This is a genomic window from Dysgonomonas sp. GY75, from assembly GCF_015234155.1.
In the GTDB taxonomy this organism is placed as follows: domain Bacteria; phylum Bacteroidota; class Bacteroidia; order Bacteroidales; family Dysgonomonadaceae; genus Dysgonomonas; species Dysgonomonas gadei.
On record NZ_JADCLQ010000036.1, the window covers coordinates 230685 to 288355 of the forward strand.

45 protein-coding genes (2 of these 45 cut by a window edge) are annotated in these 57671 nt (G+C 39.6%); 23 read left to right on the top strand and 22 right to left on the bottom strand.

The window, feature by feature from the left end; genetic code table 11:
* Positions 1-439, top strand: partial view of a DUF4328 domain-containing protein gene (locus IR083_RS13475; RefSeq protein WP_194224697.1) — the 3' portion only. It extends 248 nt beyond the left edge of the window; the window shows 439 of its 687 coding nt (coding positions 249-687); the start codon falls outside the window, past its left edge; the stop codon is at positions 437-439.
* On the opposite strand, the gene IR083_RS13480 is transcribed toward IR083_RS13475, so the two are convergent.
* Positions 419-1051, bottom strand: coding sequence for a MarC family protein (locus IR083_RS13480; RefSeq protein WP_044216073.1), 633 nt, complete (start codon positions 1049-1051; stop codon positions 419-421). The genes IR083_RS13475 and IR083_RS13480 overlap by 21 nt on opposite strands.
* Before the next feature lie 353 nt (positions 1052-1404).
* Between IR083_RS13480 and IR083_RS13485 the strand changes: the two genes are divergently transcribed.
* The gene (locus tag IR083_RS13485; protein ID WP_006799780.1) at positions 1405-2667 is read left to right on the top strand and encodes a phosphoglycerate kinase; all 1263 of its coding nucleotides are present in this window, start codon (positions 1405-1407) and stop codon (positions 2665-2667) included.
* A 48-nt stretch (positions 2668-2715) separates the two neighbouring features.
* Here IR083_RS13485 and IR083_RS13490 read toward each other — a convergent pair whose 3' ends face one another.
* Positions 2716-3441 carry an energy transducer TonB gene (locus IR083_RS13490; RefSeq protein ID WP_194224698.1) on the bottom strand — a complete coding sequence of 242 codons (726 nt, stop codon included), beginning with the start codon at positions 3439-3441 and terminating at the stop codon, positions 2716-2718.
* 64 nt (positions 3442-3505) lie between these two features.
* Positions 3506-4690: a DUF5009 domain-containing protein gene (locus IR083_RS13495; RefSeq protein WP_194224699.1), complete on the bottom strand. Its 1185-nt coding sequence runs from the start codon at positions 4688-4690 to the stop codon at positions 3506-3508.
* A gap of 513 nt (positions 4691-5203) precedes the next feature.
* Here IR083_RS13495 and IR083_RS13500 point away from each other — a divergent pair.
* The 8 genes from IR083_RS13500 to IR083_RS13535 all read left to right on the top strand — a co-directional run bounded on the left by IR083_RS13500 (position 5204) and on the right by IR083_RS13535 (position 12698).
* Complete coding sequence (locus tag IR083_RS13500) at positions 5204-5512, top strand: DUF4286 family protein (protein ID WP_194224700.1); 309 nt, start codon at positions 5204-5206, stop codon at positions 5510-5512.
* Between the two features lie 2 nt (positions 5513-5514).
* Complete coding sequence (ruvC, locus tag IR083_RS13505) at positions 5515-6075, top strand: crossover junction endodeoxyribonuclease RuvC (RefSeq protein WP_185095960.1); 561 nt, start codon at positions 5515-5517, stop codon at positions 6073-6075.
* A 9-nt stretch (positions 6076-6084) separates the two neighbouring features.
* Positions 6085-6753: a lipoyl(octanoyl) transferase LipB gene (gene lipB, locus IR083_RS13510; RefSeq protein WP_194224701.1), complete on the top strand. Its 669-nt coding sequence runs from the start codon at positions 6085-6087 to the stop codon at positions 6751-6753.
* Positions 6754-6857: 104 nt separating this feature from the next.
* Entirely contained in the window at positions 6858-7802 is a 945-nt protein-coding gene (locus IR083_RS13515; protein WP_194224702.1) for a hypothetical protein, read from the top strand.
* A gap of 75 nt (positions 7803-7877) precedes the next feature.
* Positions 7878-8681 (top strand): UDP-2,3-diacylglucosamine diphosphatase, encoded by an 804-nt coding sequence (locus IR083_RS13520; RefSeq protein WP_194224703.1) that lies wholly within the window; start codon positions 7878-7880, stop codon positions 8679-8681.
* Positions 8678-9760 carry a glycosyltransferase family protein gene (locus tag IR083_RS13525; protein ID WP_194224704.1) on the top strand — a complete coding sequence of 361 codons (1083 nt, stop codon included), beginning with the start codon at positions 8678-8680 and terminating at the stop codon, positions 9758-9760. The genes IR083_RS13520 and IR083_RS13525 overlap by 4 nt, the downstream gene beginning before the upstream one ends.
* Positions 9760-11805, top strand: coding sequence for a polyphosphate kinase 1 (ppk1, locus tag IR083_RS13530; RefSeq protein WP_194224705.1), 2046 nt, complete (start codon positions 9760-9762; stop codon positions 11803-11805). Before IR083_RS13525 ends, ppk1 begins: the two co-directional genes overlap by 1 nt.
* On the top strand, positions 11802-12698 hold the full coding sequence (locus tag IR083_RS13535) for a hypothetical protein (RefSeq protein WP_194224706.1): 897 nt from the start codon (positions 11802-11804) through the stop codon (positions 12696-12698). Before ppk1 ends, IR083_RS13535 begins: the two co-directional genes overlap by 4 nt.
* 661 nt (positions 12699-13359) lie before the next feature.
* Here IR083_RS13535 and IR083_RS13540 read toward each other — a convergent pair.
* Together IR083_RS13540 and IR083_RS13545 are read right to left on the bottom strand one after the other, a co-directional pair.
* Positions 13360-13740 (bottom strand): hypothetical protein, encoded by a 381-nt coding sequence (locus IR083_RS13540; protein WP_194224707.1) that lies wholly within the window; start codon positions 13738-13740, stop codon positions 13360-13362.
* 7 nt (positions 13741-13747) lie between these two features.
* Positions 13748-13936, bottom strand: a complete 189-nt coding sequence (locus IR083_RS13545) for a hypothetical protein (protein ID WP_006799793.1) — start codon at positions 13934-13936, stop codon at positions 13748-13750.
* A 128-nt stretch (positions 13937-14064) separates the two neighbouring features.
* Here IR083_RS13545 and IR083_RS13550 point away from each other — a divergent pair, with 128 nt between their 5' ends.
* A complete protein-coding gene (locus IR083_RS13550) occupies positions 14065-14778 on the top strand; it encodes a helix-turn-helix transcriptional regulator (RefSeq protein WP_194224708.1) in 714 nt (237 codons plus the stop codon).
* Positions 14779-14805: 27 nt separating this feature from the next.
* Here IR083_RS13550 and IR083_RS13555 read toward each other — a convergent pair whose 3' ends face one another.
* From IR083_RS13555 to IR083_RS13620, 14 genes are all read right to left on the bottom strand, one after another.
* On the bottom strand, positions 14806-15621 hold the full coding sequence (locus tag IR083_RS13555) for an FAD:protein FMN transferase (RefSeq protein WP_194224709.1): 816 nt from the start codon (positions 15619-15621) through the stop codon (positions 14806-14808).
* A 296-nt stretch (positions 15622-15917) separates the two neighbouring features.
* On the bottom strand, positions 15918-17531 hold the full coding sequence (locus tag IR083_RS13560; RefSeq protein ID WP_006799796.1) for a RagB/SusD family nutrient uptake outer membrane protein: 1614 nt from the start codon (positions 17529-17531) through the stop codon (positions 15918-15920).
* A gap of 11 nt (positions 17532-17542) precedes the next feature.
* Positions 17543-20641, bottom strand: a complete 3099-nt coding sequence (locus tag IR083_RS13565; protein ID WP_194224710.1) for a SusC/RagA family TonB-linked outer membrane protein — start codon at positions 20639-20641, stop codon at positions 17543-17545.
* Positions 20642-21182: 541 nt separating this feature from the next.
* The gene (locus tag IR083_RS13570; protein WP_194224711.1) at positions 21183-23894 is read right to left on the bottom strand and encodes a hypothetical protein; all 2712 of its coding nucleotides are present in this window, start codon (positions 23892-23894) and stop codon (positions 21183-21185) included.
* Positions 23887-25188, bottom strand: coding sequence for an amidohydrolase (locus IR083_RS13575; RefSeq protein ID WP_242052415.1), 1302 nt, complete (start codon positions 25186-25188; stop codon positions 23887-23889). The genes IR083_RS13570 and IR083_RS13575 overlap by 8 nt, the downstream gene beginning before the upstream one ends.
* A gap of 6 nt (positions 25189-25194) precedes the next feature.
* Positions 25195-26415, bottom strand: a complete 1221-nt coding sequence (locus tag IR083_RS13580; RefSeq protein WP_194224712.1) for an Nramp family divalent metal transporter — start codon at positions 26413-26415, stop codon at positions 25195-25197.
* Positions 26416-26429: 14 nt separating this feature from the next.
* Complete coding sequence (locus IR083_RS13585) at positions 26430-27497, bottom strand: dihydrodipicolinate synthase family protein (protein ID WP_194224713.1); 1068 nt, start codon at positions 27495-27497, stop codon at positions 26430-26432.
* Between the two features lie 207 nt (positions 27498-27704).
* Entirely contained in the window at positions 27705-28733 is a 1029-nt protein-coding gene (locus tag IR083_RS13590; protein ID WP_194224714.1) for an NAD-dependent epimerase/dehydratase family protein, read from the bottom strand.
* 19 nt (positions 28734-28752) lie between these two features.
* On the bottom strand, positions 28753-29946 hold the full coding sequence (locus tag IR083_RS13595) for a hypothetical protein (RefSeq protein WP_194224715.1): 1194 nt from the start codon (positions 29944-29946) through the stop codon (positions 28753-28755).
* A complete protein-coding gene (locus IR083_RS13600; protein WP_194224716.1) occupies positions 29946-30209 on the bottom strand; it encodes a hypothetical protein in 264 nt (87 codons plus the stop codon). The genes IR083_RS13595 and IR083_RS13600 overlap by 1 nt, the downstream gene beginning before the upstream one ends.
* Before the next feature lie 11 nt (positions 30210-30220).
* Entirely contained in the window at positions 30221-31525 is a 1305-nt protein-coding gene (locus IR083_RS13605; protein WP_006799806.1) for a Gfo/Idh/MocA family protein, read from the bottom strand.
* A gap of 39 nt (positions 31526-31564) precedes the next feature.
* A complete protein-coding gene (locus IR083_RS13610) occupies positions 31565-32968 on the bottom strand; it encodes a putative oxidoreductase C-terminal domain-containing protein (RefSeq protein ID WP_194224717.1) in 1404 nt (467 codons plus the stop codon).
* Between the two features lie 12 nt (positions 32969-32980).
* Positions 32981-34309, bottom strand: coding sequence for a sugar MFS transporter (locus IR083_RS13615; protein ID WP_194224718.1), 1329 nt, complete (start codon positions 34307-34309; stop codon positions 32981-32983).
* Between the two features lie 58 nt (positions 34310-34367).
* Positions 34368-35708: a Gfo/Idh/MocA family protein gene (locus IR083_RS13620; protein WP_194224719.1), complete on the bottom strand. Its 1341-nt coding sequence runs from the start codon at positions 35706-35708 to the stop codon at positions 34368-34370.
* 817 nt (positions 35709-36525) lie between these two features.
* Between IR083_RS13620 and IR083_RS13625 the strand changes: the two genes are divergently transcribed.
* From IR083_RS13625 to IR083_RS13660, 8 genes are all read left to right on the top strand, one after another.
* The gene (locus tag IR083_RS13625; protein WP_006799811.1) at positions 36526-37680 is read left to right on the top strand and encodes a XylR family transcriptional regulator; all 1155 of its coding nucleotides are present in this window, start codon (positions 36526-36528) and stop codon (positions 37678-37680) included.
* A gap of 693 nt (positions 37681-38373) precedes the next feature.
* A complete protein-coding gene (gene nagA / locus IR083_RS13630; RefSeq protein WP_194224720.1) occupies positions 38374-39579 on the top strand; it encodes an N-acetylglucosamine-6-phosphate deacetylase in 1206 nt (401 codons plus the stop codon).
* Entirely contained in the window at positions 39576-40334 is a 759-nt protein-coding gene (locus IR083_RS13635) for a glucosamine-6-phosphate deaminase (protein ID WP_194224721.1), read from the top strand. The genes nagA and IR083_RS13635 overlap by 4 nt, the downstream gene beginning before the upstream one ends.
* Positions 40335-40391: 57 nt before the next feature.
* On the top strand, positions 40392-41402 hold the full coding sequence (locus tag IR083_RS13640; RefSeq protein ID WP_194224722.1) for a Gfo/Idh/MocA family protein: 1011 nt from the start codon (positions 40392-40394) through the stop codon (positions 41400-41402).
* 360 nt (positions 41403-41762) lie between these two features.
* Positions 41763-43334, top strand: coding sequence for a DUF6377 domain-containing protein (locus IR083_RS13645; protein ID WP_242052416.1), 1572 nt, complete (start codon positions 41763-41765; stop codon positions 43332-43334).
* Positions 43335-43590: 256 nt separating this feature from the next.
* The gene (locus IR083_RS13650; protein WP_194224724.1) at positions 43591-46530 is read left to right on the top strand and encodes a SusC/RagA family TonB-linked outer membrane protein; all 2940 of its coding nucleotides are present in this window, start codon (positions 43591-43593) and stop codon (positions 46528-46530) included.
* Between the two features lie 131 nt (positions 46531-46661).
* Positions 46662-48347, top strand: coding sequence for a RagB/SusD family nutrient uptake outer membrane protein (locus IR083_RS13655; RefSeq protein ID WP_194224725.1), 1686 nt, complete (start codon positions 46662-46664; stop codon positions 48345-48347).
* A gap of 103 nt (positions 48348-48450) precedes the next feature.
* On the top strand, positions 48451-49719 hold the full coding sequence (locus tag IR083_RS13660; protein WP_194224726.1) for a histidine-type phosphatase: 1269 nt from the start codon (positions 48451-48453) through the stop codon (positions 49717-49719).
* A 333-nt stretch (positions 49720-50052) separates the two neighbouring features.
* On the opposite strand, the gene IR083_RS13665 is transcribed toward IR083_RS13660, so the two are convergent.
* The gene (locus IR083_RS13665) at positions 50053-50961 is read right to left on the bottom strand and encodes a dihydrodipicolinate synthase family protein (RefSeq protein ID WP_194224727.1); all 909 of its coding nucleotides are present in this window, start codon (positions 50959-50961) and stop codon (positions 50053-50055) included.
* Between the two features lie 243 nt (positions 50962-51204).
* On the opposite strand from IR083_RS13665, the gene IR083_RS13670 reads away from it, so the two are divergent.
* Positions 51205-51888, top strand: coding sequence for a FadR/GntR family transcriptional regulator (locus IR083_RS13670; RefSeq protein WP_194224728.1), 684 nt, complete (start codon positions 51205-51207; stop codon positions 51886-51888).
* Between the two features lie 155 nt (positions 51889-52043).
* Here the strand turns inward: IR083_RS13670 and IR083_RS13675 are convergent, their stop codons facing one another.
* Together IR083_RS13675 and IR083_RS13680 are read right to left on the bottom strand one after the other, a co-directional pair.
* On the bottom strand, positions 52044-53504 hold the full coding sequence (locus IR083_RS13675; RefSeq protein ID WP_194224729.1) for a sulfatase: 1461 nt from the start codon (positions 53502-53504) through the stop codon (positions 52044-52046).
* 145 nt (positions 53505-53649) lie between these two features.
* Complete coding sequence (locus tag IR083_RS13680) at positions 53650-54816, bottom strand: sialidase family protein (protein ID WP_242052417.1); 1167 nt, start codon at positions 54814-54816, stop codon at positions 53650-53652.
* Between the two features lie 297 nt (positions 54817-55113).
* On the opposite strand from IR083_RS13680, the gene IR083_RS13685 reads away from it, so the two are divergent.
* The 3 genes from IR083_RS13685 to IR083_RS13695 form a co-directional block, all read left to right on the top strand.
* A complete protein-coding gene (locus IR083_RS13685; protein ID WP_194224730.1) occupies positions 55114-56442 on the top strand; it encodes a prealbumin-like fold domain-containing protein in 1329 nt (442 codons plus the stop codon).
* A gap of 333 nt (positions 56443-56775) precedes the next feature.
* On the top strand, positions 56776-57522 hold the full coding sequence (locus tag IR083_RS13690; protein WP_194224731.1) for a FadR/GntR family transcriptional regulator: 747 nt from the start codon (positions 56776-56778) through the stop codon (positions 57520-57522).
* Positions 57523-57556: 34 nt separating this feature from the next.
* Positions 57557-57671: the start of a hypothetical protein gene (locus IR083_RS13695; protein WP_242052418.1), read on the top strand. 977 nt of this gene lie beyond the right edge of the window; 115 of the gene's 1092 nt are visible here — the first part of the coding sequence; it begins with the start codon at positions 57557-57559; the stop codon falls past the right edge of the window.

A 57671-nucleotide genomic window follows, 5' to 3' on the forward strand; every position in this document is an offset into this window, starting at 1 on the left:
AAGAGCTTATTATAATCTGGAAAAGAAGATGAATAAACTCGAATATTCTAATGGATGGGCAGCCGGAGCTTGGTTTATTGCAATCATAAACCTCTTTGTTCCATACAGGATTATGAAAGAACTATATATAAAAACAGATCAGTACCTTTTATTAAATAGTAAGGAGCCATATACAGAAAGACTGAAAACAGATTATGTAAAAGGATGGTGGACAATCTGGATATTCAGCCTCATATTCGGAAGCATATCATTCAGAATCGAATGGAGTTTTTCTTCCATTGACACCGGTTCCAATTTATTCCTGTCAGTAATAAATTCAGCAATAGAAACCACTCTCTGCATAATCACCATTATAATTATTGAAGATTATAATAAAGCCGAGAAGCTTCTTTTCGAAACAGAAGAAAAAGAAGACTCCTCAATTGAAAAGGCTCTCTAAAAATGGCCTTATCCCTGCCAGGAAAAACTCAACCGCTATTACCATCACTATAAGTCCCATCAGACGCATCATTACATTGATACCGGTTTCGCCAAACCTTTTTATCAGTTTCGATGAACTGATAAGAATGAGATAGGTAACCAGCAGCATAAGACATAGTGCAACTACAAAAGTCACCTTTAGCAATATACTATCCGCGTCTTCCATCAAAACAATAGCATTCGTTATTGCCCCTGGACCGCACAGCATCGGTATGGCAAGTGGTGTAATAGCGATATCTTTAATTGTCTGTTTTATCTCTGATCCCTTCGCCTTAATCGGCGACAACCGGGCATTAAGCATATCGAAACCGACAACGAAGAAAATAGCACCCCCTACTATCCGGAAACTATTGACAGATATACCAAATACTCTGAACAAGAACTGGCCGGAAAAAGCAAAGACCAACACTATAATTAGCGAAACCACCACTGCCCGTTTTGCCACAGCAACCCTGTCTTTCGGTTCCATATCGGAAGTAAGCCCGAGAAAAACAGGCATAGCACTAATGGGATTTATAAGAGTAAAGAAAGATGTGAAAACCAATAATCCGTAGGCTAACAATTCGGTCATATTCTTTTTTTTTAGCAAAGATATATCAAGCCTCCGCATATTCGATACATTTACCGGATTTTGTATAAAATTTACTCACCGTTTTTTCTCTGTCGACACTATATTGATAAACCTTTCCTGCTTTTATACAGTTTTTGACCAATTAATTTTACGAACATATTGCTTTTGTCAAGTCTGAGTAACAAATAACAGAGTAATGTATACTAATAAGGCAAATTTCACGATAATTTCATTTTGAAGCAAAAAATCTTCCATAGAATTTAGTATATTTGTACCGCTTTTAAGGATAGGAAATCCAAGCAAACAATATACTGATAATCAATTATATTAATTATATTTAATTACAGACAATCATGATTACAATTGACAAATTCAATTTTTCAGGAAAGAAAGCGTTCGTCAGAGTTGACTTTAATGTGCCTCTGGATGCAGATTTCAACATCACAGACGACACTCGTATCCGTGCTGCTATGCCTACACTAAAAAAAATCATAGCCGACGGTGGTAGCCCGATCATCGCATCTCACCTTGGACGCCCAAAAGGTGTGGAAGAAAAATATTCGCTGAAACATATCCTTGCTCATGTATCTAAACTTCTCGGAGTTGACGTACAATTCGCTAACGACTGTGTAGGCGAAGAAGCCGGAGTAAAAGCTGCTGCTCTTCAACCGGGCGAAGCTCTTTTGCTCGAAAACCTCCGCTTCTATGCTGAAGAAGAAGGCAAACCTCGCGGATTGGCCGAGGATGCAAGCGATGATGTTAAAGCTGCTGCAAAAAAAGCTATCAAAGAAAGCCAGAAAGAATTTACAAAGACACTTGCTTCTTATGCAGATGTATATGTAAATGACGCTTTCGGAACAGCTCACCGTGCACATGCTTCTACTGCGCTTATCGCTGATTACTTCGATGCAGAACATAAAATGTTCGGATACCTGATGCAGAAAGAAATAGACGCTGTAGAGAAAGTAATGAAAGATACCGCGCGTCCGTTCACAGCAATCATAGGTGGATCGAAAGTATCTTCTAAAATAGATATCATCGAAAACCTGCTTGACAAAGTGAACAACCTTATCATCGGCGGTGGTATGGCTTTCACATTCGAAAAAGCGAATGGTGGCAAGATCGGTAATTCTCTTTGCGAAGACGACAAACTGGAACTGGCTAAAGACATTATGGCCAAAGCTAAGGCTAACGGTGTAAACCTGGTTATCGCCAGCGATGCCAAGCTTGGCGACAAGTTTGCGAACGATGCAAATACACAATTTACAGATGCCAACAATATCCCTGACGGATGGTCAGGTTTCGACATAGGCCCTAAAGGAGAAAAAGAATTCACTGATGTAATCATGGCTTCCAAGACTATCCTTTGGAATGGTCCGGTGGGCGTATTCGAATTCGACAACTTTGCTCACGGTACAGAAACTGTTGCTAAAGCGATTGCTACTGCAACCAAAGCCGGAGCATTCTCTCTTGTTGGTGGTGGTGACTCTGTTGCTGCTGTTAACAAGTTCAACCTTGCCGATCAGGTATCTTATGTATCTACAGGTGGTGGTGCTTTGCTAGAGTTCATCGAAGGAAAAGTTCTTCCGGGAATTAAAGCTATCAGAGGATATTAATATCTCAACCTCAATATATAAAGTCCGTGCAGCAATGTGCGGACTTTTTTATTGAGACAGCCGGAATACAATCGGTATAGTATAATATACATTCACTAGTTCTCCTTTATGTTTTCCCGGTATCCAGTCCGGCATTAAATTAATTACTCTGAGGGCTTCTTTATCTGCAATAGGTGTAATACCTCTTAGAACTATCGGATTTACAACTTTTCCCTCTTTCGTTACAATAAATCGGATTGTTACCCGCCCCTGAAAGTAAGTTCCATTATCAGGCCATTTCAGATTATCTCTCAAAAAGTTAAACATCTCCTGTTCCCCTCCGGGAAAAGACGGCATCTGATCCGCTGTATGACGTATTTCTTCGCCATCTGCAACACCTTCTATTGGCAGACGAAAAATAACCGGAAGTGTAAAATCTGTATCCTTAATATTTTTCACATCTTTCTCCCATTCCCATTTAGGCATCGCCTTTATTATATCCATAACTAAACTGTCACAATCGGGATGAATACCTCTGATGATATGCACATTCGTTATACTTCCATCAGTTTTTATTGTAAATCTGGTAATAACCCGCCCTTCAGCATTAGCTTTTATAGCCGATTCCGGATACTTCTGTCTTTCCTTTATAAATTTATACATCTCCTGCTCCCCTCCGGGAAACCGGGGCATAATATCCACAGGAATATATATATTGTCTTTACCTAAACTCCCCTCCTGCGCATTAGAAAAGATGGTTACTGATATAAGAAAAAATAATAATGCTTTCTTCATAGCTTATCGAATATGAGTTACTCTATATAGATAAACCATAATGCGAAAATCCATAAAAAGAATCCTATATTTTCAGTTTCACCCCAACCTTCACCAACAATGCCGTAAGCCCGATAGTCAGCAGTGAAAATACAGCACACTTCAATAATCCGACCGGACTAACCAACAAGACTTCCGGTAATTGCAGATTTATCAATGTAAAAATCGAATATAATAAATACGGCAGCAGATAACAGGTCAAGGTAGCTGTTCCTGCAGGCTTTATAATATCAAACCACGATGCTTTCCCTTGCATATCGGTGAGCCGGTATATAAAAGCATATGTCAGAAGGGATATTCCCAAACACAAAAACAACCATGTCGGCGTAGCCTGTATTTTAGATATAATCCAGAATGAATGTGATAAGAGTCCAAGCAGCAGAGTCCCAATACCTGCGACAAAAGTTATGACTAATTTCCGGTTCGGGTTAACTTCTGTTTCGGGACGTTTAAAAAGTAACATAAGTAACACACCTCCCATTGTAAATGCATGGAAACAACCATTCCCCGGGATTATCTCATGGAAGAATCCTAACCAGTGATTAGATCCGGCTATACATAACAATATAAACAAGACAGCTGCAATCCACAAATACATCCGGTTCTTGTATAAAAACAGGTAAATGATTGCACACAGTAAATATGTCCAGCCGATAAGCCCTAAAATTCCCCACCAGCGGATTTGGAACAATCCACCCTCTCCATCTCTGTAGATTACTGCCAATACACCAAGTATGATAACTCCCAGAACTTTCAAGGCTGTAAACAGATGCTTTTTACCGCCTTCTTGTTTTGGATAAACATTCCATATAAGAAAGAAACCAAACAATGTCAATATAGTAAAGACAGGCTTACTTATGCCCGTTTCACCCGCCACACCCGATTCCAGATTTACGGTAAAGAGTCCCATAACTAGCAATGCCACCGAGCGCACTACTATATGCCATAAGATCTGTTTTTTCGTCTCACCTTTCTTCATCCGGCTCTCCATAGCCAGAGGTATAGACATACCCAATATAAAAAGGAAAGAAGGAAATACGACATCCGAAAAGCCCAGCATATCTTCCGAAGCCGCCGCATGTTCCAGCCAATGGGGAACACCCGATACAGACCAGAAATCGTTGACAAAAATCATAAAAAACATCGTCAAAGCCCTGAATATATCTATCGAGGCTACCCGTACAGGTTTTGCTATAAGAAAGGAATCCATATGATACTTGATTTATAGTTTATAAAAATAAGGATAATTCCAGAAACAAAAGGATAACATTGCAAAAAGGTAACAAAGGTTACACATATTTCATCTATTAGCTAATAGCTATTAGCCGTTAGCGTTGGCTATCGCATAAGTGATTTACAGTTAGCAGTAAACAATATTTTCACGCAGAGATGCTAAGGTGCAAAGTCCAATTCATGATTTATAACTCATAATTCATAACTTATTACCGTATTCACGTTTATTAACTATGTTTGGTTAAAACCTGACACATCTGACAGAATTCGCATCATTTCTATCTTGTTATTTTAACATCAATTAACTATGTTTGATTAAAAGGTAACAAAGGTTACACTTTTTTATTTATTACTTCTACCCTCCCTATAGCCTCCCCTTGGGGAGGTTGGTGGGGTCTATCAATACTTCAAAGAGCTATCAGCTAAAGGCTATTGGCTAATATATAGATAAACTTTTCGTACTTTTGTTATAAATATAATAAACTTACAAATGATAATATTCAATACCACTTTTCATGTAGAAGACGATGTTTGCAGCGATTACATTAGCTACATGAAAGAAACATATATTCCGAAAGCTGCTATCAGCGGATTCCTGCATGAACCGAGATTCGCCCGTATTCATGCACAACATGAAGAAAGCGGCAGCAGTTATTCCCTGCAATTCAAAGTAAAAAATGTAGACACGCTCAACCACTGGTTCGAGACAGAAGGTCTGGATTTACAAAAAGAAATTACGGTACGCTTCGGGAATAAAGCTCTGGGATTTGTTACATTACTGGAAGAAATCGAATTATAATGATAGAAAAGGAACGGATCATTCTGGGTATCGACCCGGGAACCCAGGTAATGGGATATGGGATTTTAAGGGTGGTGAATAACAAGCCCGAAATGCTGGCAATGGGTATACTCCAGTTGAGTAAGTATGATGACCATTACCTTAAACTTCGCCGCATCTTTGAACGCATAATAAGCCTGATTGATGAATTTCTGCCTGACGAGCTGGCTATCGAGGCTCCCTTTTTTGGAAAGAATGTGCAAAGTATGCTCAAACTCGGCCGTGCGCAGGGTGTAGCTATGGCTGCAGCTTTATCCCGGGATATTCCTATTTTTGAATACGCCCCATTGAAAATAAAGATGTCGATTACCGGAAACGGAAGGGCTGCCAAAGAGCAGGTTGCCTATATGTTACAAAACTTTCTGAAAATCCCGGATGAGAATATGCTGCCGCAGATGGATGCTACCGACGGATTAGCTGCTGCAGTTTGCCATTTTTTCCAAACAAACAATCCTTCTCAGGAAGTAAAATTTACAAGTTGGAAAGATTATATAAATAAAAATCCGTCAAAAGTAAAAAAATAGATAACTCATATGATATACGAAGACCTGAAAACGATAGAATACGGCGATGCATGGGATTACCAGCAACAGCTATTCGCAGAGGCTTTAAACTGCAAGGACAAAGGAATTCAAACTAAAAACCATCTACTGTTTTGTGAACATCCCCATACCATCACAATTGGCAAACATGGTAAACAGGAGAATTTACTCTTTCAGGAAAGTTACCTGAAAGAAAAAGGAGTATCACTTTTCCAAATAGACAGGGGAGGTGACATCACCTATCATGGTCCGGGACAACTTGTTGGTTATCCGATATTTGATCTGGAGTCTTATGATATCGGTCTCCGCCAATATATCTTTAACGTAGAGGAAATTATTATCCGCCTTCTGCAATCATATAATATCCAGTCGGAACGTCTCGATGGTGCAGCCGGCGTATGGATTGATACAACTATCCCTTCAAAAACACGGAAGATAGCTGCCATAGGAGTCCGTAGCAGCCGCTTTGTCACTATGCACGGATTTGCACTGAATGTAAATACCGATTTATCTTTTTTCTCACTCATTAATCCTTGTGGCTTTGTAGATAAAGGAGTTACCTCAATGGAGAAAGAACTGGGATATAGAATAGACATGGAAGAAGTAAAGGAAAAAACAAAAAATCTGTTTGAAGAGATCTTCATTGAAAAGATTGTTTAATAGCTGTTTAACGAATTTTAGTTTCCCCACTCCAAACTTAACCGCGACTTAATCGTTTCGTAATCACCTTCTCATACTTTTGACGAAACAAAAAATGTAAAGAGATGGATATAAAACGATTGGGAGCTATCGACATTGGCTCCAACTCGGTACGTCTGCTGATTACGGATGTACTCGACTATCACGGCAAAGCAATCTTCAAAAAAGATTCCCTGATACGCATACCTTTAAAGTTAGGAGAAGACACATTCTCTACCGGATTGATCAGTGAACAGAAAAAAGAGAAACTCGCTATACTGATGCAGGCTTTCTATGGCCTGATTCAGGTAAATGATGTGGAAAAGTGGCGTATCTGCGCTACATCGGCCATCAGGGAAGCTACCAATGCGAATGAAGTACTCGATTATGTATATGCCAGATCAGGTATCGAAATCGAGATAGTGGACAGTAAAGAAGAAGCCCGCTTTATACTGACCAATAGCATAGACGAACTTCTGGAAGAAAACAGGGCATATATATACACTGATGTAGGTGGCGGCAGTACAGAAATGGTTATATTCCATCAGAATAAAGAGATTGCTACAGAGGGATTCAGATTGGGAACCTTACGCAATTTATCTCAGGAAGAGGAAAGAGCCGAATGGGAAAGGATGAAAGACTGGCTTGCCGAATACTGCAAAGACTTTGTGAAAATATCCCTGATAGGCTCAGGAGGCAATATTAATAAGCTGGACTCACTGCTTCGCCGCTGTGGACGTATAAGACGTGAGGAACTCGTTAGTTTTTCGTGTAAACTGAGAAAGATGAGTTACGAGGAGCGTCTACTTAAATATAATATAAACCTCAACCGGGCTGACGTTCTGCTTCCGGCCATCGATATATATCTGCGAATAATGAAACTGGCGCGGGCTTTGGTAATAGAAACGCCAATAATCGGTGTAGCCGACGGCATAATCAAAGATTTATACCTGAGAAACTATATGCCGGTCTCAGTTTCCGATGCAGATAAAGTGGAGCAATCCCAAATAACAGGAAAACAACCCGCTTAACAGTTTATTCATAAGACCTTAACATAGCTGTCATAATATATTTATTCTTTTGTTAACGATAAAAAAAGAATAGATATGAATCAAAAAAAACATCACAAGACCATCGTTTTATCGGACATACATTTAGGTTCGAAATGGTCGAAAGCTAAAGAAGCAACAAAGTATTTGAAAGAAAATACATGTGACACGCTCATCCTGTGCGGGGACATCATAGACGGGTGGCAACTCATGCGCGGAAAAAAAGCAAAATGGAAGAAACGCCACAGCAACTTTATAAAACTATTACTGGATATTCAACACGATACGAAAATCATCTACCTGAGAGGAAATCACGATGACTTTCTCGATCGTATCCTGCCTCTCCAGTTCCAGAATATAAAGATTGTAAAAGATTACATACATACAAGCAATGGCAAGCGTTTCTATGTAATACACGGCGACGTGTTCGATATGGTTACCAGCCGTTACAGCTGGCTGTCGAAAATCGGTGATGTAGGTTATACACTCCTGATGTGGGTAAATAAATATTATAACAACAGACGTTTGAAGAAAGGTCTGCCTTATTATTCACTTTCACGTGAGGTAAAGAAAAGAGTAAAAGCATCCGTTTCCTATATCAGCGACTACGAGAAGCATATAGTGGAAATAGCGCGGAAGAAAAAATGTGATGGTGTTATCTGCGGACACATCCACCACCCTGAAAAGGCGTATTACGATGAAATATTATATCTCAACTCGGGCGACTGGGTGGAATCTTTATCCGCACTGACCGAGGATTATGATGGAAATTGGGAAGTAGTAATGTATGCTCAGGAAGAAAAAGTGGTGGAAGTTATGAAAGAGGATAAAGTTCCCGAAAAAGTAAAATTAGCCATATGAAATACCTATTCATCGTTCAGGGAGACGGCCGCGGGCATATGACACAAGCTATAGCCCTATCCGAAATACTACGCCGCAACGGACACGAAGTAGTTGAAGTACTGATAGGGAAAAGTAAAATAAGGGAGATACCGGATTTCTTTTATGAAAAAATAGGAGCGAAAGTCCGGGTTTTCGACACACTGTCTTTCAGTTTCAAAAAAGATAAAAAACATATACACCTGCTAAAAACAATACTATACAACATTACTCCTAAAAGGCTCAGAAAGTATAAGAAAAGCATAGAAAAAATACACAGGCGCATAAAGAAAAACGAGCCGGATGTTGTTGTCAATTTCTATGAAATACTGACAGGCTTTACTCACTTACGTTTCAGCTTGGATGTCCCTATTATCAACATAGGTCATCAATACCTGCTAAAACATCCGGGATATACACATGGTAAAGGAGACGGACAGGGAATGATGTTTCTTCGCCTGCACAGCCTGCTATGCGGCGTAGGAGCCACTAAGACGCTTGCCTTATCGTTCTACCCACTGAAAGACTATATCCCCGAACGCATTGCAGTAGTACCTCCATTATTAAGAAAAGAGGTATTGAACCTTAAACCTACAAAGGGAGACTACATACTGGGTTATATGCTGAACCACGGTTATGAAGCCGAAGTAAGAGCATGGCATGCAAAGCATCCCGATATTAACCTGCATTTCTTCTGGGACAAAAAAGATGCCGATAAAGAACAACGCATCGATAAAAATTTAACACTTCACACGATTGATGATGAAAAATTCCTTAACTTTATGAGCGGATGCCGGGGATATGTTACCACTGCCGGATTTGAGTCGGTATGTGAAGCCCTTTACCTCGATAAACCTATAATGATGATACCGGCGCATATAGAACAAGAAGTAAATGCTGCTGATACCGCATCTTTCGGAGGAGGAGTTATCGGGAACAATTTTAATATAAGTGTGTTATTGAATTATATGGAAACGAAAGAAAATTCGGACGATAAATTCCGCAAATGGGTAGATTCGGCTGAAGAAACCTTTCTCAGACACCTTACAACACTTGTGTAATGATAAATAACAGAGATTTAAGCTGGCTCACGTTTAATGAACGTGTATTACAGGAGGCTCAGGATAAGAGCGTACCTTTGATGCAACGGCTCCGCTTTCTGGGGATATTTTCGAACAATCAGGATGAATTTATCAAAGTGCGGGTAGCCAATATTGTACGGCTGAGCCAGATAAAAGGGAAAAAAACGCCCCGATTTTCGGGAGGATACACAGGCAGGGAACTACTGCCCCTTGTTAATGCCGGAGTATATGCCGGGCAAAAAAAGTTTGTGCATACCTATACCGAGGTTCTCGACGAAATGGAGCAACAGGGAATATATGTTATCAATGAAAAGCAATTGAGCAGGAAGCAAAAACAATTCTGCCGCGACTACTTTTCATCTGTTGTCAGCCAGCGACTGGTTCCTCTCATTTTAAAGAAAACAACTCAGATACCATTTTTGCAGGATAACAATATCTATCATGCCGTAAAGATGACCTCAGGTAAGAATTGTAAAAATCCACGGTATGCAATCATTCAGATACCCGTAAGCAGTTCATGTCCCCGGTTCATCGTACTTCCTTCCGTGAAAGACAGGAATGATATCATTTTTCTGGATGATATTATCCGGCTGTGCCTCGATGAGATATTCTTCATGTTCAATTACAAATATATATCGGCCTACACATTCAAACTAATGCGTGACGCGCAGCTGACTCTGGACGACGACATATCGAAAAGCCTGATAGAAAAGATGGAAGACGGATTACAGAACCGACTGCACGGGCAACCGGTACGCCTGATCTACGATAAGGAAATGCCGGATGACCTATTAGATATAATCGCCACAAAGCTACGGCTGAAAGGCAATGAGGGACTGGATGCCGGCGGCAGATACCATCTGATGCGCGACCTGATGAAATTTCCGAAAGTCCGCCCCGATCTGGAGAGTAAAAGCCCTGAGCCCTTACAGCATCCCGATATAAAAGCATTTTCGAGTATACTGAAAGTTATAAGCAGAAAAGATATCTTGCTTAATTATCCTTATCATACATTCAACCATTTTATCGATTTTCTCCGTGAAGCGGCTATCGACCCCAAGGTAGAAAGCATATATATAACGCTTTATCGTGTGGCAGAACGTTCGAAAGTAATAAACGCGCTGATAAATGCGGCAAAGAACGGAAAGAAAGTCGTCGTACTGCTCGAACTCCTTGCACGCTTCGATGAAGAGCAGAATGTAGAATATTCCGAGTTGCTGCAAAAAGAAGGGATAAAAGTCATACATGGCGCAAATGGCCTGAAAGTACACAGCAAACTGGTACTGGTACAGCGTAAAGACAGAGGATATGCCTATATAGGAACAGGTAATTTTAATGAATCTACTGCACAGATATATGGAGATTTCGGCTTATTCACATCTAATTCGCAAATAGTAGCTGATGCTGCGGCTGTTTTTGATTTTTTACTCAACACCCATAAACACTTCTCTTTTAAGCAACTGATGATTTCTCCTTATTACATGAGGGAACAATTTGAAACATTAATAAAGCAGGAAATAAAGAACGCCCAGAGTGGTAAAAAAGCATATATATATGCTAAATTCAATAGCCTTACCGATGAGGATATGATTAGCCTGCTATATAAAGCCAGTCAGGCCGGAGTAGAAATACGCCTGATAGTAAGAGGAGCCTGTTGCCTGCAACCTCAGGTAAAGGACCAGAGCGAAAATATCAGGGTTATAAGTATTGTAGATAAATATCTGGAGCATGCGCGGCTTGCTATTTTCCACAATAATGGTGATGAAAATATATATATAATGAGTGCCGACTGGATGACCCGCAATCTTGACCGCAGGGTAGAGGTAGGCACCCCTATACTTGATAAAAAGATAAAAGAAACTCTAAAAGAATTCTTCAATATACAGTGGTCGGATAACGAAAAAGCACGGGATCTTACCATATTTGGCAGTAACGAATATGTAGAGAAAGGTGATAATCATTCCTGCCGTTCTCAAATGGCCCTGTATGATTTTTATAAAAATATCAATAAAGAAACCAAATGAACACTGATATATTCGCAGGTATAGATATAGGCTCCAATGCTATCCGCCTATTGATAAACAATATAGAAACTTCCGGAACAGGTGCCGACTTTAAGAAAGTAGCCTTTCTGCGTGTCCCGATCCGACTTGGGGAAGATGTATTCACTAAAAATGAGATAAGCGAAGATAAGAAACAACGTCTGATCGAAGCCATGCAAGGCTTTTCCCATATAATGAAAGCCTATGGGGTTACGGATTACAGGGCTTGTGCGACCAGCGCTATGCGTGATGCCAAGAACGGGAAAGATATAACAAATACAATCCTCGAAAAAAGCGGTATCGATATTGAAATCATTAGCGGACAGGAGGAAGCAGATATAATATATGAAGCCGGAGGCCTTAATAACCTGATGGACAAAAACCGCAGTTATCTGTATGTTGATGTAGGGGGTGGCAGTACGGAAGTAGTGGTATTCAGCAACCAGCAAAAAATAACTTCGAATTCTTTCCAGTTGGGAACTGTACGTATGCTAGTGGATGCGGTAAAAGAAGACGAGGAACAACGATTCAAATCGTGGTTGAAAGAAATATATAAGAAATATGCTCCTCTCAGCATAATTGCTTCCGGCGGAAATATCAATAAGGTGCATAAGATGCTTGGCAAAAGGGAAAAAGAATATCTTACTTATCCCGAGTTAAAAGTATTGTACGACACCTTGAAGGATATGAGCTATGAAGAAAGGATTCAGAATTTCAAATTGAATACTTACCGTGCCGATGTTATCATTCCTGCTCTTAAAATATTCCTTATAGTAAGCAAAGCTTGTAAAATAGGTGAGATATATGTGCCTAAAGTGGGGCTGGTAGATGGTATTATACATCATATTTATGGGGAAAAACACAAAGCTAAATAGATATTTTTTTAAAGATAAACGACAGTAAGAATTTTTACAGTTGATTAGTAATGTTGGATTTTATCTAATGCGCCATCCGGCTTGTTTTTCATTTTGCCTTGATGCAAAACGAAACAAAAAATCAAGGCTGCATCCCTCCGGCGACCCAAAACCGCAGCTCCGGTGGGGCAAAATAATACGGAATCATTTTTAGTTGGATTATCAGCCGTGTACAGCAGCTACCGTATTTTGCCCTACACCTCCGCTTTACGGATTGGGTACCCCGCCTGCGGAATGAGGCCGTTATCGCGATGCGGCGACAGGACAGAGATTTTTCAGGCTTTAGCCCCGCGTGCGTCAGCCCTTGCGCATTAGTGACGCAGGCGGGGTACCCAATCCGTTGCAGGCGACGTAGAATCAAACGGGGCGATAGCCCGTGTGTTTGATTCAGACGGCAAAACGGTTTTGGGTCGCCGAGGAGCGGAGCGCTAGCCTTTTGGTTCGTTTTGGGCAATGCCAAAATGAACATTTAAGCGGAACGAAGTGCAGCTGAAAAGAATTGAACTATTTCACACATATTCCGTACTACAATTACCAATTCAATCATCGAGTTGCATTACGAATAAAAAAGCCGCAACAGAAATTCCGTATGCGGCTTTCACTCAAATAAATTAATAGTGTTTCAGGTATCTCTGGTTATAGTAGAAACAGATACTATATTTTTTCCGGAATCAGTAACCACTTCTCTCCCGTTGTCTATCTGTCCGGTTAATGAATGAAAGAATGCGCCTGTTTGCAGACCATCCTCTATATCATGCTGGCATATCATTAATAATGAAGCGACCTCTCCCTGTGGCAAAAAGACTTCTTTCGACCAGTTATCATCTATATACAATGTAACATAACCTGTAGAATCTTTATAAGAGACAAAGACATTGCATGACTGTTTTGAATCGATAAGCACCTTGTACTTAACAGAGATTCTCGTTTTCTTGTCTGTTGAACATGAATACGCCCCCCAAAGAAACAACGGTAGCAGCATTATATAAGATATTGCTTTCATACTTTGCTTATTTATTTTCGCCCCATTTTACAATAGCGACCTGTTTTATTCGCTCATATGTATCTCCTTTTCTGGTCTTTAATGCATTTGTCACGGTATTTACATGGATACCTAAGGCAACAGAGACTTCCTTTTTCCATCCATGAGGTAAAAAATCCGGTAATTCTGCTTTTTGTATTATAGTCGTTTTTGCCATATGTTTTATTTTAAAAAATTCATATCTTTATGGCTTTGTGAATATTCACAAATGCAAATATACTCATTTGAGTATTCAAATACAAATAAAAATTAACTGAAATTCTCACATGAGAATATAATTATTTCATGTCTATTAATCAAAGAGTTCAGGAAATAATAGATAAACTGTTTTCAGGCAACAAAAGAGCCTTCTCTATTGCTGTCGGAATTGCTGCGACTGTCACAGAAAATATTGTGGGTACAAGAGGCACTAATCCTTCTTTTGAAGTGACCAGTAAAATAGCATCCGCAATTGAGAATCTCAATACAGAATGGTTGCTGACAGGAAAAGGTTCGATGTTTAAAACAGAAACATTAAACGAGAATGCTGTTACGGCTACAGTTTCCGAGAATGAACCTTATTACGGACAGAAATCAAATCATACAGAAAAACCTTTTATCGAATCTGTTTCTCTTGTGAAAGAGAGTTTTAGCCGGACCATCAGTACCGGCAACTGCAAGGCTATAATAATTCCATTTATAGATGATTACGACTTTTCATTACGAAACCATGGTGACAGTATGGTGAATAAATCTGATTTAAAGAAAAGCATATATGATCAGGATATAGTGGCTTGCAGATTTTGGGAAAATGGTTCTCATATACGCTGGGGCGAAGTATATGCTCTGGCTACAAAGCAAGGATATATCATAAAGAAAGTAGTGCCATCTGATGTAAAAGGGAAAATAACCTGTGTTTCTTTTAACGAAGAGAAAGGATATACTGCATATGACTTATCCCTTTCCGAAATCTCTGACTGGGCTATTGTTGTGGGGGTGGTATCCGTCAATGTATGGTAGAAGTCATAATATTCACAGATACAGACATCAAAGATTAAACGATAAATATTCGTCTATCACAAAATTTGAAGTTATCGCCGGAGCCGCTTCGTCCGGCGCTATCATCAGAGAAGTTGAGAGTACTTCTGCATCAATCGCATTTATCGCCTTAACGGATACAATCTTCCGCACCTCGCTATAAGTTCCTGTATGAGGGTCTAAAATATGCTTCGTATGGCTAGGCATATTCCCTGAAGTGGATAGTGTATTATCTTTCAATTCTACTATTCCCAGTGTATTTTGAGGATTATAGGGATCTTCTATTCCAATAGACCAATTATCCCCAAAGGGATGTGCGCCCAGTGCCAGCACCGAACTATTACCAAAATTTATCAATGCGCAACTGATACCTTTCGGCTGTAGGATATCCCTGATCTTCTCTAATGCATACCCTTTGGCATAAGCTCCCAGATCCAATTGAATATCCTGATCTTGAAAAAAAACAGTCTGTCTTTTGTTGTCTAAAAGAACCTGATTGAAGTCTTTCAGACTGATGTCAAAATAGCCCAGAGTCATTGCATGATACTGTCTGCAATCCACAAGCACCGACCATAATTCATCCTTCACCGAAACCGGAGAATGAACTGCCTGACGGTTAATCGAATACAATTCGCTTTCTTTATCAAATTTGTTGAACATCTTGCTCAACCGGAAAATCTCATTCTCAATTTCCACCCAGCATTGCAGCGATACATTTTTGTCCGGATGCAGAATCAGAGCATCTAGTCTGGTACCCATCACATGCATCATAGCCCCATGAAACAGATTGGAGGATTCATAAAAATTCGAATAGGAATCTGACATTATTATTAATCTTTCAAATTAAAAAAGGCTCTTTGCTTGTATAACAAAAATACTTATAACTTTTAGTTTTACAGTACGCAACTTACTTAAAGTCTCTGAATAATGAAAGAGGATATGAATTTTTTAATCATCCATTCCCCTTTCATCACTTCTCCAGAGCCTTATTCAGGCTTCATCAATCATGATAATTGAACGTTTTAAGTAGCGAGAGCAGAAGCAAAATAAATTTTGATTATGCCGAGTCACGAAAAACGACTAATGTAATTGAACGCTTCACTTATAACTTATAACTTATATCAATTCCATCCCGGATTTTGTGTAAGATTTGGATTCAAATCCATCTCAGCTTGTGGTATCGGCCATAAATAGTAATGGTCAGGAAATCCTCTCTGACGAATATTTACGCCTGTAAATTCTTTCATCCACACTCCGTCCACTACATCTTTACCTATTCTCCACCTGCGGATATCAGAATACCGTTGTCCTTCCCCGCAGAGTTCGACCATTCTTTCATGACGTATTCTTTCACGCATCTGTTCTTTGTTTAAGCCTGAAGGGAGATCCGGCATACCAACCCTGTCCCTCACGTCATTGACAGCATCGTAAACAGATTGGTCCGGAGCAGCGAGGGCTTCATTCTGCGCTTCTGCATACATCAGCATCACATCAGCCAAACGGATAAGAGGAAAGTTTTGCGGCATATTAGAAGCTAGTGTGTATGTTGATCCTGTTTCTACAAATTTTCGCCACGAATAACTACCATTTTCCCACACCGGTACAAATGTATTGGGAGTTACTTTATCCACAGGGAATCTGTAAAGCAAAGGGGCGCCTGTTTTTCCAACAAATTCGGACCAAGGCACAATAATTCCTGCATGTAGACGAGGATCCCTGTTTTCAAACAATTTTCTGACAGAAGCCTCATCGTTCCAGTCTGCGGCACGGTTCGGGTTAAATGTTTCTCCATTTGCATTTTTGAAATTATTAAAATCGAACGGAGTACCGTCTATCATTTCATATGCATTTACCAGTTCTGGTGTCGGACGGGTACGTTGCGAACCCTTTGTTATCCCCGACTGATTACCATAATTAAGATCTGTAGCTAACCCATGCCCTGATTCGGCTACATACTGAACATCAAAAATAACTTCGCTATTATTATTCCCTGCTACCCTGAACAAGGTATGGTAGTCGCCAAGGAGTTTCCTGTCGCTTTTCTCCATGACTTCCTTAAAGTCCGCGGCCGCTTTATCATATTGCTTTGCCCAAAGATGAGCTTTTCCTCGCATTGCCAGTGCTGCCCATTTAGTAGCGCGTCCTTTATCAGACAGGCCATAACTTTCCGGCAACAGCGAAATGGCATCTGTCATATCCTGTACAATAAACTTATACACATCATCCTCTGTATCACGAGCCTTATATCCTTCATCGATATTCATGGGATAGTCATAGATCGGAACACCTCCGAAATAATCCCATAGTTTGAAATAGAAATATCCTCTGAAAAACTTGGCTTCACCCAGACAACGATTCTTTATTATTGCATCCATACCAACGATATCGGGTATATATTTCAATGCCGTATTAGCCCTGTAAATACCTTTGTAGAATATTCCCCAGGATGTTGAATATATTCCAGCATTAGTAGGATTCACGCCGGTGGTCAAACCTGTAGCCCACGATTGGTAGGCAATATCGGTAAAATCATCCATCATGCCGTATATAACTATACTATTGACAAACTCGCGGTTAGCATGGTATAACGGATTTATGCCCTGTATTGCATCTTCCTGCGATTTCCAGTAATCCCCTTCCGACAGTCCGACCAATGAGTTACGATCCAGAAAACTATCGCTGCAAGAAGAAAGAAGACAAACAGATAGTAAGATTAATATTATTTTGTTTTTCATGTCTCTTTTATTTAAAATGTTACATTTAAACCAATAACCCATTGCTTCATCAGAGGGTATGCCATACTTGGATTCTCCGGATTGTAGCCATCAAAACTCGTAAATGTGAAGTAATTTTCGAGGTTTGTATATACTCTCAATCTTTCAACCATAAACTTAGAGGTTAAATTTTTAGGCAAAGTGTATCCCAGCTGTATCGATTTTATTCTGAAATAGGATGTATTGTATAGCCAGTAATCACTATTCACTGTATTCAGAGCAGATCCTGATGTGCGTACACGTGGATATTTAGTCGAAGGATTATCTTCTGTCCAGCGGTTCAGTATTTCGGCTCTTTGCAGGAATCCTTCATTTATATTGAACGTATTAAATCCGTCATTCCCCCAGTAACCTTTAACTCCGCCTACTCCTTGCCCTACTACATTGATATCAATACCTTTATAAGCCGCACTGATATTAATTCCATAGGTTATTTTAGGTAGTGAGGAATAATCCTTAACTACACGGTCTTTATCATCGAATATTTTATCTCCGTTCGTATCTTTATATAGCATATCTCCAGGGCTAGGTTTTCCACCCACATAAGTAGCGAATGTATATCCATCGGCTATTAACTGATCTATCTCCTCCTGACTCTGTAGAATCCTATCGAACTCAAGTACATAAAAACTTTGATATGGACTGCCTTCCTGTGTTATAATCGCTCCGCTGATTGACTTATCCCCGTTATATTTAGTTACTTCATTACTGATAGTAGACAAGTTTCCGCTGACACTATAAGTAAAGTCTCTACCTACATTTCCATGATAAGTCGCCTGGAATTCCATTCCCTTATTCGACATCTCTGCTATATTTTGCCAAGGCGGAGTGAAATTGCCAAATACGAGAGGTATCGGAATTGTTGTCAATAGGTCGGTTGTCTTTTTATTATAATACTCAGCGCTCAGAGACAACCTGTTCTTCAACAGAACCAGATCCAGACCGATATTAGTCATAGTGGTTGTTTCCCATTTGATCTTACTATTTGCCAAATCTTTAGGAGCTACACCTTGCTGTAAAGTTCCACCGAACGGGTAAAGAAGAGAACCATATACCACCTGGTAACCATAATCGCCAATCCTGTTGTTTCCGAGTTTCCCCCATGAACCTCTTATCTTCACATCATCGAAAATATTCTTTAATGGTTGGGCAAAAGACTCCTCGGTCACTCTCCAGCCTCCGGAGAAAGAAGGGAAGAATCCCCATCTGTTATCTTTGTGAAACCGCGAAGAACCATCGTACCGGGCATTTGCTTCAAACAGATATTTGCCTTTATAGTCGTAGTTGATACGTCCGAAATACGACCGGAGTGCATCATCTGTTCCGTTCCCTGTGATTGCTTCATTCTCAACACCTGCGTCCATGATATAAATAGCATCATCACCCAGTATATCACCCTTTCTTGCATCGAACTTATCCATGCGGTTGTACTGCTGGTCAAAACCAAGCATTACGGCAAAATTGTGTTCTTTATTCAAAGAATAATTAAAGCGCAAGAGTGAATTCAATATAGTTGTATAATCTCTGCGTGTACCATTAAAAAGCTTATCTATATTAGAACTTGCCTGATATTCATAACCAGTCTGGAAATTCCATAGCGAATATGGCCTTGTATATTCCCAATTATTCCTATTATCGTAATTGAAGCCAAAGCTATTTTCCCATTCCAGATATTTCAGGAACTTTATTTTCGCGTAAGCTTTTAATCCCAGCTTTTGTCTTTCATAATTACCCCTTATGTTATCTATGTATGCTCTGGGATTCCCTACACGCGGAAAGTTTTCAAACATTGTTCCACCATAACGTCCATCTTCATATTGAGGAATAACTCCGGGTGTAGTATTTCTGATATTATCATAAAAGCTGGTTACATTGATAGGATCCCTGTCAGACCAGGAACCATAAACATTCCCCCCCATATCGAGCCAGTTTGTAACCTTCGAATCGACATTAATACGGAAAGAGTACTTTTTATAACCTGAGTTATCAATGATACCTTTATTGTCAAGATATCCGAGAGACATGGAGAAATTGGTATTTTTACCCCCTCCTCTTACCGTCAGGTTATGTTCTGTCACCACAGAGGTATTCAACATTTTATCATACCAGTCGGTATTCGGATAAAGAGGATTGCCTGCTGCCGACTCCGTTCTCCATTTTTCGATAAGGCTAACCGGATATTTTTCACGGCCTTCCGATTCGTTGACTAACTCCATATGAGTTGCCATATCATTAATAAAATCAACTGTCTTTGCTGCTTTTTGCCACCCTACATAACCACTGTAAGTAACATTCACCTTACCTTCACTTCCCCTCTTTGTGGTTACTAATATTACACCGTTAGCTGCCCTGGAACCGTAGATAGCCGAAGATGCAGCATCTTTCAGTACTGATACACTCTCTACATCGTTCGGATTAATGTCGTTCAATGCTCCCGGAACTCCATCGATAATAACCAATGGCGAAGCATCGTTCATAGTGCCTCTACCTCTCACCAATATATTAACATCCTCTGCGCCGGGCGTTCCCGATAACTGAGAAATATTCAATCCTGCGCTCAGTCCTGTCAATGCTGAAGAAAGACTCATTGTAGGACGACTCGACAAGGCTTCGTCAAACTTAACTGCCGATACGGCGCCGGTAAGATTCTGTTTTTTCATTGTACCATAGCCGACAACGATCACATCATCAATCACATGTGAGTTTTCTATCAGTTCAATGTCATAGTCATTACTTGATCCAACAGTAATTTCCTTCGAATGGTAACCAAGATATGTGACCACTATTACTGAACCGGAATTTACAGTTAACGAAAATTTTCCGTCAGTGTCAGTCATTGTGGCATTGGTTGTACCTTTTACGGTAACGCTCGCTCCTATAAGCGGCTCTCCCTGCACGTCCTTAACAATACCTTGTATTTTTTTCTGTTGTGCCGAAGCGGGTGGTAACTCTTGTGTTTTACTACCATTTTCCACTCCATCATGAGTATATGCATATGCAGTAATATTGGACAGCCCCAACATCACAGAGCAAATAAATGCCCATAAAATAAGTTTCTTTCGGTTTTTCATTTTATAAGGTTTTTCAATTATACGTTGGTTTTTCAAACTAGAATGACATCTTTTACAGTCAATAATTCTGTATTATCTAAGGATGCCATCATTCTCAAACATCTTTCTTATTTCATAATTATCAGAGTTTATAGTAACATTTTATTTACTATTAAATACGAATGTCAATTTAATGATGGATGAAAAAGCAGTATATCATACATCTATCTATCAATATTGATATTCATATTTTGACGAGTTTAATTCATGAAAATCATGATTTCTTCAAGAACTACAGCTAGACCTACATATCCCTTTGCACTATAAACAAAAATATCTATTCTTTCATTTTCATCATGTCACATTCGAGTTAAAGAATCCTCATATTACGTCATTCTGAATTTATGCTTGAATCTGCATTAGGGATATCAGGACAAGCTATTCAATGATCGCAAAACTGTACAGGGATATAAGAGCACCGAGTCCATGTCACGCCTGACATACAATACATTAAGGAGATATTTGCTAAGATTGCTGATTGTATAATAAAGAAATTATGATTCTATTTAGTGAGTTCGTATTTTCGTCCCGGAGCAATATAATATTCACCTTTTCCTCCTTTGAAGAAAATTGTATTTTTTCCCGGTTCAACCTTAAAGTTCAGGTCTATATTTTTTCCTTTGTAACAAACATGCCAGAAACCGGGATTCAGATCAGCAACCAGAATTTGAAACTCAACATCCTGATTTACAACTAAAGTAAATGGGTTCTGTATCTGCTTGTAATCTGCACTCATACACACTATCCGGTCTTGTAGAGTGAGAATATATCTATTGTCTTCTTCATTGAAGTCTACAGGTAATGGTTCTGTATCATCTGCCGCCATTTGAAGAACTGTGAGAAAGCGGCTATTTCTTTTATTCTCTCTGGGATATACCACAACCTGATAACCTTCCGTTTCAGGCAAAGCCGACTTTATCTGATACTGCGGGCCTAATACACTTGAAGAATCTTTCAGGCTTGATATTTCTATTTTCCGTTCTTCCGGTAATGGAAGCAACATATCCATATGAGTCTTGCCTGTAAGGCCGTTTATGCTATTGTGTAATATGGCGCCCGTTCCCGAATAATCAGGCTTATTGAGTGTATTGATTTTCCAATATTTTTCGAAACTATCCTTCGATGTGGTGAGGTCGTCAGCCACTATAACAGCGGCCGGAATATCCTCTCTATCCAGATTCAGGAAGCAGAAACTACGGGTATAATTGCTTACTTTGCTATAATAGGCAGCAGTAAGGTCGGCTTTGAAATAACTGTATGACGGTTTTTGAGCATTGGCTTCAAAGTCTGTAGAAAGCACAGTTCCATAATCGAACCACGGGTCTGTTTTCGTTTCGTGGGGAGTTCTCGGCGTCCTTTGGTTGAAACGGCTTCCTCCATCATTAATTGTTGTCCTGTGTTCCAGCTTTTCGTCAGGGTCTTTAACCAACATCATACTGTGAGCCACCGACCTTTTATAGAAATTAAAGTCATAAGGTGTACCATAAGCCCTGTAAATACCAAGGTCTGATACCTGCTGTCCGCGATAATATATCTGAAAAGATCCGGCATTGGCATGCTGATGATTACCAAAATGATATCCACCACCCCTTATCTCAGCAACGACATCATTGCTTTCTTTACCCATATCCCATCCCGTACGGGCAATCATACTTCCCAAAACAGGTCCAAAATCTATTGTCAGAGGGAGTGACTCCAAACTTGGATTCGCTTTTAGATCCGGATTGTTTACCAAAAGAAAAAGAACAGGATTATCTTTAGCTCTGGATAGTCCTCCACGGCGTTCAAATTCTCCTTTTGTTACAGGATCGTTTGCATAAGCATAGTCCAGTAATAATGTCTCCGGATAAGACACATGAGTCTTTGAGAACTTATCTCCGTCGGAAAGCCTGTTTCCGTTTGGTAACTGCATATACACCCAGTATTTTCTAAGATCGGAAATATTATCATCGAATATACGGATTCCCGCCATCCGGTAAAACATCCATGCCGCATGCATTTCCCATCCATGCCTGTATGCTCCATAGTCAAATCCTTGATTGTGACGGGGCGACTGATATTCGAATGCCCGCATCGGAATAACCTTTTCAAGCATCAGATAAGATGTATATTTATAGGGTTCCGGATTCTTGTCATATATAGCTATGCTCATTGCCAGTAAATCCCTGTTAACCTGGGCTTCACTGGCATGCCCGTTTACAATGTTTTCTTTAAAGGGAGGCCATCCGATTTCCATTTCGGGGGCAAGCCGCATCATATTCTCATAGAGGGCTTGCTTATCTTTCTCATTCAGCAAGTCGTAGCACCAATCATATGTAAGCGCTGCCGTATAGATAGATTTACCTATCTCCCTGGTGATATCACCATATCTTACATTTCCATACTCAAGGACTGATAAGTAATCGGTCATCAGGCGCACCACTTCATTGCCAACAGTATGGTCACCGGTCATGAGATAATAAAATGCTTTGATAATTGCTACGTCTTCCAGTTCATTATTATGGAATATTTCTTTCCGTATATCAAACTCAAAATAGAACGGTTTTTTAGCTACCTTCTCCACTTCCTTCCATATAGCAAGGTTCTCACCTTTGGTCAATCGTTCTCTGACTTCGAACAAGTTATCTTTGTTAACCCATAGTCGAGGATGACTTGCAGGAGGTGTTATCGTTGGTATGTAAGTTACTGTCTCGGCAGGAACCTCTTCCGGAATATAAGATTCTATCCTGATCGCTTCGAAAAAGATTTTTTCCGGAAGCCATATTCTCAATTCCTGCCCTGGTTTGAGATTGAATGTCCCCAGATCATGGCCTGAATATTGATGAAGATTAGATGCAATTCTTCTCGTTATGCGCTGATCGTCTATTTTAAGTTTAACTAGTCGTGTTTCAACTGTCATCCCCGGCTTAATTTCTTCATCTCTGACCACATCAGCAAAGATTCTGTATTTCCCTGCTCCGGGAACATTTATATTATATGTAATATCCGGTTCCGATTCGGTGTCATTACTTACCCTCTCGCCTACTCCGTCTTTCAATGTCACATATTTCGTTTTCGGAGAAGTTGATTTATATCTTGTTTTTGTAGTCTTATTATTAACCTTTGCTATATCTACAGGCAAGGTGATATTATAACTCTGCGCAGATACGCTTGCACCTGATATTAATAATATCAGGAAGACAATAAAATGTAATATGTATTTCCTATTATTCATTGTTTATGTCTTTATCCATCAGTTGAAGATATTCTTCTTTACTCAGTTCTGGTTTGTAACTCTCTAATATTGTAGACAATGTATCGTTAGTCAGTAAATCAATAATTGTATTAGCAGCTATCTTTGCCGGGAGTGTTATAGCAGCGTTATAGTCGACCACTTCAAAATCAGGAGAATGCAAGCCTCCCTTTATGCCTCCCATCATCGGCTGAATAACCGGTATAATATGGGATAAATCACCGAGATCGGTCGAAGCCATAAAGTGTCCTTTATTATAAATCTTATCCTCGGGCAGGAAGTTTCGAACATTGCTTACAAAAATTTCATTCAAGGAATGGTTACAGATAAGAGGCATATATCCGGCAGATGTGGAGACCGACATTTTGGCGTTGAAGTTTTCCCCTGCGGAAAGGAACGCCTTATCGAATTTTGAGGAAAGTTCCTTTATCGACCGGATGGAAGCCGAACGTACATATCCCTGAAGGGCTGTATCGGAAGGAACACTGTTTACATTGTCCCCGCCTTTGGTGATAATATAATGTATGCGGCTATGATCTTCGTCACGGAAAGTATCGCGTAAAGCATTGATATTGTTTATCCCCTGAATAAGTGCATGCAGCGCATTTATCCCTTCATGGGGTGCAGCAGCGGCATGGGCTGTTTTTCCTTTGCAATGAACATCTTTCAGTTCGAATCCGTTGCCTGTCCCGTATATATGTATCGATGCTTCTTCACTGTTTGGTTGGGCATGAAGCATTATAGCGGCATCTATATCATCGAATAGTCCGAGACGGATAAACTCCTGTTTTCCACTCAGGTATTTTATTTTATTCTCTTTCCGGAGTTGCCGCCTGTATTCCAGCTGGATATACTCCTCGGCAGGGATAGCCATAAACGAAATATTCCCATCCAACTGCCCGGCTATACCGGCTTCCTTCATCGCTTTGGCTATAAGCATCAGAATACCCAATTGCAAATTATGCCCGCAGGTATGGGTTGCCCCGTCGGCAGGCGATGCTTTAGGGCTATCTTTACAGATGATGCCATCCAGTTCTCCGATGAATGCAACGGTATATTTGTTTTTTCCGGATTTTAATGAAGTTTTCAACCCCGTTAAAGCCAATCCATCTTCTACTTCATAAGAGCATCCGCAAAGGTAATCCGCTACGATTTTGGAGGTACGATGTTCCTGAAAGCCCAGTTCGGGATGCTGTTCTATATCTTTTACTAGCCCGATAACCTCAGCTGCATTCCGGTCTATTGCCTTTTCAACGGCTTCCTTCATCTTTTCCATAATTACTTAGTTTTGAATTAAAGTAATAAGTTGATTTACAGAAATAAATATTGCCCATGCCGTAGCAATGGCCAGAACGATGTTCAGAATATGGGAGTTCCGGTATTCTCCTACCACTTTCTTGTTATTAGACAGAAACAGAATCGCTACAGCCACGATGGGCGCCCCGAATATCGTCATAGATTGTGCAAAAACAATCAGCTGAATAGGGTTGGAACCAAATATGATCGCGATAACTGTACCCAAAACCAATATGCCGGAAGCAAATACTTTTACCCAGCGGTCATTTATAGATTTACCCAGATGCAATGCTTCACACAGGAACATTCCACCCAATGCCGCATTGGAAACGTATGACGAAAAAGATGTGGCAAACAAGCCTATAAGGAAAAGCCACTTACCGAAAGAGCCAAGAAAAGGTTCCAATTGCAGTGCCATATCAACGGCATTTTTTATAGTTAAGCCCTTAGGGTGCATAATCGCTGCCGAAGTAATAATTATGATAGCTCCTAAAGCGCTCAGGATGAGAATACCGAAAGTAGCATCCCTCAATCCTTTCTTAAGATCTTCGGCTTTCCATTTTTTCCCCTGCACCATATATGCTTGCCCGGCGGCTCCGGCAACACTAAACGAGGTAGAGGCAACCGCTATCCATAAGGCTTTATCCGATGGTGACGGAATAGACGGGATAAGTCCTGTTAAAAGACTTCCCCCGTCAATATCTATGAAGAAAAGGTTTCCTACGAAAGCGACTATCATTATCATCACCAGAAATATCATTGTCTTTTCCAGTAATGAATAAAAGTTGTTGGAAGTCCATATAAAAACAAGGGTGACAATCAGGAATATAACTGTCCATAGAGGAAGGCTTCCGCCAAAAAGTTCGCTCAGGGATATGCCAAGTCCGATTGTATTGCCTGTCTGGAATCCCGAGCAACTGAAACAAACGCTGAAGCCTACAAGTATGGCTACTATACGGCCATAATTATTTTCGATATTAGTCAACAACGAAACGGGAGATACACATCCCATCTTGGCTGCAACTCTTGTCATACTGATCATAAACAAGCTGGAAACAGCAATCACCCATAACATGGTATAACCGGTAAGTGCACCGGCATTACTGCAAACAGTAATAGTACCCGGACCTAAAACCAGTGCTGCCGTTATGAGTCCGGGGCCGAACGATGATAACAGTTGCTGAAAAAAAGGAATTTTTATCTTCATATCATTATCGCCGTTTACATTAACCACTTATTAAGATTCATCCGGATAAATTCATCGTCATTCAGATGCGGATAAGACCTGTACACTCTGGATATTTCATCTTTTTGCCCATCTGACAATACTTCTTCTGTATTCAGACATAAGACATTGGTCATAAGCCCCTGCCTGAACAAGACTTCGTGTAAGCCGGGAATACAGCCGGAAAAATTATTCCTGGAATCGAAAAATGCCGCGTTCGAATCCGTAACCTGTACGGCCCGTGTTAATAATTCGGCGGGTATGTTTTTTCCGGAAGCGATAATTGTATGGATTTCATCCAGAAGCTCAACGGCTTTTTTCGTCCATACGCACCAATGCCCGAGTAATCCGCCTTTTATTCTCATACATTTGGCACCTTTCGCCGTTTCAATTCTGTATTCTGTAAGCAGATCTATGATGATATTATCGTCATTGCCTGTATATAGGGTTATGTCATCCTCTTTTCCGGATTCGCAAATCGCCCTGACTACGTCGAAAGTCTTGTATCGATCAAAAGGAGCTGCTTTTATCCCAAGTACATTCGGAATAGAAGCAAACTCCTTCCAAAACTCAAAAGGTAACACGATTCCGCCCACCGAAGTTTGCATATAGAAACCTATAATGGGCATTATTGGGGCAATTCTTCGACAATGTTTAATAAGATCATCAAGGCAATTATCTTTCAGTGCGGAAAGACTTACCAACGCTGCATGATAACCTGCCGACACAGCAAAGGATGCTTCGCCGACGGCCTGTTCGGTTTTTCCGCAGACGCCTGCTATTTTCAGTATTTTTTTATTCTGTAAGCCAGACCAAGAGTCTATTTCTTTGGATACAAGAGTCAGCAGGCTTTCATACATTCCGTGTTCTCGAATATCGAATTGTGTGGAATGAACTCCGATAGCTATTCCACCCACCCCGCAATCGATATAATAACGGACAAGGGCCTTCTGACACCGTTCATCCAATTTACGGTCTTTGGTCAAGGCCAGAGGAGTGGCGGGAATAACGGTTCCTTTTCGAAATGTATTCAGTAAGTCTATATCGATATCTGTGATTTTCATAGAGAAGTATTTTAGTAATTAATATGAATCAATATTTTAATATTCTCAGGGCAAACGCATGAAATTTTATCTAGTACCTTTATGGCGTTTTGTAGGGGTGAGATATCGTTCGCCCGGAGATTTTTCTATTTTGGGCGAAAGATATTTCGCCCCTACGATATACCCTGATAAAACTTTTTTTCATACATCTACCTTAAGGTCTATCACCTAAAATTTACCGTCACCTACTTCAAAATGAGTGGGTATATCGATATCTTTTCCACCCTGCATAATCCATTCTGCCTGCATGCGGATAAGTTCTTTCGCTGTTACAGAAGGTTTGCCAAAGAGCCTGAACGATTTTGCGGCATCATTCAGATACGACCTGTCATTTTCGGTACATTTGATGATGACCTTCTTGCCCATTATGCTTGCCATCTCCTCTGCAACTTCTGCCACAGAAAGTATTTCAGGGCCTGTTATATTTAAATAATTTGCAGGAGACGAACATTCACTCAAAGCAAGCAAAGTATAGTTGTTTACATCCCCTTGCCATGATATATTGAAATAGGCACAATCTGTTACTACCGGCTCATCATTCCATATCTTCTTTGCGATATCGCATAAAACACCATAGCGCAGGTCGGTAGAATAATTCAGACGCAAAAGCAATACCGGCGTTTTTTCTGTAAGGGAATAATATTCGAATATGCGTTCACGTCCCAGACAAGACTGGGCATATTCCCCTACCGGATCGGGGCGGTCAGGCTCTACAGACCCGCCTGTATCTTTAGATACTAATGAATAGACACAACCTGTGGAGAAGACAACTATCTTCGAATCTTTGTAATGCCCGGCACACACGGCAGGCATTAGTACATTCATGGCCCATGTGTATGGTTCAGAACCCTGTGTTCCGAATTTCCGTCCGGCCATAAATATTACATTTTCCGTTTTTGGCAACGACTTCACCTGTTCCCTGTCATTCAGGTCGCAGGCAATGGTTTCAATACCATGTTCTTCGAGTAATAATCTTCCCTCATCTGATGAAAATCGGGAAACAGCATACACTTTCTTATCTACATTGGCCATCTCTATCGCTCTTTTTGCCATAAGGGACAAGGATAATCCGATCTTTCCGTTTGCTCCCAATATAGAAATATCACCGGAAAGACCTTTGATAAAGTCAATAAGCTGGCCTGACGGTTGAGAAACTAAGTCGTTTAACTCCCGTTCATTTTGCGGTGTGTTTATCATAAATTCGTCAGTTTTTGGTCTACTTCTTTACCGTATTCGTTATTCTTACATTCACATTCTCCGGGTCAGTCTGGACATCTTTTCCTCCGGGTTTGAGCTGCGTGATCTTATTAAAATGCGAATTATGAACGGGAGCGAGAAACTCCAGTGCTATATCCGCTTTATAAGAAAGAATGTCGTTCATATAGATATTGTACATATTCCCCGGCTTGAAGCCTTGTCCATATTGTCCGTTCCCGTAGATACGCATGACTTTTCGCTTACCGCCTTTGGGTCCATCGCTGATATTGGAACAATAAATATTATATATCTTCGGCTGCGAAGGGAGAAGAATCATTACATGGTGTATACCCGACGTTTCAATATTGCGGCAGGTAATATCATGTATATCTCCGCCATAGGAATAATCGGAATATCTGACAGGCAAGAGAGGAAATACATATTTGTTATTGCTCCATCTCGATTCGTCGAAGGCTGCCAGAATAATGGAGTCGTCGGATGTTTCTCCTGTAATGTTCTCAATCAGTATATCAGACCCTCCTTGTATTATACTGATTCCGTCCCCGTTTTTTACAGTGGTATGCAACTCGAGATTACTGACATGGCCATTCTTGCATCCGTTGGTCAGTACAATGCCCCAGCTATGGGTCTTCTGCACTTTCAGTCCGGATATTTCAAAACCATCTACAAAAGAAAACAAGATTGTGAAATTTCTCCAGCCCCAGTAGTCACCCAGCCATTTTTCTTTGATGCCTGTTTTGGGATTGACTCCTTCATAGAAGTTCTCGGCACCTTCAATTATTGCTCCGTTCTTACCTACAATCCTGATATCCTTGGCAGGCAATAGCTGTTTTACATAGCTATTCGGATTTTGTTCATCTATATCGAGATTACGGGAACGAATGACATTATCGAAAATCTGGTCTCCCAGCTTTATTTTGCATCCGTCAACTATCATTGTAGTATTGGATGGCAAAGCAATAGCTTCAGATATAAGGTAAACAGGATTATCTTTGAACAAGATGGTGCCGCCATCACACTCTTTCAGAAAGCCAAGTGCATTAGAAATCTTTTCGGATATATTCTTTCCTTCAAAATCTTCCGGTTTGACTACAATGGATTTATCGTCATTTTCAAGATTCTTTGATTCCCGTGCAAATACAATACCCGGGTGAAAGGAAAAAATCAGAAATGCAAACAATATCAGTCTCATTATTCAGTCGTTTTATTAGTTGATTGCTTACGGATTAAACTACGTATCAGCCAGTATAACAACCGGAAAAACAGGATTAAGAAATAGAAACCTATACTCAGACTCAGCACCCATAACAATTGTGTATATAGTTCTTTCCACTCCGTATCAAAAACAATAATGGAATATACATTCAATAAGAAAGCAAATGCAAAGCAGGCTCCCCATATGATTAACTCTGTCCGTTGCCTTTTCGCTGTTATTTTTATTTTAATATCTTTCATATCAGTGTCTATTATAAGTAAGGTATTTCGTATTCTTTAGGGAACTCTATTACAGAACGCTCTTCCATAGCTTTATTTCCCAACAGTGCCAGAACAGATGCATAATATGCTTCTTCGACAAGCATCGGCATCGATTCTCCGGTGATAACGGAAGTACAATAAGCCGATACGAGAGCCAGTGAGCCGTCATCCACAGCAGCACCCGTTGTATTAGAGCCGTCATGTGTCTGAATATTGTCTAAAATTGGTTCGCCCACTGCCTTAGATGCAGTTTCAGGCACCCAGCTGGGACCGGCAAACGGTATACTGTCGAATACCTTATGTTCTATCTGATTTATCAGTTGCTGTATTCCCGGAGCCGGTTTTGGATTTTCCATATATAACAGTCCCTGAGCAAGCTCGAGTGTACCCTTATGACCGAGTACCTGCTCATCCATTCCATAATGCTTATTAGATATAATAGATTCGAATGTCATACGCAAGCCGTTGGAATAATGGTAAATAACGCTTACACTGTCGTAAACTTCGCGACCGTCTTTCCAGAAAAGAATATCACCGAAGCCTGTAATGTAATCAGGCAGGGATTTATTTACCCAAGTACCCATCTGTAGCTGATGCGACGCAAGTTCAGTCATCAAGCCTCCGGAAGACTCCCTGTACAAACGCCAGTTTATCTGTTTTTCCAACGATGGTTCAGGTACAGGCCTGCGCCAGTCGTTATTCCGGTACCAAAAATTGCGAAGCCCTACGATCTCACCGATTGTTCCGTTTTGTATCAGTTCCAGAGCTTTAAGGTATTTAGGGTCAAACAAGCGTTGCAGGCCAATATACAATACTTTGCCGCTCTCTTTATAGACCTCATACATCTCTTTACACTGTTCGATAGTTCTTGCCATCGATTTTTCGCAAAATACATGCTTTCCGGCTTTAAGTCCGGCTATAGAAATAGGCGCATGCTGATGAAGCGGGGTAGAGATAAGGATACCATCGACGTCGGGCGCATTAATCGCGTCGTTGTAATCTTTATACTGCTTGGCCTTTGGGCATAATTTTGCCGCATTATCCAGATGAGGCTGGTAAATGTCACATATGGCCACGATTTCAGCATGAGGAATCTGTAACAGATGATTGATGTGATACATTCCCCTCGAGCCTGTACCGATAATTGCGAGCCGCGCTTTAGATCCGGCTACATCCTTCTCTTTTTTCTGGGCATATGCATGCAGTAAAGGTAAAGAAGATAACAGAAGTCCTCCCCCTCCTACTACACCCATATTCTTCAGGAAATCTCTGCGAGATAAATTTTGTGTTTTCATCGTCTATATTGTTTTTTTAATATCATCTCTTTAATTGCCTCAATGCGTTGAATCTTTTTCTTTAGCAAGTTCGAGGGCGGTAGTTGTTATATAATATTTTACCAGCATATTGGGTACTTCCCAATCAGGCATTTCTCGGGTAATCAGAAAGTTGAAGTACTTCTCCGCTACTTTCGAAAAATGTGCTTCATGCCCGTCGTCCATACTCGGTGATATTTCTATCTCCAACATGCCGTCATATGCTTCTTTGAGCGATACGGGATAAATATTCTTCAGGTCATTGATTGCTCTTTCAATATTCTTCCTGAAATCGTTATCGGTAGCTTCTGTTCCCTTTTTGATATAAAGCCTGGATTTATAATCTTGCTCTTTTCCCTGTAATACTAACAGTACCGCTTTGGTCCCGTTAATAATTGTCTTATGTGTATCTCCGGCACCTTCAGATGCCTGATAATCCCATACTACTTTTATACCGACATTCACTCCCTTTACCTGATAGCTGATTGTACCATTGGCATTAACGTATAATACGGAGTCTTTTACATATTTATTCAAATAATCCGGGAATTGCTCGGCCTTTGTAGAACGACGGAATTGTTCTAAAGTGACCGGTGTTGCCCAATGGCTGGCATCCGTTACTTTTACATCTTTCTTATAATCCAGCGCAACCTCAGGAAAACATTTCCAGTTGACTATATCTATCAGATGCGTGGTTACATCCACAATCCCTTCGCCCTGTTGTTCCACATCATAATACCATGCAGGACGGGTAAGAGGATTTCCCGATACTATTTTATAGAAATGATGTATACTTTCCATCTCTACAGCAGGATTCTCGGGCGTACCTTTAGTAATATTGCCAAAGAGTTCTTTATCCTGCATAAGCACCCGGTTCAGGATATTGATAAAATTATAGCGTTCGGTCATGATATCGTACAAAAGTACATCATTCTTTGCAGAAAGTGTAAATGCTTCTTTCAATTGTTCGAAAGAAGTTTTATCTATTGCCATCGGTTTGTCGGCAAGGACATTTAATCCTGCACCGACAGAGCGGAGGATATAATCAGTCTTTAGCTGATTGTTTCCTGCCAGCACGACAACATTTCCGCTCTTATCGGAGAGCATTTTTTCAAAGAAATCATCCCCTGTATATACTTTAAGGTTCCAATATGTGGGATTATTCTCGCGGGTGTTATATGAATTAATCATATCCACATAGCTATTCAGTTCGGGCCCGTTCGGAGCATATACCTGTACATTGTAGTTGAGTTGCGTCAACATCGTTTTTTGCAACAAAGCCGCATGGAAGTGTGCAGGAGCTACTGTGATCAAGTGGACTTCTCCTTCCGAACCGTTAAATTTCTTACTTTTCGATTGCATATTACAAGCTGTCATTAGAATCAGAACCGGAAGAAAACAGAATATATATTTTAAGTATTTCATATCAAATGTGGCTTAATTTTTTGGTTTCAATGACCATGATTGAATCTTATGTCCGTATACAGCAAAAAATATCAGGTATATGTAGCATGGGATCAATACCCAATAAGCATGTTGCAAATTCCAGATGTCGGCAAAACTTCCGTAAACTATCGGCATAATAGCATTTCCACTCAGCCCCATGATCATCAGTGAAGACCCTATCTTTGTAAAGCGGCCTAATCCTTTTATCGACAGTGGCCATATACCAGCATAGATAAGGGCATTAGGTAATCCCAGCGCACATAAAAACCAAATGGAAAGGGTGCTGTCATGGCCGAGAATAACCACTTCCTTACTTACCAGAATGATGGCGAAAGACAATAACAAACCGAGTGTACAGCATACCTGCAACGCCCTCGTCTGAGAGACATATTTTGGGATCAATACTATTCCTATCATATAACCGATTATGGTCGCCGTCAAAGTATAGGAAGGGAAAGCCTTGGCCTCCAAGAGATTCATCCCCATTGAACCCGCATAACTGATAATGGTATCGATGGCTATAATCTGTGTCCCTACATGAACGAACAAAGCAAATGCACCCAGAATGAGATATGGAAACTGAAAGATGGAAGTCCTCTTGTGAGTACAATTCTCCTCTTCTTTATTATTTTCTTCAGGATCGATTTCGGGCAATACGGAATAACGTACAAATACTCCAAAGAGAAACAACAATACGGATAAGATAGCATAAGGCTTTATTACCCTGCGGATAAGGTCATCGAGCATCATATTCTTGGAGGCTTCGTCCAATGTACCGGATTCCAGTAGGGTAAACAGGCTGCTGTCTGTTACCTTGAGTACCACGGCTGCAAAAATGAGAGGGGAAACTATACCCGCAAATTTGTTGAATATACCCATCATACTTATTCTCTTGGCTGCGCTCTCGATAGGCCCTACAATCGTTATATACGGATTGGCCGCCGACTGGAGTATAGTCAGCCCGGCACCTATTACAAACAATCCGGCGAGGAATATACCATATGTGCGGGTCAGAGCAGCAGGGATAAATAATGCCGCCCCCACAGCCATACAGAAGAAGCCATACATTATCCCCCGTTTGTAACCCACTTTATTTAATATATGGGCGGATGGGATAGACAGGCAGAAATAGGCTATATAAAAGGCAAAAGCCACGAAGTACGATTCGAAGTGAGTCAATTCACATGCAATCTTAAAGTATGGGATAAGGATCGCATTAACCCATGAGACCAAACCGAAGATAAAGAACATCGCACCTACAATAACTATTGCAATGGTTGTATTACGTTTGTTTAATTGTTGATTGTTTATTTGGCTCATGGGTGTTTTGGGGTTTCAAGATTTAAAGATTTCAGAATTTAATGATTAAAAAACTCATTTACAACTTCATTTCCCAACCTGGCTGATAATCGCGGCTCCAGTATTTCATCGCGTCAGTATCATGCATGATGCGTCCGTTCGCGGAATCTATGTTCAACTGACGTCCTACGCGTTGAGCAATGTTACCGACCTGCATCAGCAATGTACTTTTATGTCCTGAAACTATGTCGGAATTCAGTTTTTCTCCTTTTCTGATACCATCAAAGAAATTGTTTATATGCAGTGCGTCAAGGCTTTCGGCAGGATTCATCAGGTTGCGCGGATCTATCTCAATCTTGCTGTATTGTTGTTTTACCACTTTATTATCCAGATCGAAAATCCTGTAACCGTCACTTCCGGTAATCAGCATACTACCCTTGTCTCCGTAGAACATAGAGCCTACGCTACTGCCTTCGATGGTACGACCGTTACAGCTACGGCCTTCCCAAGTCATGGATTTGCTTTTGCCGAACTCCATATTTATCACCTGAGTATCCGGAGTTTCCCAGTCGTCTTTGAAGAAATAACGGCCTCCCGCCGAGTTCACCATTGTAGGATATTCCAGTTCCATACCCCAACGCAGTATATCGACCATATGTGTGCCGTTATTCATTGATTCGGCTGTTCCCCAACGCCAGAACCAGTGCCAGTTGTAATGCACTATATTATCTTTATAAGCAACACGTGGCGCAGGTCCCTGCCACAGATCCCAGTCGAGCCATTCGGGTACGGCAACTTCTTTTCCTGTACCTATCGAAGTGCGATTGTTGGTATACCATGCTTTCCCGAAGTGTACATTACCGATAATGCCTTCTTTAATGGCTTGTATACCTTCCTGTACATTTGGCCAGGAGCGTCTCTGGTTACCCATTTGCAGCACCCTGTTATATTTTGCCACGCCGTTGATAAGTATTTCACCTTCTTCGGGGCAATAGCTACATGGTTTTTCCAGATATATGTCTTTGCCTGCCTGCATCGCCATCAAAGCCGCAGGAGCATGCCAGTGGTCGGGTGTAGCGATAATAACTGCATCCACATCTTTCGACTCCAGCACTTTTCGCAAATCCTTTTCGCCTTTCGGTCTGAATCCCTGAATCTTAGCTACAGCATCGGAACATTTGGCGATAGCACGGCTATCTACGTCACATATATAGGTTATCTCACAACCTTTTTGTTTCGCAAAGTTTGCGGCCAGAGCCCCGCCCCGCGAATTAACTCCAATTGCGGCAACACGTATTTTGTCGTTTGCCCCGTTGATATTGGAATAACTTTTCGCACTTAAACCGTTTAAAACTCCCCCGAATGAAAGGGCTGATGTGCTCACAATTGCTTTTTTTATGAAATCACGTCGTGTACTCATGATAATGTGTTTTATAGAGGTTAAATTTGATCCTTAGTTACCTAAATACAAAGAAACTCTTATTTGATCCAAAACCGAACTCAAATGACGCCTTAGTATGCTCAAAAAACGTCAACATCAGCCTGTAGCACTCCAAGGCCTTTATTATCCATATATTATCAGATATACTGATCATTACGGATACCGTTTTTCGCATTAAAGACAAATAATATTAAATTTAACGGTAAATATAGCGATTGTCTCCACAAACTCACAACAGACTGTATTACAATATATTTAACTATAAATTTATTGATACATATAAATAGTCGAGAGCGTTATTTTTTCGTATTTTGAATTTTATGTTAATAATCTATTAATAGCATGATATCAATATCAAGGAGGTCTCAGACCTATTTATTACTTTTTATCTGCAACAGCAAAAGCCGGTTATGATTAAAAAATGTTGCATCAAATACTTTCTATTACTTATTAATTTCATTTACAAATTATTTTTATCTTTAGCCACTGAATATTTCCGGCCTGATATAAAAAAAATATGTGGAGCCGTTATACTTCTTCAAGTCTAAAACTCCATATTATATTTATAATATAGTTTCGTATTTGCTATTATAGTTTAAATATCAGGTTGAGGTATATAAATAACTTTACTTAGCTTTCTGATTGGAAATATAAAAATTAAATTTGAATATTCGGGCGATTAAACAATGTTTAGATTATTTTTAAGATTTGAAACCAGCTTAAATTTTATCTGTTCTATTGTACAATTACCTTATCGGCCTTAAATAAAAAAGTTTTAAACTAAACCTATCTAACTATGCTAAAGATACTTGTATTGACAGATTTTTCGAGTGGCTACAGCCGCCGGCTGTTGGAGGGTATTATTCGTTATTCGAGAGAAGCAGGCCCATGGTCATTCCTGCGAATGCCTCTTTATTATCAAATGATGTATGGAGAAGCCGGAGTTGCCGACTTTGCAAAGAAATGGAAGGCAAATGCTATAATAGCACAATTGCGGGACGTTAATCTCGAGTTATTCGAAACCCTGGATATTCCTATTATCGTACAAAACTACCGCGACAGGAATAAATCTATTTCGAATCTGACAGGAGACTACTACGAAACGGGTGTTATGGCGGCAGACTTCTTTCTGGCAAAAGGCTATCGTAATTTTGCATATTATGGATATCCCAATGCGATCTGGTCCCGTGAGAGAGGATTAGGATATAAGGACAGGATTGAAAAAGCCGGATACAAATGCAAAATACTGGAAAACAAAAACCCCGACAATAAAGAATGGCTTTACAACACAGAATATATGGGAAAGTGGCTTCAGGCACTACCTAAGCCTACTGCACTTTTCGCTTGCGATGATTATTACGCACTGCAAATATCGGAAACCTGTAATATATATAATATCAATATACCTGACGAAGTAGCCATCCTTGGTGTAGACAACGATACATTATTATGTAACTTATCCACTCCCACTCTATCGTCTATAGTACTCGACGTAGAAAACGGCGGCTATCAGGCGGCCAGGCTACTCGACAAATATATCAAAGGAGAGATAAACGAAGCCTTCAATATAGTAGTCAAACCCCTGTATATAGAAAACAGGTCGTCGACAGATAAATATGCTGTTTCGGACGAACATATAAGGACAATACTGGATTATATCAGTGAAAATTACAGCAACAAAATATCTGTGAATGATATAGTCGACATTGTTCCTTTATCGAGAAGGGTGCTTGAGAAAAAATTTAAAGCCTTAGTGGGTACATCTATATACCAATGTGTACTGGATCATCGTATCAATCATTTTATCAAACTACTGTTAACCACCGACGAACATTTACCGGATGCTGCTATACAAGCCGGATTCGATGATTTCAAAAATGTATCGCGGATATTCCGGAAGTATAAATCCATATCGCCTGCGGAATACAGGAAATTGTATAAGAAGCAGTAAGAACTGATCTTCTCCGACAAACACGTTAAGACGTAAAAGTAGTTTTCAATTATTTGCGTATGGAATTTTTTAGGTAAAAAACGGTTGTTACTTTTTCTGAAACATTTATCTATATAACACAGATAACAAGCGTGTTATTGGACAACAGGTTGTAATGTAAAGAAATAGTGAAAAGGTGTTACTTTTGTTACCTTTTAACAAGTAATAAGTTTTGAGCAATGAGTAATGAGTTGAAAGAACTATATTTCTGTATACTGTAAAGTCTCTTGTGTAATAGCTTAGACTAACGGCTAATAGCTATCAGCTAAAAGCTGAAACATGTGTTACCTTTGTTACTTTTTATTTAAACACAAAGTAAAAGGAGTAACACGGAGTTTTTTATAAACAGGATACCCTGCTCTTCTCAACATGACAAGCTAAATATTAATTTTTCATTCTTAATTATTAATTGTTTTCTCTGTTACCTTTGTTACCTTTTTGAGTTGATAATGGCTGATGATACGCATTGGCAAACCCTTCTCTTTAACTGAATGCTGTTAAGTATAAAAGGTCAGGATTTCATGTTCCTACTGAAACTTTGACGTCTTATGAGAACAGTCATTCGCATTACAAACCATATTCTGAAAATATAAAAGCTTAATTTTGAGCTATCGTTTAATCAGTCCTAACCGATTACTAAAATCAAAACCTGAAATGAGAACTATAATAGAAAATGCTGCTTTAATCCTGCCTGAAGGGATACTAAAAAACGGCTTTGTCGTATGCACCGACAACATTATATCGCAGATAGGGGAAGGTCTTTTTGGCAAATATAACGATTCTGATATAGTAATCGATGCTAAAGGGAACTATGTTTCTCCGGGATTTATAGATATGCATACACATGGTGCAGGGGGACATGATTTCATGGACAATACGGTGGAGGCATATCTGGGATCGGCCCGTACGCATGCACGTTATGGAACAACCAGCCTTGTTCCTACTACACTGACCAGTACTACAGAAGAATTGCTGGATACATTTGCTGTATACGAACAGGCAAAAGAGCAAAATACAGATGGTGCCGACTTACTGGGATTGCATCTCGAAGGGCCTTATTTTGCCTACAATCAACGGGGCGCTCAAGATCCTAAATACCTGCGAAATCCGGAGCCGGAAGAATATAACCTGATATTAGCCCACGGAGAGAAACACATCATCCGCTGGAGTATGGCGCCTGAACTGGATGGCGCTTTAGAATTGGGACGATTGTTACATTCGAAAGGTATTCTGGCCTCACTCGGGCATACTGACGCACTTTACGAAGAGGTTATCGAGGCATACAAAAACGGTTTCACTCATGTTACCCACCTCTATTCCTGTATGTCCACGATCACCCGGCGCAATGCCTACCGCTATGCAGGAGCCGTCGAAGCCACTTATATGATAGATGATATGAGTGTGGAAATTATTGCAGACGGAATACACCTGCCTAAGGCATTGCTCCAGTATGTATGTAAATTTAAGTCCATCGATAATATTGTATTATGTACCGATTCTATGAGAGCTGCAGGCATGCCTGACGGGGAATATATATTAGGCAGCAAGGACAAAGGACAGGCGGTAATCGTTGAAGACGGTGTGGCTAAACTGCCCGACCGCAGCGCTTTTGCCGGGAGTGTAGCTACTGCCGACCGGCTCGTGCGCACGATGGTAGAAGTTGCCGGAATTTCTTTATTCGATGCCATAAAGATGATAACACGTAACCCGGCACGTATCCTCAGCGTGGATAAGACGAAAGGTTCCCTTGAACCGGGTAAGGACGCCGACATTATTATTTTCGATTCCAATATCTCGATACAAACAACAATCGTAAAAGGTAAAGTAATTTATACACAAAACAATAATCTTAAATCATGATCTTTAAAAAGAACAAGTTGACGGTAAAGATATATACCACAACTAAGGAAATGTCAGTCAATGCTGCGTTGGATGTTTCTACGCAAATAAAAGAGCTTCTCAGCCGGAGTGAACATATCAATATGATTTTTGCGGCAGCTCCTTCTCAGTCTGAATTTCTAAAAGAACTGGTTAGCTATAAAGATATAGATTGGGGTAGAATCAATGCTTTTCATCTCGATGAGTATATTAATTTGAGTGACGATGCACCACAAAGGTTTGGCAATTTCCTCAAAAAAGAGATATTCGGACTATTACCGTTCCGCAATATTTACTATCTTGACGGAAATAAACCGGCTGACGAGGAATGCATACGCTATACGGCCTTGCTGGAGAATTATCCGCCTGATATCGTATGTCTGGGCATAGGTGAAAACGGACATATCGCATTCAATGATCCTCATGTTGCAGACTTTAATGATACAGAGATGGTTAAAGCCGTCACACTGGACGAAATGTGCAGGCAGCAGCAAGTAAACGACAAGTGCTTTGTCAGAATAGAAGATGTGCCGAAACAAGCATTGACATTGACTATACCCGCCTTGCTGTCAGCACGGTATCTGTACTGCATAGTTCCGTTCAAATCCAAATCGCAGGCTGTTTATAATATGATAAACGGAGATATTTCGGAGGCTTGTCCGGCATCTATACTAAGAACTGAGGATGATGTTATCCTATATCTCGATAAGGATAGCGCCTCTTTATTAGTTCAGTGAGGACAGCCAAAATAATAAATAGGTCTCAGACCTTAACCTTATAATAATTATCGCCATATGAAACCAAGAATTATAGTAATATCAATCATCTTTCTGTTTATATCAGCAGGATTGTATTCCCAAGATGTAATAAAACTGGGAATTATAGGACTGGATACATCACACTCCCCTGCATTTATCAAACTGTTGAATAATAAAAATGCAGCTGAACAGTACAAAGGATTTAAGATTGTAGCAGCTTATCCTTACGGTTCGAAAACAATAGAGAGCAGTGCAAAACGCATACCCGGCTATATTGAAGAAGCCGAGAATCACGGAGTAAAGATAACGTCTTCAATTGCCGAAATGCTCAAACAGGTAGACTGTGTACTTCTCGAAACCAATGATGGCAATCTGCATTTAGAGCAGGCCCTTGAAGTATTCAAAGCGGGTAAACCTGTATTTATAGATAAGCCGGTCGCGGCCAATCTGGCTGAAGCAATTGCAATATTCAAACTGGCAAAGAAGTATAATGTACCTGTATTTTCTTCTTCAGCCCTCCGGTATTCTCCCATAAATCAGGAAATACGAAAAGGCAATCACGGAAAAGTGATTGGAGCGGACTGCTATTCCCCCGATGCATACGAACCGAGTCATGCCGATTTCACGTGGTACGGCATCCATGGTGTGGAAACGTTATACACTGTTATGGGAACCGGATGTATAGAAGTCAGCCGTTTATCTACAAAGGATTTCAGTGTAGTTACAGGTGTATGGGCAGATGGCAGGATAGGAACATTCCGTAGTATCCGTACAGGTCATAATTACTTTGGAGGTACGGTTTTCTGTAGTACAAAGGTAGTACAGGCCGATGGCTATAAAGGTTATGGAGTTTTACTCGACCAAATCCTGCAATTCTTTAAGACGAAAGAAGTACCTATCGACCCTGAAGAAACAATCGAGATATTCACATTCATGGAAGCATCGAACGAAAGTAAACGGCAGAACGGGGCTCCGGTACTGATGGAAAGTATTCTGGAAAAAGGGAAACTCGACGCGGAACGCATTTTGAAAAATATAAAAGACTGATATACTTCATCTATTGCAAAGAGGTGTAAGTTATTTAATGAGTAGTTACAGTGGCTAGTCCTATTAACCTTTAAAAGTTATTTAGGACTAGTCTATTTTCGTTTATTATCGATCATTCTGCATAACAATAGAAAATTAAGAAAATATCTTACTGATGTCAAATGAATAAATACTACTTTTATGAATTACTGGAATCTAAACAATTATTTGTATAAGATTACACTTTGCATTTACTCACATCAATTTTATCATACTGGTAGCTGAAGAGCCGGAATAGATGAATTTGCATTGACTGACTATAAATTATAGAACATGAGACATCCCTTTCTAATGTTATTTTTCTTCTTTTCCTTTTTATCTATGTCCGGAGCAAAAAGCCAGTTGGATTCTCTTCTCTATGAACTGGATCTGACTATAAAAAACCGGCCCCAATACAATATGATAAAAGAATTGAGGATAGATAGCCTTAAAACAAAGCTGACTCAGACTTCCGATGCAGAAGAGTCTCATAATATTTATCACCGTCTTTACAGAGAGTACAGAAATTACAATATGGATTCGGCTCTTTTTATGGCAACTAAAAAGCATGACATAGCCCTGAGCATCGGAAATATACAATATCAGTATACGGCAAGTATGAATATCGCGGAGATTCTTGGTATAATGGGTATGTATAAAGAGGCTTTTAATATTGCAGATAAAATAAACAGAAATGGATTGGATAAGGATCAACTGCCTTATTATTACCATTTTTATCATTCTACCTATTCTTTATTATTCGAAAATTCATTAGCACAAAATGAAAAGAATCATTACGAACATTTAGTTAGCCAATATAAAGATTCCCTTTTGCAGGTAAACGACCCTAAATCGATAGGATACCTTCTTGTAGAAAATGGTAAACTAGTCGAATTAGGACGATACGATGAGGCCTTGTCACTAATGACAAGATGCTATAAAGAAAATAAAAACAATGAATCAATAGTTGGATCATTGGCATATGGACTGTCCGACATCTATGAAAAATTAGGAAATACCGAACAGCAAAAAAAATATCTGATAATTTCAGCGACTTCAGATCTCAGGAGGGCAGTAAAAAGCTATATTTCCTTACGGAAACTTGCCGTAATCTTGTATAAAGAAGGTGATCTGGACAGGGCATATTCATATATTAAATGTTCGATGGAAGATGCCACTTTCAGTAAAGCCCGTTTCAGAACATTAGAAATATCCGAAACATTACCGATCATAGTAGCTGCATACGACAAGAAAGTAACTCAGGAAAAAAGCAATTTAAAGAAGTATCTCGTCCTTATCTCCATATTATCGGCTGTACTTATCATTTCCCTGATATACATATACAAACAGCTTACCAGGCTATCTCAAGCCCGAAAGCGTATAAAAGATATGTATGAAGAGGTAAAGCAAATGAATACAGAGCTTAATGGCCTCAACAAGAAACTTTCCGAATCCAATCTGGTCAAAGAAGAATATATTGGTTATGTTTTCAATTTGTGTTCCAGTTACATTGACAAAATGGAAACTTATCGTATCAATGTAAACAGGAAATTAAAAACAGGAAAAATAGATGATGCATTAAAGACAACCAGCTCAACATCATTAGTATCAGATGAATTAAAAGAGTTCTTCAGAAATTTCGATATAATCTTCTTAAACCTATATCCGGATTTTGTTGATGAATTCAATGCCCTACTGAAGGAGGATGAGCATATCACCCCTAAAAGCGATGATATACTGACTCCCGAGCTTAGGGTATTTGCACTCATTAGACTAGGGATAAACGATAGTAGTAAAATTGCAAGTTTTCTTCATTATTCCCCTCAAACTGTATATAACTACAAATTGAAAATACATAATAAACTCGCTGTGTCAAAAGATGATTTTGCTAATTTAATCCAACAAATAGGATAATATAATCTCCTTGAAGTTCTATTTTTATCTACTTTTTTTCTCTCATAAAAAAGACATAAACATCTGAAATAAAGAAAACTACAACCTACAAAAATCTACTCTACACATCTCCCTACATCTAGAATTTGGATCGATGTATAATAGCTTTGTTTTTGTAAACTCAGCTAAAAATACTATTTACACAGATACTTTAGTTGAGATGTTTAACTAAATCTATTATTAAAAACCCATGAAATGCAAATCTAAAAGAAAACCGATGAAAGAGATATTCATCCTCCTCTTGAGTATCCTGATTCATTCCAGTATTTATGCGCAGACAACAAAGAATATCCTTATAGAAGGTAAGGTGGTTGATGACCAGAGAGAAGCCGTTATCGGTGCAAGCATATTGGTAAAGGGCACCACAAACGGAACAGTTACGGATGTCGACGGTTATTTTAAACTCAATGTTCCATCGAATGCAATCTTAACAGTCAGCTTCATCGGCTACGAAGCCCAGGAAATCCCGGTCAATGGACAAAAGAATTTTTCGATAACCCTTCTTGAAAATCAGGAAATGCTTAATGAAGTAGTCGTTATCGGCTATGGACAAGTAAAGAAAGGAGATGTCACAGGTTCGCTCACAACATTCAAACCGGATGAACTAAGCAAAGGAAAGGTATTAACGGCCAAAGATGCATTAGTAGGTAAAATTGCAGGAGTTAGCGTAACACCGGGTTCCGGTGCACCGGGAGACGAAGGTACTATACGCATACGGATGGGAGCTTCATTATCTGCATCGAACGATCCGTTACTGGTTATAGACGGAGTGCCGGTCCGGAGTACATCTATCAGCTCTATCAATCCGGCCGACATAGAGTCGTTCACAGTACTCAAAGATGCATCCGCAACCGCCATATATGGTTCCCGGGCATCAAATGGAGTGATTATCATTACCACAAAGAAAGGTAGTCAAACAAAAGGAAAAGTCAATCTGAATTATAGTGGAAGTTTCACTATCAGCCAGGTAGTAAAGTATTTGGATGTATTAGATACCGACACTTACAGAAAAGCATTTAAGGAACACGCAAATAATGTGCCTGATGGTTATATGCTTGGCGATGTCAGTACAGATTGGCAGAAGGAAGTATCCAGAACTGCCTTTGGTACAGATCATAATTTATCGGCTACAGGAGCTGTCGCTGATATCCCCTATCGCATATCATTCGGTTATTATAATCAAAATGGAGTTATCAAAGAAAATAATTATGAACGACTCAGTCTGGGAGTAGGATTTGCCCCGCAATTTTTCAACAAACACTTATCTCTCGACATTAACGTTAAAGGCAGCATAGAAAATGAAAATCCTGTTTCCGGCGGAACAGTAGGAAGTGCTTCCACATTTGACCCTACACGTCCGGTATATGCAAATTACCCCAACAATGTCGGACTGGGATACTTCATGTGGATGGATGAAAATGGCAATCCGATTACAAAAGCAGGCAGCAACCCCGTTGCGGATTTGATGCTGACCGATAAATTACAGAAAAACAAGCGTTCGACAGGAAATCTGGCAGCAAACTATAAAATACATGGATTTGAAGATCTTACTCTACATGCAAACCTTGGTTATGATGTCCGTGTAGATGACTATGACGAGTCTATTCCCAATAATGCCCCATCTATGTATGTTTCACATATGCAGGACGGGTCAGGAAAATCATATACTTCAAAAAATGAAAACAGGAATTACCTGATAGATTTGTACGCAAATTACAAAAAAGATTTCCGGAAAGATCATAGCATCAGTGCAATGGGAGGTTATGGCTGGCAACGCTTCTGGTATAGAAATGCAGCTACAACCTATGATTCGAAAGGCGAAGTATATGGTGACCCTACTTCGGGCGAAGCAGAATTATATCTATTATCCTTTTATGGACGTCTTAATTATTCCTACGCTCAAAAGTTACTTCTAACAGCTACTTTGCGTGCCGATGCCTCTTCCCGCTTTGCGAAAAATAACCGTTGGGGATATTTCCCTTCTGCAGCACTGGCATACCGCTTGTCTGAAGAATCTTTCCTAAAAGATATCAAGGCTTTATCCGACCTTAAACTACGACTTAGTTATGGGCAAACAGGACAGCAAGACATAGGTTCGTACTACCAGCACCTGGGCACTTATACCACTTCATACGATGCTTCCAGATATATGTTTGGCAACGAATGGATAACGCTTTACAGGCCTAATGGCTACGATCCTCTTATCAAATGGGAAACAACCACGACCTACAATCTGGGGATAGATTATGGATTCCTTAACAACCGTATATCGGGAAGTGTAGATATTTACACCCGCCGTACAAAGAATCTGTTGAATTTCATTGATGTTCCGGCCGGTAGTAACTATACTAACAAAATAGATACCAATATCGGAAACATGAAAAACAAAGGGATAGAACTTGCTGTATCGGCAATACCGGTCAAAACCCGCGATTGGGAATGGTCGATAGGAGGAAACTTTACATGGAATGCATCGGAAATCACAAAACTGAATACAATAGACAGCGAAGATAATTCAATAAATGCAGGTAGCATTGGAGACAGGGACTATGTTCAAAGACATAAAGTCGGAGAAACACCTTATACTTATTTTTTACTGAAACAGGCATATGATGATAATGGCAACCCACTGGACGGAAAATATGTGGCTCCGAACGGAGATATTGTAACAAGCGAATCAGACGTAAATAAATACATGACAGGTAAGAGTTCGCATATGCCATATTTCTACGGTCTATCAACCCGTATATCATACAAAAACTGGGATTTGGGAGCAAATGCACACGGAGGATTCGGACACTACGTCTTCAACTATCAGGCAGCAAGAGATTCGTTCGACAAGCTTTATAGTGCAGACGGCAATACATCCGGTAATATTATGAGTTCGACCCTGAAAACCGGATTCACGCAATCACGTAAATTTTCAGATTATTTTCTGGAAAAAGGAGATTTCTTCAAGATAGACAATATCACTCTCGGCTATTCTTTCTCAAAACTATGGAATGATAAAACTTCTTTGCGACTGGCATTTAATGTACAGAATGTTGCTCTCATTTCAGGCTATTCGGGTATCGACCCTGAGATATTTTCGGGCATCGACCGTAATTCATACCAGCGTCCGAGAATGTATTCTTTCAGTTTAAATCTAAACTTTTAATATAAAAACAAAATTATAGTATGAAAACGAGCATGAATTGCAAAATCGGCTGAGCCAATCACGATTCACCAAAGTACAAGATAATTTTGTCATGCGAGTTTCCATACATCCATTAAAAACAAAATCATAGTATGAAATCAAATATATTAATCATATCAATCCTGATTGCCTGCTGCAACATGTTTTCTTCCTGTCTGGGAGATCTCGACACACAGCCTCTGGATAAGAACCAGCTAGTAGCAAAAGATGTGTACGAAACAGCCGCAGGATACAAAGGTGTAATAGCAAAATGTTATGCATCGCTTATTCAGACCGGACAAAAAGGTGGTGACGGCGGTGACGGAGATGTAGGTGGTATCGACGAAGGGTATAGCGGATATACCCGTGCATTATTCTATCTGCAAACGACAGTATCTGATGAAATTATCTTGCATGCAGGCAGCAGCCAGGGTTCACGGGATCTGCTCTATGTAAACTGGAATCCATCTACCTCAATTATCAAGTATCCTTACTATCGTTTATATATGACTATAAACTACTGTAACGAATTTATACGTGAGTGTACAGAGGATAAACTGAAAGAAAGAGGCGTTTACGACGAACTGAAGGACGAATATCGGTATTATGTGGCTGAAGCCCGGTTTATCAGGGCATATTGCTACAGTATGATATGTGACTTGTACGGGTCCGGACCGTTTATTGAAGAAACAATGGTAGTGGGAAGCCTGCCTCACCAAAAAACCAGAACTGAAATTTATGATTACGCAGTAAGCGAATTAGAAACAGTATTACCATTGCTAAAGACGTCGAAGACAAACCAATACGGGCGTATAGATCAGGTAGCCGCATGGTTTTTACTAGCACGTATCTATTTGAACTCAGAAGTGTATGTAGGCAAAAAAGAATATGAGAAAGCATACAAATATGCTAAAATGGTAATAGACAGCAAGGCGTACCCGTTGGCACCAGATTATCGCCATATCTTTCTGGCCGATAATAATACATGTTCCGAAATCATCTGGCATCTGGTACAGGATGCTGATTATGCACAAAGCAGTGCAGGAACTAATTTCTATGTGAAAGCATTGATGAACGGAAATATAAACAGCTATCTGAAAACGGGGGTCGGAACCAGAGGATGGGGGAATGCCCGTGTGACTACCCAATTAGTAAACCTGTTTGAAAGCGGTGACCAGACATTCGACGTAAACGATATCTGGGGAAATAACAAGAAAGATAAAAGAGCTCAATTCTTTAGCGTAGGACACACTAAAGAAACATGGGTAGATGGAAAAGATTTTCAAGGAACATTTACCAATGGGTATGCATGTATCAAATGGCGTAATGTAAAAGCCGACGGTTCGGAACTGGCCGAAGGCGGCACTGTATACTCATCGATTGATTATCCTATGTTTAGAACAGCTGATGCTTATCTGATGGCCGCGGAAGCTATATTAAGAGGCGGCGGCGGAAGCAAAAGCGAAGCTCTTGACTATGTAAATGAGATCAGAGACAGGGCATACATGTCGGGAAGTTACGGAAATGATGCTTCGGGGAGAATTACAGAGGCTGAATTAAATTTGGACTTTATATTAGATGAGAGAGGGCGCGAACTGTATACTGAACTGATTCGTCGTACAGACCTGATTCGTTTCAATAAATTTACAAAAAATCATAACTGGGACTGGAAAGGTAGCGACGGTAAAGCAGGGAACTATGTCGGAAAAGATGTGGATAACAAGTATAAGTTATTCCCTATCCCTCAGGAAGAATTTACCGTTAATCCTTATCTGACACAGAATCCTGATTATAAATAAAGTATATAAAGAGATAAAAAGGTTGTTAGCTTATCACTTAATAGGGTATAAATTACCCTGCCCCAGAGTCGACAACCTTTTTATCTAAAATCATAAAAAAAGAATGAAACGAATTTACCTACTATTACTGTTATTTGCAGCCTTTATCTCTGCATTTTCCCAAACATCAAAAGAAGAACTGTTTGCTACTCCCGAGAAAACTGCAGGTGTATACTATGCATATCCGGCAAAGGAAATCATACCTTATACAACGCCACCGAAAGGATACGAACCCTTCTATATAAGCCACTTTGGCCGTCATGGGTCCCGGTACCTGATCAGTGACAGTGACTATAAGGATGTCCTCGACCGATTTGAAGATGCTTATAACAATAATGCATTAACTGATTTAGGTAAAGATGTTTATGTCCGATTGCAACAAGTATGGCAGGAAGCCGAGCTCAGAGGAGGAGATCTTTCTCCCTTGGGAATACGGGAACATAAGGGCATCGCCGAACGCATGTATATCACCAACCCTCAGGTTTTTTCCAAAGATGGAAAATATACGGCTTGTGCAACTACCATCGTTCGTTGCGTGCTTAGTATGGATGCTTTTTGCGAGCGGCTGAAAGAATTAAATCCTTCTATACAGATCGAGCGCAATTCGGGTATGAAGTGGCAAAGTTTTCTGAATCATCATACCAAAGAAGCAATTGAATTCCGTTCTGCAAAATATACTTGGCGTGAACAACATCGTAAATTTCAACAGGAACATGTAAAGCCGGCACGTTTGATCAATTCTCTTTTTTCGGATAAGGCTTACATCAACAAAAATATAAATCCGGAAGAGACGATGTGGCAACTCTTTTATATTGCAGGAGGAATGCAAAATATAGAAACTGATTTATCTTTCTATGACATATTTGAGAAACAAGAACTTTTTGATCTCTGGCAATGTAAGAATTACAAATTATATGTCAATGACGCTAATGGGGCAATAAATGGCGGTCTGATGTTTGAAAACTGCAAACCTCTTCTGAAAGATATATTGGAAAATGCCAGTCGCATTATATCGACTAACGGAAAAGGGGCGGACCTGCGCTTTGCCCACGACGGCAACATCATCCCGCTAGCAATGCTTTTGCACCTTGATGGATGTTACAATAGCGTATCCAATGCTGATGAGTATTATAAAGCTTGGAGCGATTTTAAAGTAGCGCCTATGGCGGGTAATATACAGATCATATTTTACCGCAAACCTAAATCGGATGATATTCTGGTTAAATTCCTTCTTCACGAAAAGGAAATACTAGTGCCACCAATTAAAACAGATATGGCACCCTTTTATAATTGGATTGACGTAAAAAACTATTATGAATCTCTTTTGAAATAATCAAAGAACATAAAGAAAAGCTGTGAAGCCTATCGATTAACTTTAATATTGATAAATTAGGGTGTGATTGCAAAATCACGCCCTTGTTGGTTAACCTTAGATATGCATGGAGAATCAGACTTAGCATATTAACGTAATAATATCTGGTCTTCAATATTTTTTGAACTAAAAAAGACTGATTTTCAAAGAGGTTCTGATATTTTTGTCTTCAAGTATATTTTACAAAAGGTATTTGTACATATAGAAAAGAGGGTGAGTTTCAGACACACCCTCTACGGTCATTTCAGTGAGCATCTCCTTTTTGAAGAATTACGCTGATAAATAGATTCCGAATTAGATTTTATTACTGTAGTTATAGAACGAGTATTCTTTAAGATCAGAGAGAAGCGCCGCATACTGTTCCTCTGTAAGAGTGTTTAGCGGAGCTCTGTACCGGCCCATGTCCATACCGATCGCTTTCATAAATGCCTTACCTGTTCCATTACCATATTTTCCCAACAAGGTAATGATCTTATTGGCTATATACTGAAGATTGGCAGCTTCTTCCATTTTACCTTCATTATATAATCTTATTATCTCATTATATATCGGTGCGTTATAGCCATATGTACTCCCCACAGCACTTGTTGCACCTATCGATAAGGCTGGAAGCAACATCTCGTCCCTACCCCACATGATGTTGTACTTTCTGTCTTTGAAATTCAGACAAAGCTGATAATCCATCATATTCTCAAATGTATACTTAATTCCCGAAAGGTTTGGTATTGTTTTATCCATTATTTTGAGTAACTCTATCATCGGAAAATTGACATTGGAAAGTACCGGGATGTGATAATAGAAAAAAGGCATATCGGGAACCGAATCAGCTATTTCTTTACAGAACCCGGCCAAGGCATTAACATCTGCCGGTTTGAAATAGTAAGGAGCAGTCGCCGCCACTGCATCCAAACCGACCTCTTGCGCATACCGGGCCAGATCAATACATTCACTTACCGATGTACCTCCCAGAAAAGCGATAATGTTGAAATCAGGAGCTTTGTATTTTGACCACTCCTTGTAAAGTAATTTTTTTTCTTCATAAGTAAGGGAAGAACCTTCCCCTGTAGAACCGCATATAAAAACCCCTGAAAGTGAGTTCTTTTTATACATTTCCTGCTGTTTTTCCACCATAGCAAGATTCACCTTGTTGTCAGGCGTGAACGCAGTAAATGGTGCGGCGATTAGACCTTCAATCTTTTTCATAGCAATTAGTTAATAGTTATATATTCATTATCTTTGTGATTTAATTGTCGTTTGTACAAATTTTTAGATTCGCACGTTGTTGGAGAACACCAATTAAATATTATCAAAGATAATGAAATAAAAGAAAAAGTATTATATAATAACTGATTTTTTGTTTTAAATTGCATAAAACACGCTAAAAACACATATTATGTAGTATTTAATATATTAAAACACAAGAAATACTTAAAAAAGCATATAACTATGGTAACAGAGAAGAATCATACTTTAGTAGAACAAATAGAACGCAGGATTCTAAAGCACATAATTGATAATTCATATGGCGTAGATACACAATTACCGAAAGAGCAGGAACTGGCCGATCTTTTTGAAGTAAGCCGTGTTGTTGTTCGTGAGGCGCTGAGCCGGATAAGGGCTCTCGGTGTGATTGAGACCAAAAGAAAAAAAGGTACAGTTATCGTTATGCCTAAAGTATTCGGAGTTTTAAAATTGATCGTAGAGTCCGGAATACTGAATAAAGAAACTCTTAAAGAACTTTATGAACTAAGACTTATGCTGGAAATCGGTATGGCCGATTTTATCTTCAAAAATATTACCGAATCGGACATCAAAAAAGTTGAATCTATTGTAAAAAGGGAAGAAAACACGATCAATACCGAGGAATCTATAGCTTTAGATGTAAAATTTCATGCTACGCTTTATGCTATTACAGGGAATAAAAGCCTTCAGGATTTCCAAAACCTTCTGGAACCGCTTTTTAAGTACTACTCTCCCCGTACAAAAGACTACCGTAAAAACCAGATTGTATCTCACCGGGGATTACTCCGCATATTAAATAGTGGAAATCCGGAATCATTCAGAATGGCGATGCGAATGCATCTCGATAAACAATATGAAGATATGGAGAAAATTTTGGAGTCTATGTAATAGAGGACGAAGTATAAAAAAAGAAGCCTGTTGAAAAACTTTGTGAAGAAATAATTTTATTCAATTAACACTCAAGTAGTACATATTAATAAAGTTCAAACAGGCTCTTTACATTTTACATGCCAATATTTTTAATAAAATCTACTATTCAAAAGTTATTTTTGATAGATACCTTTCCTATAGTTATCCAGTATGGAAGCCAGTTTTTCTTCTGTCCTTTCTACTTCTTTATTCCCAGAAAGATTTGTGATCTCCGGATTATCACTATCAAGGTTATAGAGCTCTTTTGATACTATAGCTCCGCTCCCTATTTCATACCAGTAGGTACATCTCCATTGTGGAGTGCGGACTGTATAACCCATAGTAGTAGCTACAGGTTTTGTGATCGCTTCGTATGGACGGGGAAACTGACTGAAAGCATAGTATTCCCAATCTTTTTCCGGGTCATCGAGAAATCGCTCCAAACTGAGTCCGGCTAGTTTAGATTGTGTTTGCATTCTGCACAGGCCAGCCAATGTAGGATATATATCCACACTTTCTGTAATGGCATCGCACTGTTTTCCTTTTGTCTTTTGCTTTGGTGTAGAAATAATGAGCGGTACTTTATTATCCAGTTCAAAGTTTGTAGACTTACACCACAAATCCTGCTCTCCCAGATGATATCCGTGATCTCCCCATAGAATAATGATGGTATTGTCAGACAGCTTTAGTCGTTCCAACTCTGTCAATACTTTGCCTAGTTGGGCATCTACATAGCTGACACATGCATAATAACCCTGCCACAATTCCTGTTCTTTATCGGCCAAAAGAGGCCCTGCCTTGGGAATATCACTATATCCGCGGAGTTCATTCCAGTTATGATATGCAATATCAGGACTATTCACAGGCCGTGCGCGATTCTCTACTTTAAAGTCGACACCGGCATACATATTCCAATATCGAGAAGGCGCGCAAAATGGCAAATGAGGTTTTTTGAAGCCTATTGCAAGGAAAAACGGCTCATCCATATTTACGGCTTTTTGTAAAAATTCCACTGCATCATTCGCAATTTTCCCGTCCGGATACGCCTCATCACCTACATCGCCCCTTTCTGTAGATGCAGCCTTGCCCGCTTTTTTTGTAAGGTTCTGTTCAAGAATATATTCTCGTCTGTCGTAGGCAGAAGCCTGTTCATTCCAAGAAACGTCATCGCGCATTTTTCCTCCCGAATGAAATATTTTTCCGGTACTATAAACATAATATCCGTTATTTTTGAACAATTGCGGAAGTGTTACTATATCAGAATTTTTCTCCCGGAAATGAGTATTGAGATCGGTTACTCCGGTCTGATCGGGACGAAATCCGGTAAGCATAGATGATCTCGAAGGGTTGCTGACCGCCTGCTGGCAATAGTTATGCGAAAAGATTGTCCCACTTTGGGCTACTTTATCTATAGCTGGGGTCTTTGCATAAGGGTCCCCATAACATCCAAGTGTAGGACGGAGATCGTCTACGGCAATAAATATGACATTAGGTCTGCCTGTTTCTCCGTCACCTTCTCCATGAGTGTACTCAGCTGCATTTATTTGCGGGGAAATGACTAATGAAGTTCCGGCTAATATGAATAGTGATCTCATGATTTTTATTTTTTCTATCAAATATTAGAATTTATGCATTATAAAAGAGTATAGCGATTGTTAATGCATTTATTCTTATAAAAATCTCTTCTCTAAAAGAGGGGTTCTCCAATTCTATATAGTATTATATAAAAGTAACATCAGTCTATTTCGAGTCGGTTATTTCTTTAAGTTCCATACTTTGGAAGTAAATTCCATCTCCGTTTTTGAAGCCCCTTTCGTAGAGAATGCCAACTTTTTCATTGTTCAACACTGTCAGATCTGAATAAGATGTATAAGTATTTGCAGGTACATACATAAATGTTCTCGTCCAGCTTTTTCCGTCATTGGAACTGAATTTTATAGTTCCGTTTCGGCGGCTGGAATCATGGTTGGGGTTTGCGAATAATAGATTTGCAGAGTTTTGGCTGTTAATAGAATAACGGAGTATGCTCCCCTGGCATCCATTGTTGATTGGTTCTATCAAAGTCGTTTCCTGTGATGGTTGAAATGTTTTTCCGCCATCTTTACTTATAGCCTGCATTCTGTAATTCTTTTCCATATCCATATTTCGCATGTTGAGCATCAGGTCTCCGTTTCCCAGTTCGACAACAGTGCTTTCATTCCCTTGCGTATAATCGGCTATTCCTCCCAGTTTCCAGTTTTCCCCCTGATCGTCTGAATAAATTATATGGGAATATCGGTTATTACCTTTATTATGGTTGCAAGGAACTACAATCCTTCCTTTATTCGGCTCCAGTGTTTTTATTATCGCATGGCAAGGGCCTGTTGCATACCAGGAATAACCTTCTATTGCAACCTGATCACCTATATCCGTCATTGGTGCCCATGTTTTTCCATCATCGTCCGAGTAGGTTTTATAGACTCTCCTTGCTCCCCCGGGACGTTTGTTCCAGCAAGATAGAAGCAATATGCGTCCGGACTCCAAAACTACAGGAGCCGGATTCTGGCATCTATTGTTTCCGTCGTCATGAACTGTAATTATATCGCTCCATGTTTTTCCGTTGTCGGTCGACCGTTTAAGTATGATATCGATATTTCCGTCATCTTCACAGTCATCTACCCTCCCTTCTGCAAAAGCCAACACCGTACCTTTGTTAGATACTACAACAGCCGGGATACGAAAACATGCATATCCTCCGGTTCCCGGACTAAAAGCCTGTGTTAAAACATTTTTGTCGATAGTTGGCCCCGGATCAGGTTCCGGATCAGGACTTGGGTTGGTATTTGGGGCGTCACCACTGCAACTGGAGCAAAAAAGAATCATGCTCGAAAGAAGTATGAGCCATAAGTAGCTTCTGTGTGTTTTCATATTCCTGGTTATTTAAAGTTGTTTAATCATATTATATAAAGCTGAATAAAATAGGCGCCAGCTTTTTTATATTTTTCGCAACACTTCGCCTTTACGTTGTTATTAAATATATGCAAATATAAGGAAAATATCTATTTAAATACTACATAATAGTTAAATATTGAATTTTAATATCAAATACTAAAAATTATTTCATTATATGTAGTATTTAATAAAAAAAAACTATATTTGCAGCAAGAGTATATTTTTTACTACTTGCGCCTCAAATTTTTGTTAACTTATACCAATGAATCATTTATGAAAAAGTACATGCATTTATTAACTCTAGCAATGCTCATAGCATGCGCAATTGTCTTTGTCAGATGCGATGACAGTACATCGCCGATTGATGAAAGTGAACCTGAGAATCCTACTTTGTTCGAATATGTACTTACTGTACTGGATGAAGAAACAAGCAAACCTCGTGTGAATGAATCTGTAACTGTTAAGAGAACCAATAAGGATGGAGATGTTATACATTCTACGGAAGAATGCACAACAAATGAAAAAGGGGAGGTGATTTTAAACGTCCGTTCCGGTTATTATGTTGCTGAAGTTGCTTTTGAACCAGGGAAAGTAAGAGACAACCTATTTAAATTTGAGATAGCCAATCACATGCTAAAATCTACTATGCGTGTTAAGGATATGAATCCGGATATTGAGCCTCATCAGGTTGTAATAACTGTGATCAATGCTAAAACGAACTCGGCATGGGCCAGTAAATCGTTTGAACTCTATTCTGTTACGGGTGAGAATAAGATTGAAAAGATAGATACATATACTACTAACGATTCGGGTAAAGGTACGATGGAGCTTGTAGCCGGTCGTTATAAAGTGGCTTGTGCCTATTTTGACGGAGTATCTACAATGACAAACACAGTAGACTTTACAGTGAAGAGAGATACCCCTAATACGGCAGAGATAAAAGTAGAACCGGTACATTTTGCCGATGACTTTAGTTGGGTGCTCCCAGGTTGGGGAGAGACAGGTGATCTCGCTTTATGGTATGCAACAATCGATCCTCCGGTAGCTAATTCGGCAGCTACATTCGAATTGCGCTGGGATTTGCTTACTAATGCAGATAATATCGCCATAAGGGATTCTAAAGGGTGGATTACTCCTGAAACACTTGCCGGAACAGCGCGCTTTGTTTTCTTCCGTCCCGGAATTATCAAACTGGGCTCTGCTAGCAGAGGCGGCGCTATGACTACTCCTGCATTTAAAAATATCACTGGAACTGTTAAATTGCATTTCTCTTTCGACTCTAATCCGATGCATCTGGTAACAAATGGGGCATGGGCTCTGGCAGACAAAGGGAATCCGCTTAAAATGATTGTAAGGGTATCCGGGAATGGTTATTTTAAAGACAGTGAAGGGAAGCCTGTGTCTGAACTGAAGCTGGATAATCCGAGCGGATTACAAGCTGATCCGCAATGGCCTGTAGACCGGTGGAACAAACTGGAAGCTGTTGTATATGATGCTACTTCAACTACGCAGATAACTATCGAAAGTAATGTGTTGAACGGAGGAAGTGGTAGCGGATGCCGGTCATTCCTCGACAATGTTGTTGTAAAAGAGTTATATTGACCTATTTACACTAATATTATATATGATGAATAAGTCCCTGGGTATGCTTTATTTATTTATTTATTCATTTATTCAGGGCTTATTTACTACATATTTTTTTTATTATACAATCAAACTTATTTTCATTCTGATACCTGATTGGGATGACAAAAAGGTAAAATTCTGCTGTCGTTTCAAAATCTTTACTCCTTATTAAATATTATTTAAAATGTATTTATAGTCAATATTTTGTGTTATTCAGCATATTTCATCAAATAAGTAATATTTATTTTGTAATATATACTAGTTATTTGTATAATTGTCTGACAAATAAGATAAATAATACTAATACCAATGAAACTCACAGTTAATCAACAAACCTTAGTGGATCAGGTAGAGGATCGCCTGCTTACTTACTTTAAAGAAAATAACCTCAAATGTGGCGATCACATACCGAATGAGGCTACCTTATCATTAGCCTTAGGCGTTGCCAGAAGTGTATTGAGGGAAGCATTAAGCAGATTAAGAATGATGGGCTTGGTGTATAGCCGGCCAAGAAAAGGCATGATTCTGACAGAACCTTCTATTTTGGGAGGGATGAAAAGAGCTGTGGATCCACGTATTCTTGGCGAAGAGGCGTTATTCAATATTTTAGGATTTAGAATAGCCCTTGAGATTGGTATTTCCAGAGACATATTCTACAATATAACTCCAAAAGATATAGAAGAACTGGAAGAAATAGTGAAACTGGGAATTGTATTCGAAAACAATGAATATTCCCCAGTCAGTGAGTTCTCTTTTCACACTAAACTCTATCAGGTAACGGGAAATAAGACGATATCGGAATTTCAGGAGATTATACACCCCGTAATGTCTTTTGTAAAAGATAAGTTCAAAGATCATCTTAGTCCCATCAACAAAAAGATGAGTAAGAAAGGTTTATTGGTAACGCATTCCGATTTGTTCGAACTAATAAAGAAGGGCGATGAGGATGGCTATAAGGTTGCCATCGAGAGACATTTCGAAGTATATAAAATATTTATGAGAGATAGAAAATTGAAGTCCGAAAACGGACGGATGAAGGGGAAAATATTAATCTAACATTTTAAAACCCTCATTTATAATGGACAATCTAATGAAAACACTAATAATTATAATATTTATGATAAACTCGATATCAGTAAATGCTCAATCTCAAACTACAGATAAACCAGCAGCTGCGAAATTGCATCTGCAAAACGATATGACGT

What these genes read in the sequence shown, in the direction of transcription:
- IR083_RS13600 (WP_194224716.1), bottom strand. Translation starts at nt 30,209, where the DNA reads ATGAAAGATATTAAAATAAAAATAACAGCGAAAAGGCAACGGACAGAG.
- IR083_RS13480 (WP_044216073.1), bottom strand. Translation starts at nt 1,051, where the DNA reads ATGACCGAATTGTTAGCCTACGGATTATTGGTTTTCACATCTTTCTTT.
- IR083_RS13690 (WP_194224731.1), top strand. Translation starts at nt 56,776, where the DNA reads ATGAAACTCACAGTTAATCAACAAACCTTAGTGGATCAGGTAGAGGAT.
- IR083_RS13520 (WP_194224703.1), top strand. Translation starts at nt 7,878, where the DNA reads ATGAATCAAAAAAAACATCACAAGACCATCGTTTTATCGGACATACAT.
- IR083_RS13605 (WP_006799806.1), bottom strand. Translation starts at nt 31,525, where the DNA reads ATGAAAACACAAAATTTATCTCGCAGAGATTTCCTGAAGAATATGGGT.
- IR083_RS13500 (WP_194224700.1), top strand. Translation starts at nt 5,204, where the DNA reads ATGATAATATTCAATACCACTTTTCATGTAGAAGACGATGTTTGCAGC.
- IR083_RS13560 (WP_006799796.1), bottom strand. Translation starts at nt 17,531, where the DNA reads ATGAAAAACAAAATAATATTAATCTTACTATCTGTTTGTCTTCTTTCT.
- IR083_RS13660 (WP_194224726.1), top strand. Translation starts at nt 48,451, where the DNA reads ATGAAACGAATTTACCTACTATTACTGTTATTTGCAGCCTTTATCTCT.
- IR083_RS13680 (WP_242052417.1), bottom strand. Translation starts at nt 54,816, where the DNA reads ATGAAAACACACAGAAGCTACTTATGGCTCATACTTCTTTCGAGCATG.
- IR083_RS13645 (WP_242052416.1), top strand. Translation starts at nt 41,763, where the DNA reads ATGTCCGGAGCAAAAAGCCAGTTGGATTCTCTTCTCTATGAACTGGAT.
- IR083_RS13525 (WP_194224704.1), top strand. Translation starts at nt 8,678, where the DNA reads ATGAAATACCTATTCATCGTTCAGGGAGACGGCCGCGGGCATATGACA.
- ppk1 (WP_194224705.1), top strand. Translation starts at nt 9,760, where the DNA reads ATGATAAATAACAGAGATTTAAGCTGGCTCACGTTTAATGAACGTGTA.
- IR083_RS13625 (WP_006799811.1), top strand. Translation starts at nt 36,526, where the DNA reads ATGCTAAAGATACTTGTATTGACAGATTTTTCGAGTGGCTACAGCCGC.
- IR083_RS13650 (WP_194224724.1), top strand. Translation starts at nt 43,591, where the DNA reads ATGAAAGAGATATTCATCCTCCTCTTGAGTATCCTGATTCATTCCAGT.
- IR083_RS13620 (WP_194224719.1), bottom strand. Translation starts at nt 35,708, where the DNA reads ATGAGTACACGACGTGATTTCATAAAAAAAGCAATTGTGAGCACATCA.
- nagA (WP_194224720.1), top strand. Translation starts at nt 38,374, where the DNA reads ATGAGAACTATAATAGAAAATGCTGCTTTAATCCTGCCTGAAGGGATA.
- IR083_RS13685 (WP_194224730.1), top strand. Translation starts at nt 55,114, where the DNA reads ATGAAAAAGTACATGCATTTATTAACTCTAGCAATGCTCATAGCATGC.
- IR083_RS13590 (WP_194224714.1), bottom strand. Translation starts at nt 28,733, where the DNA reads ATGATAAACACACCGCAAAATGAACGGGAGTTAAACGACTTAGTTTCT.
- IR083_RS13545 (WP_006799793.1), bottom strand. Translation starts at nt 13,936, where the DNA reads ATGGCAAAAACGACTATAATACAAAAAGCAGAATTACCGGATTTTTTA.
- lipB (WP_194224701.1), top strand. Translation starts at nt 6,085, where the DNA reads ATGATATACGAAGACCTGAAAACGATAGAATACGGCGATGCATGGGAT.
- IR083_RS13550 (WP_194224708.1), top strand. Translation starts at nt 14,065, where the DNA reads ATGTCTATTAATCAAAGAGTTCAGGAAATAATAGATAAACTGTTTTCA.
- IR083_RS13640 (WP_194224722.1), top strand. Translation starts at nt 40,392, where the DNA reads ATGAAACCAAGAATTATAGTAATATCAATCATCTTTCTGTTTATATCA.
- IR083_RS13490 (WP_194224698.1), bottom strand. Translation starts at nt 3,441, where the DNA reads ATGAAGAAAGCATTATTATTTTTTCTTATATCAGTAACCATCTTTTCT.
- IR083_RS13485 (WP_006799780.1), top strand. Translation starts at nt 1,405, where the DNA reads ATGATTACAATTGACAAATTCAATTTTTCAGGAAAGAAAGCGTTCGTC.
- IR083_RS13675 (WP_194224729.1), bottom strand. Translation starts at nt 53,504, where the DNA reads ATGAGATCACTATTCATATTAGCCGGAACTTCATTAGTCATTTCCCCG.
- IR083_RS13555 (WP_194224709.1), bottom strand. Translation starts at nt 15,621, where the DNA reads ATGTCAGATTCCTATTCGAATTTTTATGAATCCTCCAATCTGTTTCAT.
- IR083_RS13515 (WP_194224702.1), top strand. Translation starts at nt 6,858, where the DNA reads ATGGATATAAAACGATTGGGAGCTATCGACATTGGCTCCAACTCGGTA.
- IR083_RS13570 (WP_194224711.1), bottom strand. Translation starts at nt 23,894, where the DNA reads ATGAATAATAGGAAATACATATTACATTTTATTGTCTTCCTGATATTA.
- IR083_RS13495 (WP_194224699.1), bottom strand. Translation starts at nt 4,690, where the DNA reads ATGGATTCCTTTCTTATAGCAAAACCTGTACGGGTAGCCTCGATAGAT.
- IR083_RS13615 (WP_194224718.1), bottom strand. Translation starts at nt 34,309, where the DNA reads ATGAGCCAAATAAACAATCAACAATTAAACAAACGTAATACAACCATT.
- IR083_RS13585 (WP_194224713.1), bottom strand. Translation starts at nt 27,497, where the DNA reads ATGAAAATCACAGATATCGATATAGACTTACTGAATACATTTCGAAAA.
- IR083_RS13535 (WP_194224706.1), top strand. Translation starts at nt 11,802, where the DNA reads ATGAACACTGATATATTCGCAGGTATAGATATAGGCTCCAATGCTATC.
- IR083_RS13635 (WP_194224721.1), top strand. Translation starts at nt 39,576, where the DNA reads ATGATCTTTAAAAAGAACAAGTTGACGGTAAAGATATATACCACAACT.
- IR083_RS13595 (WP_194224715.1), bottom strand. Translation starts at nt 29,946, where the DNA reads ATGAGACTGATATTGTTTGCATTTCTGATTTTTTCCTTTCACCCGGGT.
- IR083_RS13540 (WP_194224707.1), bottom strand. Translation starts at nt 13,740, where the DNA reads ATGAAAGCAATATCTTATATAATGCTGCTACCGTTGTTTCTTTGGGGG.
- IR083_RS13665 (WP_194224727.1), bottom strand. Translation starts at nt 50,961, where the DNA reads ATGAAAAAGATTGAAGGTCTAATCGCCGCACCATTTACTGCGTTCACG.
- IR083_RS13610 (WP_194224717.1), bottom strand. Translation starts at nt 32,968, where the DNA reads ATGAAATACTTAAAATATATATTCTGTTTTCTTCCGGTTCTGATTCTA.
- IR083_RS13565 (WP_194224710.1), bottom strand. Translation starts at nt 20,641, where the DNA reads ATGAAAAACCGAAAGAAACTTATTTTATGGGCATTTATTTGCTCTGTG.
- IR083_RS13655 (WP_194224725.1), top strand. Translation starts at nt 46,662, where the DNA reads ATGAAATCAAATATATTAATCATATCAATCCTGATTGCCTGCTGCAAC.
- IR083_RS13575 (WP_242052415.1), bottom strand. Translation starts at nt 25,188, where the DNA reads ATGGAAAAGATGAAGGAAGCCGTTGAAAAGGCAATAGACCGGAATGCA.
- IR083_RS13670 (WP_194224728.1), top strand. Translation starts at nt 51,205, where the DNA reads ATGGTAACAGAGAAGAATCATACTTTAGTAGAACAAATAGAACGCAGG.
- IR083_RS13580 (WP_194224712.1), bottom strand. Translation starts at nt 26,415, where the DNA reads ATGAAGATAAAAATTCCTTTTTTTCAGCAACTGTTATCATCGTTCGGC.